51 protein-coding genes, 1 pseudogene and 2 riboswitches (1 of these 54 running past the window's edge) are annotated in these 54459 nt (G+C 41.3%); of the genes and pseudogenes, 9 read left to right on the top strand and 43 right to left on the bottom strand.

Annotated elements, in window-relative coordinates:
• Nucleotides 1–109: 109 nt before the first annotated feature.
• From ABT997_RS04890 to ABT997_RS04805, 18 genes are all read right to left on the bottom strand, one after another.
• Nucleotides 110–766, bottom strand: coding sequence for a CBS and ACT domain-containing protein (locus tag ABT997_RS04890; RefSeq protein ID WP_048789562.1), 657 nt, complete (start codon nt 764–766; stop codon nt 110–112).
• A 195-nt stretch (nt 767–961) separates the two neighbouring features.
• Complete coding sequence (locus ABT997_RS04885) at nt 962–1672, bottom strand: ABC transporter ATP-binding protein (RefSeq protein ID WP_003005434.1); 711 nt, start codon at nt 1670–1672, stop codon at nt 962–964.
• Nucleotides 1672–2436: an ABC transporter ATP-binding protein gene (locus tag ABT997_RS04880; RefSeq protein WP_048689704.1), complete on the bottom strand. Its 765-nt coding sequence runs from the start codon at nt 2434–2436 to the stop codon at nt 1672–1674. Before ABT997_RS04880 ends, ABT997_RS04885 begins: the two co-directional genes overlap by 1 nt.
• Nucleotides 2436–3383: a branched-chain amino acid ABC transporter permease gene (locus ABT997_RS04875; protein WP_048689708.1), complete on the bottom strand. Its 948-nt coding sequence runs from the start codon at nt 3381–3383 to the stop codon at nt 2436–2438. The genes ABT997_RS04880 and ABT997_RS04875 overlap by 1 nt, the downstream gene beginning before the upstream one ends.
• 3 nt (nt 3384–3386) lie before the next feature.
• Entirely contained in the window at nt 3387–4256 is an 870-nt protein-coding gene (locus ABT997_RS04870; RefSeq protein WP_009731472.1) for a branched-chain amino acid ABC transporter permease, read from the bottom strand.
• Between the two features lie 81 nt (nt 4257–4337).
• Nucleotides 4338–5495, bottom strand: a complete 1158-nt coding sequence (locus tag ABT997_RS04865) for an ABC transporter substrate-binding protein (RefSeq protein WP_006595827.1) — start codon at nt 5493–5495, stop codon at nt 4338–4340.
• 92 nt (nt 5496–5587) lie between these two features.
• Nucleotides 5588–5872 carry a DUF2129 domain-containing protein gene (locus ABT997_RS04860; RefSeq protein ID WP_048689712.1) on the bottom strand — a complete coding sequence of 95 codons (285 nt, stop codon included), beginning with the start codon at nt 5870–5872 and terminating at the stop codon, nt 5588–5590.
• 132 nt (nt 5873–6004) lie between these two features.
• Nucleotides 6005–6595, bottom strand: coding sequence for an ATP-dependent Clp protease proteolytic subunit (locus ABT997_RS04855; RefSeq protein ID WP_023024046.1), 591 nt, complete (start codon nt 6593–6595; stop codon nt 6005–6007).
• Between the two features lie 163 nt (nt 6596–6758).
• The gene (upp, locus tag ABT997_RS04850; protein WP_048689715.1) at nt 6759–7388 is read right to left on the bottom strand and encodes a uracil phosphoribosyltransferase; all 630 of its coding nucleotides are present in this window, start codon (nt 7386–7388) and stop codon (nt 6759–6761) included.
• 100 nt (nt 7389–7488) lie between these two features.
• Complete coding sequence (gene mgtA / locus ABT997_RS04845; protein ID WP_350018879.1) at nt 7489–10149, bottom strand: magnesium-translocating P-type ATPase; 2661 nt, start codon at nt 10147–10149, stop codon at nt 7489–7491.
• Nucleotides 10150–10371: 222 nt separating this feature from the next.
• A riboswitch (M-box (ykoK) riboswitch) is annotated at nt 10372–10526 on the bottom strand.
• 40 nt (nt 10527–10566) lie between these two features.
• Nucleotides 10567–11736, bottom strand: a complete 1170-nt coding sequence (locus ABT997_RS04840; RefSeq protein WP_350018878.1) for a MalY/PatB family protein — start codon at nt 11734–11736, stop codon at nt 10567–10569.
• 9 nt (nt 11737–11745) lie between these two features.
• Nucleotides 11746–12840 (bottom strand): cystathionine gamma-synthase, encoded by a 1095-nt coding sequence (locus ABT997_RS04835; RefSeq protein ID WP_350018877.1) that lies wholly within the window; start codon nt 12838–12840, stop codon nt 11746–11748.
• A 910-nt stretch (nt 12841–13750) separates the two neighbouring features.
• Complete coding sequence (locus ABT997_RS04830; RefSeq protein ID WP_156676918.1) at nt 13751–14161, bottom strand: DUF1492 domain-containing protein; 411 nt, start codon at nt 14159–14161, stop codon at nt 13751–13753.
• 35 nt (nt 14162–14196) lie between these two features.
• Complete coding sequence (locus tag ABT997_RS04825; RefSeq protein ID WP_350018876.1) at nt 14197–14373, bottom strand: hypothetical protein; 177 nt, start codon at nt 14371–14373, stop codon at nt 14197–14199.
• Between the two features lie 300 nt (nt 14374–14673).
• Nucleotides 14674–16260 (bottom strand): phage resistance protein, encoded by a 1587-nt coding sequence (locus tag ABT997_RS04820; protein ID WP_350018875.1) that lies wholly within the window; start codon nt 16258–16260, stop codon nt 14674–14676.
• Between the two features lie 155 nt (nt 16261–16415).
• On the bottom strand, nt 16416–16691 hold the full coding sequence (locus ABT997_RS04815) for a MerR family transcriptional regulator (RefSeq protein ID WP_150906330.1): 276 nt from the start codon (nt 16689–16691) through the stop codon (nt 16416–16418).
• Nucleotides 16684–16863: a hypothetical protein gene (locus ABT997_RS04810; RefSeq protein ID WP_156676919.1), complete on the bottom strand. Its 180-nt coding sequence runs from the start codon at nt 16861–16863 to the stop codon at nt 16684–16686. Before ABT997_RS04810 ends, ABT997_RS04815 begins: the two co-directional genes overlap by 8 nt.
• Nucleotides 16864–17124: 261 nt before the next feature.
• Nucleotides 17125–17313, bottom strand: coding sequence for a helix-turn-helix domain-containing protein (locus ABT997_RS04805; protein ID WP_350018874.1), 189 nt, complete (start codon nt 17311–17313; stop codon nt 17125–17127).
• A gap of 185 nt (nt 17314–17498) precedes the next feature.
• On the opposite strand from ABT997_RS04805, the gene ABT997_RS04800 reads away from it, so the two are divergent.
• The 3 genes from ABT997_RS04800 to ABT997_RS04790 all read left to right on the top strand — a co-directional run bounded on the left by ABT997_RS04800 (nt 17499) and on the right by ABT997_RS04790 (nt 19910).
• Nucleotides 17499–18119 carry a helix-turn-helix domain-containing protein gene (locus ABT997_RS04800; protein ID WP_156676920.1) on the top strand — a complete coding sequence of 207 codons (621 nt, stop codon included), beginning with the start codon at nt 17499–17501 and terminating at the stop codon, nt 18117–18119.
• A gap of 59 nt (nt 18120–18178) precedes the next feature.
• Nucleotides 18179–18457: a hypothetical protein gene (locus tag ABT997_RS04795; protein ID WP_156676921.1), complete on the top strand. Its 279-nt coding sequence runs from the start codon at nt 18179–18181 to the stop codon at nt 18455–18457.
• Nucleotides 18458–18737: 280 nt separating this feature from the next.
• Nucleotides 18738–19910 (top strand): site-specific integrase, encoded by a 1173-nt coding sequence (locus ABT997_RS04790; RefSeq protein ID WP_156676922.1) that lies wholly within the window; start codon nt 18738–18740, stop codon nt 19908–19910.
• Nucleotides 19911–20035: 125 nt separating this feature from the next.
• On the opposite strand, the gene ABT997_RS04785 is transcribed toward ABT997_RS04790, so the two are convergent.
• Nucleotides 20036–21664: a putative polysaccharide biosynthesis protein gene (locus ABT997_RS04785; protein WP_350018873.1), complete on the bottom strand. Its 1629-nt coding sequence runs from the start codon at nt 21662–21664 to the stop codon at nt 20036–20038.
• 86 nt (nt 21665–21750) lie between these two features.
• Between ABT997_RS04785 and ABT997_RS04780 the strand changes: the two genes are divergently transcribed.
• Nucleotides 21751–23196, top strand: coding sequence for a UDP-N-acetylmuramoyl-L-alanyl-D-glutamate--L-lysine ligase (locus ABT997_RS04780; RefSeq protein WP_350018872.1), 1446 nt, complete (start codon nt 21751–21753; stop codon nt 23194–23196).
• Nucleotides 23197–23232: 36 nt separating this feature from the next.
• On the opposite strand, the gene ABT997_RS04775 is transcribed toward ABT997_RS04780, so the two are convergent.
• The 4 genes from ABT997_RS04775 to pflA all read right to left on the bottom strand — a co-directional run bounded on the left by ABT997_RS04775 (nt 23233) and on the right by pflA (nt 26300).
• The gene (locus ABT997_RS04775) at nt 23233–23883 is read right to left on the bottom strand and encodes a DUF1803 domain-containing protein (RefSeq protein WP_350018871.1); all 651 of its coding nucleotides are present in this window, start codon (nt 23881–23883) and stop codon (nt 23233–23235) included.
• Nucleotides 23867–24379, bottom strand: coding sequence for a YiiX/YebB-like N1pC/P60 family cysteine hydrolase (locus ABT997_RS04770; RefSeq protein ID WP_350018870.1), 513 nt, complete (start codon nt 24377–24379; stop codon nt 23867–23869). The genes ABT997_RS04775 and ABT997_RS04770 overlap by 17 nt, the downstream gene beginning before the upstream one ends.
• Nucleotides 24380–24442: 63 nt before the next feature.
• Nucleotides 24443–25378 (bottom strand): manganese-dependent inorganic pyrophosphatase, encoded by a 936-nt coding sequence (locus ABT997_RS04765; RefSeq protein ID WP_350018869.1) that lies wholly within the window; start codon nt 25376–25378, stop codon nt 24443–24445.
• Between the two features lie 127 nt (nt 25379–25505).
• Complete coding sequence (gene pflA / locus ABT997_RS04760; RefSeq protein ID WP_223356534.1) at nt 25506–26300, bottom strand: pyruvate formate-lyase-activating protein; 795 nt, start codon at nt 26298–26300, stop codon at nt 25506–25508.
• A gap of 215 nt (nt 26301–26515) precedes the next feature.
• Between pflA and ABT997_RS04755 the strand changes: the two are divergent.
• Nucleotides 26516–26701: pseudogene (locus ABT997_RS04755) on the top strand (UTRA domain-containing protein); the annotation flags it as partial.
• A gap of 265 nt (nt 26702–26966) precedes the next feature.
• The gene (locus tag ABT997_RS04750; protein ID WP_350018868.1) at nt 26967–31850 is read left to right on the top strand and encodes a glycosyl hydrolase family 95 catalytic domain-containing protein; all 4884 of its coding nucleotides are present in this window, start codon (nt 26967–26969) and stop codon (nt 31848–31850) included.
• 439 nt (nt 31851–32289) lie between these two features.
• On the opposite strand, the gene ABT997_RS04745 is transcribed toward ABT997_RS04750, so the two are convergent.
• The 8 genes from ABT997_RS04745 to ABT997_RS04710 all read right to left on the bottom strand — a co-directional run bounded on the left by ABT997_RS04745 (nt 32290) and on the right by ABT997_RS04710 (nt 42331).
• A complete protein-coding gene (locus ABT997_RS04745; RefSeq protein ID WP_350018867.1) occupies nt 32290–33093 on the bottom strand; it encodes an ABC transporter ATP-binding protein in 804 nt (267 codons plus the stop codon).
• A 13-nt stretch (nt 33094–33106) separates the two neighbouring features.
• Nucleotides 33107–34000: an ABC transporter permease gene (locus tag ABT997_RS04740; protein ID WP_006597286.1), complete on the bottom strand. Its 894-nt coding sequence runs from the start codon at nt 33998–34000 to the stop codon at nt 33107–33109.
• A gap of 10 nt (nt 34001–34010) precedes the next feature.
• Entirely contained in the window at nt 34011–34985 is a 975-nt protein-coding gene (locus ABT997_RS04735) for an ABC transporter substrate-binding protein (RefSeq protein WP_223357089.1), read from the bottom strand.
• A gap of 427 nt (nt 34986–35412) precedes the next feature.
• Nucleotides 35413–36387 carry a hypothetical protein gene (locus tag ABT997_RS04730; protein WP_350018866.1) on the bottom strand — a complete coding sequence of 325 codons (975 nt, stop codon included), beginning with the start codon at nt 36385–36387 and terminating at the stop codon, nt 35413–35415.
• Between the two features lie 423 nt (nt 36388–36810).
• A complete protein-coding gene (locus ABT997_RS04725) occupies nt 36811–37998 on the bottom strand; it encodes a hypothetical protein (protein WP_350018865.1) in 1188 nt (395 codons plus the stop codon).
• Between the two features lie 112 nt (nt 37999–38110).
• A complete protein-coding gene (locus ABT997_RS04720) occupies nt 38111–39460 on the bottom strand; it encodes a hemolysin family protein (protein WP_350018864.1) in 1350 nt (449 codons plus the stop codon).
• A gap of 104 nt (nt 39461–39564) precedes the next feature.
• On the bottom strand, nt 39565–41046 hold the full coding sequence (locus tag ABT997_RS04715; protein ID WP_006595804.1) for an AcpB/EbpR/MafR family transcriptional regulator: 1482 nt from the start codon (nt 41044–41046) through the stop codon (nt 39565–39567).
• Nucleotides 41047–41203: 157 nt separating this feature from the next.
• The gene (locus tag ABT997_RS04710) at nt 41204–42331 is read right to left on the bottom strand and encodes an AI-2E family transporter (protein WP_350018863.1); all 1128 of its coding nucleotides are present in this window, start codon (nt 42329–42331) and stop codon (nt 41204–41206) included.
• 56 nt (nt 42332–42387) lie between these two features.
• Between ABT997_RS04710 and ABT997_RS04705 the strand changes: the two genes are divergently transcribed.
• Entirely contained in the window at nt 42388–43191 is an 804-nt protein-coding gene (locus ABT997_RS04705; protein WP_350018862.1) for an ABC transporter ATP-binding protein, read from the top strand.
• Nucleotides 43192–43274: 83 nt separating this feature from the next.
• Here ABT997_RS04705 and ABT997_RS04700 read toward each other — a convergent pair whose 3' ends face one another.
• The 8 genes from ABT997_RS04700 to ABT997_RS04665 all read right to left on the bottom strand — a co-directional run bounded on the left by ABT997_RS04700 (nt 43275) and on the right by ABT997_RS04665 (nt 49703).
• Nucleotides 43275–45329, bottom strand: coding sequence for a cation:proton antiporter (locus tag ABT997_RS04700; RefSeq protein WP_129270211.1), 2055 nt, complete (start codon nt 45327–45329; stop codon nt 43275–43277).
• Nucleotides 45330–45332: 3 nt separating this feature from the next.
• Nucleotides 45333–45596 carry a hypothetical protein gene (locus ABT997_RS04695; protein ID WP_350018861.1) on the bottom strand — a complete coding sequence of 88 codons (264 nt, stop codon included), beginning with the start codon at nt 45594–45596 and terminating at the stop codon, nt 45333–45335.
• A complete protein-coding gene (gene mnmM, locus ABT997_RS04690) occupies nt 45589–46146 on the bottom strand; it encodes a tRNA 5-(aminomethyl)-2-thiouridylate-methyltransferase MnmM (protein WP_129270209.1) in 558 nt (185 codons plus the stop codon). The genes ABT997_RS04695 and mnmM overlap by 8 nt, the downstream gene beginning before the upstream one ends.
• Nucleotide 46147: 1 nt before the next feature.
• A complete protein-coding gene (gene mnmL, locus ABT997_RS04685; protein WP_350018882.1) occupies nt 46148–47089 on the bottom strand; it encodes a tRNA modification radical SAM protein MnmL/YtqA in 942 nt (313 codons plus the stop codon).
• A gap of 23 nt (nt 47090–47112) precedes the next feature.
• Nucleotides 47113–47424 carry an MGMT family protein gene (locus ABT997_RS04680; protein WP_350018860.1) on the bottom strand — a complete coding sequence of 104 codons (312 nt, stop codon included), beginning with the start codon at nt 47422–47424 and terminating at the stop codon, nt 47113–47115.
• A 3-nt stretch (nt 47425–47427) separates the two neighbouring features.
• Nucleotides 47428–48078, bottom strand: coding sequence for a phosphatase PAP2 family protein (locus ABT997_RS04675; RefSeq protein WP_350018859.1), 651 nt, complete (start codon nt 48076–48078; stop codon nt 47428–47430).
• Nucleotides 48068–48625, bottom strand: coding sequence for an ECF transporter S component (locus tag ABT997_RS04670; RefSeq protein WP_195323678.1), 558 nt, complete (start codon nt 48623–48625; stop codon nt 48068–48070). Before ABT997_RS04670 ends, ABT997_RS04675 begins: the two co-directional genes overlap by 11 nt.
• Nucleotides 48626–48840: 215 nt before the next feature.
• A riboswitch (FMN riboswitch) is annotated at nt 48841–49075 on the bottom strand.
• A gap of 85 nt (nt 49076–49160) precedes the next feature.
• Complete coding sequence (locus tag ABT997_RS04665; RefSeq protein ID WP_287514657.1) at nt 49161–49703, bottom strand: tRNA (cytidine(34)-2'-O)-methyltransferase; 543 nt, start codon at nt 49701–49703, stop codon at nt 49161–49163.
• Nucleotides 49704–50003: 300 nt separating this feature from the next.
• On the opposite strand from ABT997_RS04665, the gene trkA reads away from it, so the two are divergent.
• Both trkA and ABT997_RS04655 read left to right on the top strand, forming a co-directional pair.
• The gene (trkA, locus tag ABT997_RS04660; protein ID WP_048688284.1) at nt 50004–51359 is read left to right on the top strand and encodes a Trk system potassium transporter TrkA; all 1356 of its coding nucleotides are present in this window, start codon (nt 50004–50006) and stop codon (nt 51357–51359) included.
• Nucleotides 51360–51362: 3 nt separating this feature from the next.
• Nucleotides 51363–52823, top strand: a complete 1461-nt coding sequence (locus ABT997_RS04655; RefSeq protein WP_048715397.1) for a TrkH family potassium uptake protein — start codon at nt 51363–51365, stop codon at nt 52821–52823.
• 77 nt (nt 52824–52900) lie between these two features.
• Here the strand turns inward: ABT997_RS04655 and yidD are convergent, their stop codons facing one another.
• The 4 genes in view from yidD to ABT997_RS04635 are tightly spaced (each overlapping or abutting the next) and all read right to left on the bottom strand, a layout consistent with a single transcriptional unit that may run on beyond the window.
• On the bottom strand, nt 52901–53155 hold the full coding sequence (gene yidD, locus ABT997_RS04650; protein ID WP_048688293.1) for a membrane protein insertion efficiency factor YidD: 255 nt from the start codon (nt 53153–53155) through the stop codon (nt 52901–52903).
• Complete coding sequence (locus ABT997_RS04645; protein ID WP_023024093.1) at nt 53155–53883, bottom strand: pseudouridine synthase; 729 nt, start codon at nt 53881–53883, stop codon at nt 53155–53157. The genes yidD and ABT997_RS04645 overlap by 1 nt, the downstream gene beginning before the upstream one ends.
• On the bottom strand, nt 53873–54442 hold the full coding sequence (gene scpB / locus ABT997_RS04640; protein ID WP_023024095.1) for an SMC-Scp complex subunit ScpB: 570 nt from the start codon (nt 54440–54442) through the stop codon (nt 53873–53875). Before scpB ends, ABT997_RS04645 begins: the two co-directional genes overlap by 11 nt.
• A protein-coding gene (locus ABT997_RS04635; RefSeq protein ID WP_154853585.1) for a segregation/condensation protein A crosses the window boundary here: on the bottom strand, nt 54435–54459 show its 3' end. It continues 686 nt past the right edge of the window; only the last 25 of its 711 coding nucleotides appear in the window; its start codon lies beyond the right edge, outside the window; it ends in the stop codon at nt 54435–54437. Before ABT997_RS04635 ends, scpB begins: the two co-directional genes overlap by 8 nt.

Genomic DNA, 54459 nt, shown 5'->3' with positions numbered 1-54459 from the left:
CTTACCTCTATTATACGACTTTACACAAATAAAAGCCCTTAGAAACTTATGGTCTAAGGACTTTGTCTTCAATCTGAGAGCCTGAGAATATCTCAGGCTCTTTCTTTATTTAAAAGGCTTTTGCAGATGTGCGACTAATTTCATCCACACGAATACCATTTTCTTCAAATTTCTTCTTGATAACTTCCGTATCGGTAATGCCATCAATCTGAACTTCGATAACGACATGATCATCTTTGGTTGGGATATTGACTGTATTGGCGATATTGTACCCTTCTTCTACAATCAAATGAATGATTTGTTCTAGAACACCAACCTTATCTTCTGTCACAAAGCGAACACGAACTCCTTCTTCTCCATAACCGGATACTTCGAGGAAGGCACGGAAAATATCACGGTCTGTGATGACACCGGATACTTGGTCATTGTCTACTACCGGAAGAATTCCCACCTTGTTCTTATACATGAGATAGGTCGCATCTTCGAGGCTGGCAAATTTAGAGACAGTAATGACATCACGAAGCATGACATCTTTGACCTTGGTCTTGTTCAACAGATAGTTCATCTCAAAAATAGACAAACTTGTTGCTTTAGATGGACTTGCTTCTGCAATCGTGCCCTCTGTCACCAAGCCGACCAATTTGTCATTTTCAATGACTGGCAAGCGGTGCAAGCCTTGTTCCCGCATCAAATCTGCCGCATGAGCAATTGTTGTATCTGGACTAATATACACTACTTTACGGGTCATAAAATCTTTAACAGCCATAATCATTCTCCTATGCTTTTCTTAGTTTTATTATACTTGATTTTTAGAATGATTTCAAACGCTTTCAGCAGTTTTCTCTTGTTTTCAAAATTCAGAATTGCCTAATAATCCTTGCATTCTTCCCTATGAGAACCAAATTTTCTAATTGTAGCCAAACCATTTTAAAAAAAGAGCCCAAAGGCTCTTTTTTATCTCTTATCCTCCAAGGTAGGCCTTGCGGACTTCTTCTGAGGCTAAGAGTTCTTTTCCTGTTCCGGTAAGAACGACTTTCCCTGTTTCGAGAACATAACCGCGGTCTGCGATGGCAAGGGCCTTGTTGGCATTTTGTTCAATCAAGAGAACAGTTGTTCCTTGTTTTTGGATATCTTGGATGATATCAAAGATTTCTTGGATAAAGATTGGGGCCAATCCCATAGAAGGTTCATCCAGAAGCAAAAGTTTTGGCGTCGACATGAGGGCACGACCCATTGCAAGCATTTGTTGCTCCCCACCAGATAGGGTGGCTGCATCTTGGTTCTTCCGTTCTTCCAAACGTGGGAAACGGGAGAAGACCTTCTTCAAGTTAGCTTGGTTTTCTTCTCGATCTTTTTTCAAGAAAGCTCCCATTTCCAAGTTTTCCATAACGGTCAAGCCTGGAAAGACGTGGCGACCTTCTGGAACTTGAGAGAGTCCTGCTGCTACAATCTTTTGAGCTGGAACCTTTTGAATCTCCTGACCCAAAAACTCAATTTTCCCAGCACTTGGACGCACCAAACCTGAAATGGTACGAAGAATAGATGTTTTCCCAGCACCGTTAGCACCGATAAGAGAAACAACTTCTCCTTCATTTACCTCGAAACTGACATCACGGACAGCCTGGATCATGCCATAGTGTACAGAAAGATTTTCAACTTTTAACATAGACATTAGGCTTCACCTCCTAGATATGCTTCGATTACACGTTTGTTGTTCTTGATTTCATCTGGCGTACCATGGGCAATCAAGCGGCCATATTCTAATACATAAATCCGTTCTGTTACTTCCATGACCAAGCTCATATCGTGCTCGATCAGCATGATCGTAATATTAAATTCTTTTTGAATGCGACGGATCAATTGGGTCAATTCTGCTGTTTCTTGAGGGTTCATCCCTGCAGCAGGTTCATCCAAGAAGAGGATTTTTGGCTCTGTAGCAAGGGCACGAACAATCTCCAAGTGACGTTGTTGTCCGTAAGCCAAGTTTTTAGCCAAAGTATCTGCTTCTTTTTCCAAACCGAAAATGGCTAACAATTCAAGGGCTTTTGCTTTCAAAGCTTCTTCATTCTTGTAATAGCTTGGCAAGCGGAAAAGACTCGCAAAGACATGTGGTTTGTGGTGGTTGGCAAAGGCAATCAAGACATTGTCCAAAACGCTCAAATCTTTAAAGAGACGAATATTTTGGAAAGTCCGTCCCAGACCACCTGCAGCGATTTTATAAGGTGCTTTACCATTTAATAGGTGACCATCTAAGGTAATGGTCCCTTCACTTGGTTCATATACTCCTGTTAGGAGGTTGAAGAGGGTTGTTTTACCGGCACCGTTGGGCCCGATCAACCCAACCAATTCCCCTTCATTGAGTTCCATGGTCACATCCCCAACGGCTGTCAAACCACCAAAGTTTTTTGTTAAATTTTTTACTTCAAGAAGTGCCATTAGTTAGCCTCCTTTTTTGAGAGTAGTTTTTTCAAGCTGAATTCCCATGTTCCAAGAAGACCACCTGGACGGAAGATCATCACGAGAATCAAAGCCAAGGAGTAAATGATCATACGAACGCTTGAGAAGTCTTGAAGCACCATGTTCAAGATCCCCAAGACGATGGCCGCCACAACTGTTCCTGACATCGATCCCAAACCACCGAAAACGACAATGATCAAGACATTAATGGTATTAGTAAAGGAATAATCTTTCGGAACGACAGATCCAATGAAACCGGCTTGGAGAGATCCTGCAATCGCTGCTGTAATCGCACCGAAAACAAAGGCAATAACTTTAACTTTGGTCGTATTGATCCCAACAGATTCTGCTGCAATTTCATCTTCACGAACAGAAAGGGTGGAACGCCCAATTGGACTGCGTAAGAAGTTGATGGTAAAGATGGTTGTAATCACGACAAAAAGGTAAACCAATTGCCAGGTTGTAAAGGCTGGCAAACCAAGGATCCCAGCGGCACCATTTGTCAGAGTACCCCCATTGACGATCAAAATCCGGATGATTTCAGAAACCCCCAGTGTCGCAATCGCGAGGTAGTCCCCTTTCAAACGAAGGGTTGGAACCCCAACGATCAAGGCAACGAGACCTGCGATCAAAGCACCTAAAACCATCGCACCAAAGAAAGCCCCGTAGGTTGGTGATTTGGAACCGAGAATGGCTGCAGAATAGGCACCAATCGCCATAAATCCAGCATGTCCGAGTGAGAATTGACCTGAAAAACCAACGATGAGGTTCAAACCAACAGCAAGGATGATATTAATCCCAATTTGTTCCAAAATTTGGATATAAAAGAGGTTGAGCACACCCGCTGCTACTAAGACTTGGATCAAGGCAAAACCTGCGACCAAAAGACCAAGCCAGACTAAATTCACTTTTAAATTTTGTTTCATGGCTTACACCTTCTCTTTCACATTTTTACCGAGGATACCTGCTGGACGGATGAGCAAGATCACAATCAAGATAGCATACACAATGGCATCACGGAAGTCTGAAAGACCGATCGCTGTAGCGAAGGTTTCCAACAAACCGATGACAAATCCACCTAGAGCAGCACCTGGAATGATTCCGATTCCTCCAAGAACGGCTGCGACAAAGGCTTTGATTCCTGGTGTCATCCCCATCAAAGGCTCGATCGAGTTGTAATACAAACCGATCAAAACCCCACCAGCACCTGCCAAAGCTGATCCCAAGGCAAAGGTAAAGCTGATGGTCCGGTTTACGTTAATCCCCATCAATTGAGCGGCATCGCTGTCGACAGAAACGGCACGCATGGCTTTCCCCATCTTTGTCTTTTGGATAATAAATTGAAGAGCGACCATCAAGAAAATAGACACTCCCAAGATCATCAACTGAATGTTAGAGATCGAAATAGGACCAAAGTTGTAACGAACAGTTTCAATGACTTGCGGGAAGGAACGGGTATTGGCCCCTACAAAGAAGACCATCCCATATTCAAGCAAGAAGGAAACCCCGATGGCTGTGATCAAGGCTGCAATCCGAGTCGAATGACGAAGCGGACGATAAGCCAGATATTCAATCACAACCCCTAAAATAGCTGTCCCGACCATAGCTAGAAGCAAGGCTACAAAGAAGTTAACTTTCAATGAGTTCAATAAGAAATACCCCATAAAGGCACCTACCATGTAGATATCCCCATGGGCAAAGTTGATCAATTTGATAATTCCATACACCATAGTATAACCAAGGGCCAAGAGTGCATAGACACTTCCCAAGATTAGACCGTTCACTAATTGCTGGAGCATTTGAACCATCCTTTCTAATAATAAAGAGCGAGGCCAGGAATTTTCATTCTCCCAGCCTCTTGTACAAACAACAAATGATAATTAAGGTTTAACCGACTCAACTGACTCAACTTTACCATCTTTTAAGCCAATCATAAGTGCAGATTTAACCGGATTATGGTCTTTGTCAATAGACATTGTACCAGTAACACCTTCCAAGTCTTTCAACTTCGCAAGGTTGTCTTTCAATTCGACAGAGTTCTTAGCACCTTTAGATGCTTCTGCAACCATGTAAACTGAATCATATGCCAAAGCTGCAAACATTGAAGGTTCTTCGTTGTATTTTGCTTTATAAGCTTCTACGAATTTCTTGGCTTTATCAGTCATTTCACCTTCAGTAGAGAATCCAGCTACGTAGTAGATGTCTGTAGCTGCAGCAGGTGTTGCTTGTTCAACGAATTTAGCATCGCTAAATCCATCCCCACCAATGATTGGTTGTTTGATTCCCATACCACGTGCTTGGTTTACGATTTTACCAGTTTCAGTGTAGTACCCTGGAAGGACAATCGCATCGAAGTCTTTGTCTTTGATTTTTGTAAGAGCAGCTTGGAAGTCTGTATCCTTAGATTGGAAAGTTTCTGTTGCTACGATTTCACCTTTATAAGATTTCTTAAAGGCTTCAGCAATCCCTTTAGCATAGTCAGATGAATTATCGTAGTAAAGAACAACTTTCTTCGCTTTCAAGTTATCCGTTGTATATTTAGCAATGATTTGTCCTTGGAAGCTATCGATGAAGGTTGCACGGAAAAGATAATCTTGACCTTTTGTCAAATTATCTTGTGTTGCTGATGGTGTTACCAATGGAACACCTGCTTTACCAGCATTCGCAACAGCTGCGGCAGTGGCACCTGAAGTAGCAGGCCCTACAAGAGCGTTCACTTTTGATTGAGTGACAAGGTTTGTAGTGATTGTAGCTGCTTCAGCTGTTTCAGATTTGTTATCTTTGTCTGTGACAACAATCTTCTTACCATCAGCTCCACCATTAGCATTGATTTCATCAACGGCTAACTGAGCACCTTTTTGTTCAGCACTACCATATGCTGCTACTTCACCAGTTTTTTCAAAGTTAAAACCGATTTTTAGTTCTTTGCCGATTTCGTTACCAGTTGTGTTTGAACCTGAAGTTGAAACTTCACCACAGGCCGCAAGAAGAGCGACACTTGCAATTGTTAAAAATGAAAGAGCAAATTTTTTCTTCATTTGTAATAATCTCCTTAAATAATCTTAAAATAAATACATATTAAGAATATACCGAATTATCTGACAATTGTCAATATAAAAAACGCAATCCTTTAAATGATTGCGTTTTCTACTTGTGTTTCATCCTGTTGACGATGCAAACTTCCTACAAAATCACGATCCAATTCTTGAATATGGCAAATTTGAACCTTCTTTACAAAGCGTTCTTTTTTTAATTGCTGCATAATTTCAAGAACTTGAGGACTATCGACATAGACCTGGACATAGCGCATTTTTTTGGAATGATAGATCACATCCCCAATTTCCTGTAATTTCTTTGCATCTCGATTATAATACAATTTTACAATTAAGCCTGTTCTAGCTTGCTTCTCAAACATACACAATCCCTTTCTGCTTCTGTTACAAGTATAGCAAATTTCAGGTAAAAATACTATCTTTTTCTAGAAAGTAAAGAATGTCCTAAAAAAAACCTCTCCTGTCAAAGGAGAGGGCTGGATGGTTAAGATTTCTTATCCGAGATTGTTGTTAGCCATGATTTCATCGATGAAACCATAAGCTAAGGTTTCTTCTGCAGTCATCCAATTATCTCGTTCCGCATCAGCGTGGATTTTCTTGATGGTTTGACCTGAATTTTCTGCCAAGATTTTTTCCAATCTGTGACGTGTTTTCAAGAGGTGTTCTGCTGCAATGGCCATATCCGTTTGTTGGGTACCGCCACCAGTACCACCCATTGGTTGGTGGATCATGTACTCAGCATTTGGCAACATGAAGCGTTTGCCTTTGGCACCACTTGATGCAATCACAGTCCCCATTGAAGCTGCCATCCCCATGACGATGGTTTGGACGTCTGATTTGATAAAGTTCATGGTATCGACGATTGCCAAACCTGCAGAGACAGAGCCTCCTGGCGTATTGATATACATATAGATATCTTTGGTATTATCTTGGGCATCCAAGAAGAGTAATTGGGCAATAATCGAATTGGCCATTTGGTCTTCTACCGGTCCTGTCACCATGATAATACGGTCTTTTAAGAGGCGTGAGTAAATGTCGTATGAGCGTTCGCCACGACTAGTTTGTTCAATTACTACTGGAATCATTCATTCATCTCCTTTTATCCATTATAACCGGCACCATCTCAGGAGTTTCATCCGGTTGATTCGAGAGGCTAGCTCTCCTTCCATTCTTTATAAAAGCTATTATATCCCATTGGTCAACAAAGGTCAATTTTTTTACTTTCCCAAAGATGGATTGGAAATGTGCTTATTTGGTACCAAACAAGCGGTCCCCAGCATCACCCAAACCTGGAACGATATAGCCGTTTTCATTGAGGCGTTCATCCAAGGCTGCAGCAAAAATTTCGACATCTGGATGAGCTGTTTGAAGAGCTTCCACTCCTTCTGGTGCTGCAACCAAGCAGACAAACTTAATATGGCTTGCACCACGTTTCTTTAATGAATCTACCGCTAGGATTGCAGATCCCCCAGTCGCCAACATTGGGTCTACCACAAAGATTTGACGTTGGTCGATATCTTCTGGCAATTTCACCAAGTATTCAACTGGTTTCAAGGTTTCTTCATCCCGGTACATTCCGATGTGACCAACTTTAGCAGCGGGTACCAAACTCAAGAGTCCGTCTACCATCCCGATCCCTGCACGAAGGATTGGAACAATCGCTAGTTTTTTACCAGCAATCTGTTTTTGAACTGTTTTTGTAATGGGTGTTTCGATTTCTACATCTTCAAGAGGAAGTTCGCGCAAAACTTCGTATCCCATCAACATAGCAATTTCATCTACTAATTCACGAAAAGCCTTTGTAGAGGTATCTGTCCGACGCAAAATAGACAATTTATGCTGAATCAGTGGATGTTTAATAACTTCAAGTTTTCCCATTGTGGTTCCTTCTTTCTCTATATTCATCTTATTATATCAAAAAGGAAGAAAAAGGCCTACAAATATGCAAACCTTTTCTTTTCTTATTTTAATGACTATCTTATAGCCACTCTTTGTACTTGCCAATATAATAGTGTTTGACCAGGGTGACACTTGCCATATAAAGGAAAAGGATCCCCGCTAGTAATAGGAAGTAAAGACTATTTAGTGGCGCTACTTTCAACAAGGAAGCCAGTGGGCCATATGGTAGGAAGGTCACAAAGAGGGCGCCCAATAGGGTCGTTGCCATGACTGCAAGGGCTGGCCGACTTTGAACAAAAGGCAATTTTGGAGAGCGGAGCATATAGATGACCATAGTTTGGGACCACATGGACTCGATAAACCAGCCGGTTTGAAAGAGCATGATGAAGAGTCCCGCACTGTCTGCTCCATGGACATAGCCATAGCCTGTAATCATAGGTACGATGATAAAGTAGAGAGCGATAAAGGTCAAGATGTCAAAGACAGAGGAAATAGGACCAAACCAGGCCATAAAGCGGGTAATGGATTTTGCTTCCCAAATCCGAGGTTTCTTCAAGAAGTCCTTATCCACTCGGTCAAAAGGCAAGGCGATACAGGAAAGGTCATAAACCAAGTTTAAAACGATGAGATGGATAGGGGCCATTGGAAGAAAAGGAAGGAAAATACTAGCAAAGAGAAGAGAGAAGATATTTCCGAAATTAGAAGAAACAGTCATCTTGATGTACTTGGTCATGTTGGCATAAACTTTGCGGCCTTCTACCAAGCCTTTTTCGAGGACCATCAAGTCTTTATCCAGAAGGATAACATCTGCTGTTTCTTTGGCAATATCGACAGCTGTATCAACCGAAATCCCCACATCTGCCACTTTCATAGAAGGAGCATCGTTGATCCCATCTCCCATATATCCGACCTTGTGGCCATTTGCTTTGAGTTGCAAGATAATGCGTGCTTTTTGATCTGGAGATAATTTTGCAAAAACGGTGGTGGTTTCGACTGCTTGGGCCAAGTCTGAATCAGAGAGACTGTCGATATCGCTACCCAGCAAAATGCGGTCAACATCCAGTCCCACCTTTTCACAAACCGCTTGGGTCACTTTCTCATTATCACCCGTAAGGATTTTAGTAGCAACTCCGTATTCCGCAAGGGTATTGATGGCTGGTGCGGCAGAAGGTTTTGGTGGATCCAAGAAGGCTAAATAACCCGTCAAGATCATGTCTGCTTCATCCCCTACTTCAAAGGCATAGCCTTCCTCAAGATTTGATTTGTAGCTAACCCCTAGCACGCGCAAACCTTGTTCATTGAGCTGAGCTACTTCTGCTAAGACGTCTTCCCGCACTTGGTCTGTTAGGGGGATAATCTCATCCTTGTATTCCACATAGTTAGAGACTGCTAGCATTTCTTCCAAGGCTCCCTTGGTGACCATGCTCACGACTCCCTGCTCATCTTTGACAATAACACTCATCCGACGGCGTTCAAAGTCAAAAGGCAATTCATCAATTTTTTGGAAGCTTTGGTCCAAGCCTCTGACAATCTCGTGTTTCTTAGCTTCTCTTTCTGTCCGACTGATAATGGCCCGGTCCATCAAGTTTTTAAGGCCGGTTTGGAAGTAAGAATTGAGATAGGCCCGACGAAGAACGGATAAATCCAAGTCCCCATGAATATCGAGTGGGTATTCGAGTACAATCTCATCTTGGGTCAAGGTTCCTGTCTTATCCGTACAGAGAATATCGATAGCACCTAGGTCTTGGATGGCATTGAGTTTTTTGATGACCACTTTTTCTTTAGCCATGATAATGGAACCCTTAGCCAAGCTAGCTGTGATAATCATTGGAAGCATTTCCGGAGTCAAACCCACTCCTACACTGAGGGCAAAGACGCCCGCTTCTAGCCAGTCCCCGTCTGTCAAACCATTGATAAAGAAGACGATGGGCACCATCACCATCATGAGTCGAATCAGCAACCAAGAGATGGTGTTCATTTCTCGTTCAAAAGAGGTTGGTTCATCATAAGTATTGATGGTCTGCTCAATAGCTCCCATCATGGTTTCATCCCCGACTACTAAGACCAAGGCAGTTGCTCGGCCTGAGATGACGTTGGTCCCCATAAAAGCTAGACTCTCACTCTCCAGGAGACTATCCAGATTTTGACCACTTGCTTTTTTTAAACAAACTTTTTCGACAGCATCACTCTCACCAGTCAAACCGGATTGTTGGACGAAGAAGTCTCGAGAATCCAACAAGACCACATCCGCTGGGATCATGTCGCCTGCACTCAGTTTGATCAAGTCTCCCACAACAATCTCATCAATGGGAATTTCTTCTTCCTTGCCTTCTCGAATCACTGTTGCTGTATTAACAATCATGCGAGAAAGGTTACTAGCAGCCTTGTCACTGCGTAATTCTTGGATAAAGCGAATCCCCCCTGAGAGAAGAACGAGGACGACGATAATAAGAGAGGTCGTTGGATCTTCCTCACCCGGCTTAGCTAACCAAACATTGGTCACCAAAGAAACAAGGGCAATGAGCAGTAAGATGACTGTGAAGGGATTGATGATGGATTCAACAATCCGTTTCCAGATAGAATCATCTTGCCCCTTTGTGAGGACATTTTCTCCATAGTTATCCCGGTTTTCCTCTACTTGGTCTTCCGTCAAGCCAGACCAGCTAGATTGATAGGTTGCTAAGGTTCTTGTTTCTGCATCTTGCAATGCAGCAATGAGTCTTTCTTTTGTTGTTTGCATTGGAATCTCCTTTTAAATCAGGAGCCAAACGCTTATAGAGTCCCGACGACACAAATCAGCGATTGGCTGGCTATGTGCGGTTCGGGATGATCGTCGATTTGTATCATAGTGCTCTCCTCTTCTACTTGATAGGTGAGAGGCTTCTTTAACATAAGAAAAGAGCCCTCCCTCTAACAGGTAGGACTCATTAAACTCGTCGTTTATTTTTTAATGAAAATTCTCAAAAAATAGACCGTCCAAGCTTTAGCTCCGCAAGGCAATGAAATGAGCTTAGTCTTGACCTTTGCGATCAGGACTGTTGACCAACGAGTAGTGTCTCCACTGCTTTGCGGTAGTCATCCGTATCCTTGTGGTAGCCTCACCTACCGTTATTCCCCTTGAGTATACTCCTCCCCTATAGAAAAGTCAACCCTCACATTAAACTTTTTTAGGAAAGGCGGTTACGATCCGAGCAACAATCTCTTGGACTAGGGTTTTCGGTGCTGCCACATTCAAACGGGCATGTTGCTTCCCTTCTACTCCAAAGTCTGTCCCTTTATTAAGAATGATCTTAGCCTGGTCATGAAGTCGAGCATGGAGTTCTTCCTCTGACAAACCGTAGGCAGAAAAATCAAGCCAGAGTAGATAGGTCCCTTGTGGTTTCATCACACCAATATCTGTCTGATCGCGTAAAACTTCTACAGTGTAATCGATATTTTCTTCCAAGACTTCCTTTAAGTCCTCTAACCAAGCCTTTCCATGCTGATAGGCTACTTCGGTAGCGATAAAGCCAAGGGCAGATATTTCATGTTGATTGTTTCGCAACTGCCGAGCTTGGAAAGTTTTTCTTAGTGCATCATTTTCGATGATGGCATAGGAATTTTTTGTCCCTGCAATGTTGAAGGTTTTGGTCGCACTCGATAAGACAAGTGTGAACTCTTTAAAGCTTGGATCTACTGTATTAAAAGAAACGTGCTGGTGGCCAAACAATACCAAATCTTGATGAATTTCATCTGAAACAAGCAAGACCCCATGTTTTTGACAGAGACGACCAATCTTTTCTAGGACTTCTCGTTCCCAGACACGACCGCCTGGGTTATGAGGATTGCACAGGATGTAGAGCTTGACTTGGTGCTCCACAAAGTCTTTTTCCAATTGCTCAAAATCAATTTGGAAAAGTCCATCCACTTCTACTAAGGAATTGGTCACTAATTTGCGTTGATTGAGGCGGACGCTACGGGCAAAGGGTGGATAAACTGGCGTATTGATGAGAACAGTCTCGCCTTCCTTAGTGAAAGCCTGAATAGCCGTTGAAATAGACGGAACCACACCTTCCATAAAGACAATGTCTTCCTTCTCAAACACATATCCATGCTCTGACTTTTCCCAATTCTGAACAGCCTGGTAAAGCTCCTTGCTAGGATAGGTGTATCCGTAGACCAATTGACCCGCGTAATCTCGAATGGCTTGTCGAACAGCAGGCAAGGATTCAAAATCCATATCGGCAATCCAAGCAGGAAGAAGTTCAGGATCTTGTTCTGACTCCTTCCACTTGCTAGTATGATGCCCCAAACGATTAGGGACAGTCAAAAATTGTTCTTTTCCCATGATGGACTCCTATCTAGCCAATGCTTGTTCTAAATCCTCAATCAAATCCCGTGCATCTTCAATTCCAATGGAAAGGCGAAGCAAGTCATCCGTTAAACCATAGGAATGACGAACCTCGGCAGGAATATCTGCGTGGGTCTGTGTAGTTGGGTAGGTAATCAAACTCTCCACTCCACCCAAGCTTTCTGCAAAGGTAAAGACTTGCAAGTGGTTTAAAATGGTTGGAATTTTTTCTTGATGGCTTACTTTAAAGGAAACCATGCCTCCCTTGCCGGTATACAAGACTTCCTTAACAGCTGGATGCCCCTTCAAGAATTCCACTACCTTCTTCGCATTTTCAGAAGAGCGCTCCATACGAAGGGCTAGGGTTTTTAAACCACGAATCAATTGGTAGCTGTCAAATGGAGAGAGAACAGCTCCAGTTGTGTTCAGGTTATAAAAGAGTTGTTCATAGAGGCCTTCGTCATCTGTGACAACAACTCCTGCTAAGACATCATTGTGGCCCGCTAGATACTTAGTCGCTGAGTGAAGGACGATGTCTGCTCCTTCTTCAATTGGACGTTGGTAGATAGGGCTATAGAAGGTATTGTCTACAATCACTTTTGCCCCTTTTTCATGAGCGAGTTTAGCTAATTTCTGGATATCAAACTCCAGCATGAGAGGATTGGTCGGCGTTTCTATATAGAGGATATCCACTTCCTCTTTCAATCCTTCTACCAATTCTTCTTCTGAATTTGCATAGGTAAAGAAGAAGCGTCCTTCTTGTTCCATCTGGTTGAACCAGCGGAAAGAGCCTCCATAAAGATCCCGTACTGCCAAGACCTTACTGCCAACAGGAAAAATACTAAAGGCTAAGACAATGGCAGACATACCCGAACTCGTCACTAAGGCATGCTTTGCGCTCTCAATGGCCGCCAAGGTCTTTTCAGCGTTTACTCGAGTTGGATTCTTGGTACGGATATAGTCGTATCCAGTAGATTGACCAAACTCTGGATGCTGGTAAGTGGTTGAAAAATGAAGCGGAGTAATCAAAGCTCCCGTTGCTGGATCCGACTTAATTCCCGCTTGCGCTAGGATGGTGTTAATATTCTTTTTGTGACTCATACAAACCTCCAATGGACGTAAATTCAATTGTCTCTATTGTATCACTTCTTTAGATGATTCGGTTTTTCCTTTTTCAAGAGCTAGATATAGCTTCAAATTATAACATAATACATAATATAGTTGAAATTGATTCGCAAAAACCCCATAGAATAGGCGTTTTCGTTCTATCCACTATTCAATTATACCCACTTAAATAGTCCCTAAAGTTCCTAAAAAAGTTCACAAAAAAATACCCCATAGGGTATCTATCAATTTACGAGTTCAGCAGGCAAGATCTAGCACCCTCACACGGTGCTTTTTTAATCTTCAAAAATGGTAGGTGTCCCACCTCCTACCGCAGAATAATCTGTTTCAAGGGGAGATGGAAAACCTACCACATATTTAATTATAGCATATTTTGTCATAAACAGCTCTAATCTCATTCGAATATAAAGAAAAAATACCGAATAGGTGAAAAAACTAACCGAATAGATAAACCTCAAAAATAATATTTAAATTCTTGTTATCATAGGCTTATGATTCAAGAAATTATTTTACAAATTAAAATGAACGCACTTAAACTAGACGAACGTCTCTATATTGAAGATCTAGAAGAAAGAATTTGGAAATTAGAGAAATCTATCAAATTATTGAACGATCAATTAGATAGAATATACCTGGACTAAGGCCATTTATAAATTCTTCCTTCACCATTTACCAACTTTTAAAAGATCCAATCCCTTCAGTATTTTATTGAATTGAAAAGGTAAAAATAATTAGTTTCCCCCTATTGCTTTTTAAATGTTAGTAATTGTCAGCCTGTAGGTATTTTAAATAACATCTGGTCTTTTCCCATTGTATTTAAAACCTTAACAAATGATAACATTTTTGTTTTTTTCAATTGGTAAAACACGCGCACCACTTATCTTTTCTATAAAATCTTCGCTAATCGTTCTTTTCCTCTTCTTAGAATCAGGTACATTGCTGATGCTGATCTATCTATTTTTTCCGCCACAGCCCAGTTCGGCAAGTTGCTGACGTAGAATAAACGTAGCACTGTACGTTCCAAGACGCATGGGTTTTTGTCAATCATCCCAACGATTTCCAGGCGTTCTTCAATAACCCTGTCCAGTCGTTCTTCCAGGTCTTCTTTCAACTTAATAGTAGAAACTATTTTATTTTCAGCATTATTATTAGTATTTTTTTGAAATGGTGAAGCAGAAAGATGATTACGCTTATATGCCCCACTATCAAGTAATTCTATTTCTAATTTAAGTGCCTCTATTTCTTTATCTAGCCATTTTATATTTTCTAGCCTTTCATTTAATTGCTCTAATTCCATTTGTGCCCTCTCTGCCTTCTAAGTACTTTTTATCCTTATTGATAAACCACTAATAAGGTAGTCTGTGCTGACATATCTTCGCTACTGCCCAGGGTCGCCCCTGAGATCTTCACATCCACCAATTGAACAGTGGCCAAAAAGTCATTTACTTCTTGCTCAAAATCTTCTAATGGTTGTTTCCAGGCACGATAAATAAATAATTTAATTTTCATTTGTTTGCTCCTTTTGTTTTAAATTTTAGACTTATTTCTAAAGGTAACTTGGTGGTAACCTGGTCAATTCTAACCACGTTACCGCCAAAAGCCTTGGTATTACTGGATTGGTAACCAGGTTACGTGGGTAACGAGGTTTTCCTATACCCCTAATACAATTTTTTTACTTTATTTATTATTTTATTCTAACCCCCCTAAACCATGTTACCCATGTTACCGTATAGGGTAAACCCTTGGGGGAGTAAGGTTTAACCGGTAACTTGGTAGTATGTTACCACCTAGTTACCACGTTACCTTTTTTTAAAGAAAGGGATCAGCTTCAAACAGACTTAATTTCTTGTCTTCTACTTCCTCATGTGGAATAAAACTATTAAATCGTTTTTTGTTTGCAATACGGTAAATACTCATTACTTCCCCATTGATTTTCTTCTTTGCGGGTTTAACCCCTATGGTTTGTAAAGCCTTGCCGGCTTTAACTGTATTGCTTCCATAAGTTCTTTTATAAATGTCTATAAGATCATTTCCGTTCGACCTTACCACGTAATCAGAACTCTGCAATTCATTTATCAAATACATCTGAAAATCATCTAAGGTTTCATTACCGTTATAAACCTCTACATCTTTCCAAATGAACTTTTCCCCTTGGTCTTTGAAATAATCTAGACTGGCCAACAAGAAGCCTATACAGCCCTCTATTTTGGGGTTTTTATCCTGGTCAGTAAATTCTTTCCAATATTTTTCAAAGGCCTGTTCACGTTCCAAATCAGTTTCCCCCTTTGGTCTATCCTTGTATTGAATAAGTACTTTTCGCCCATTCATTTCATCAGACAGCGACACATTTCTATTGGTATCAATACATAGAACACTGGTTAGATATACCAAGCCTTGGTTACCACCTACGTTACGCCCTAGATGGGTTTTCTCAGTTGCTATGATCTTTAGCACGCGCTCTATTTTATCCCCTATAATATCGCCCTGTTCAGTTGCTAAGGCCATTTCTCCACCGGAAAACATAGCCCAGGCATTGCTGGCTTCAAATCCCCCAGCAGTAAGGCTATCTAGTTCTACATCAATTTTATTAAGCAGACCAGATAAAGCGATATGACGCAAGCCTTTTCCTGTCCTAACTCCAGACTTGGCAAGAAAGAAATTTGTCTTACTCTTTAAACCACTAGCAACCTGTACCATATAATAGGTCTGTAACAGTGCATTGTGTAGGCTATCAGGTTCATCAATAACATAGTTTAGAAACTCCATTGCTACTTCTTTGCTTTTTATAGCTTGTTCATATTCTACAGGATAGTATTTGAAAAATGATCGTTGGTTATCTATTGTAGTGCGCGTGACGGTGTGGGCTTCCAAATCAATTATAAAGTCTTTACCAGCGATTTTATAAAGTTCTAACTTCCTCACTGGTTCAACATGAAAATGTTTGTCAATTCCTTTTAGAATATCCACCACGTAACTAATATCATTTTTAAACCCGTAAAACCTTGCAAGGGTTATTTCATCTATTAGTGTTGCTTGCTGGTTGTTTATATCGTAAATACGATTATCAAATACAACATACCTACCCATTAAATAATCAATTACCATCTTGGCAAAGTTTGGGAATGTGGCCTTATATTTCACTGTGGGTTTGCCATTAGTTTTTACACTGCTACAAGAGATAAATTTTTTCTGTTCGCCATTCCTGTCAGCAATATACATCACTTCACTTTCAGGTATTAAGATCTTTGTTTTATTATGTTCAATATAATTTAAGCTATCTAATTGATATATATTAGAAAGTTGCTTTTTATAATCAGCCTTATTCTTTGACCGGCCATAATCTTCATCAGTCCAATTCAAGGAAACGACTTCTTTCAACTGATCGACTATATTCAAATCACGCGCCCCTCCCTTCTTTGTACTTTTGCATTTTCTTCTTCAGCTTTTTAAGCCTTTTCTGTTCCTTCAGCTGGTCTAAGGTTGGTGAGTGATCCTTATAATTCTTTTTATCATGATAATGCCCCCTGCCTTGCGCTGGATGTACGTTATATCTACCCATTTTCCACCCCCAAAAAGATCAAGATATCACTTACTTTATAGTACGCTTTACGCGTGTCTTCTAAAGGTGGTTGGTAACGTTTCAAGCCTTTTTCTTCCCAGCGTTTCAGTGTGTTGTCTGTCACGTTAAGTTCATCTTTTAACTGCTTTGCTGTCATAAGGCCCAAAAGTCTTTGTTCTGGTTGACTTTTGGATTTTAAAAAATTATCTACCAGGTCTAAAAGCGCGTGTGATAATTCAAATTCACTTTCTTTACTCAAACTAAACATTTTCATCCTCCTTGATTCCGTTAAGTGAAACCTCTCCACGAATTTCAAAAAGAATGTTACAAATGGTATTTAAACCAGTAGTTAGAATTTTCTCGCCCTCGATAATTTCTGCCAAGAAATCTAGCCGATCCATTGCCTTATCAATCTTGTTGATCAATTCTGTTTTGTTCATGTTGTTCTCCAATCGTTCTTTAATATACTTAAGCACTAAGTCTTTTTCGACTTTTAATAAACACCAAAGAATGGTATAATTTAACCATAAAAATATTTCCTAAAACCCTTACGGCTTGCCTGCTGTCCTGTGTTTTAGTTAATTTCATTTTAGGCTTGTTAGTTGGTGGCTACAGGCCTTTTTTGTTGCCTCACGCGCCTTACGGTGAGTTCATTTATAAATTATATTCCAAACAAAAGTTTAACTCGCTAAACTTTTACACTAAAAAAAAATCTTCACTTCACAACCAAGAGCCTTTGCTATTCGAGTAAGTGTTAAAATTTTAATGTCCTTTTCTTTTCCAGTTTCTAAAAAAGAAATAATAGAACGCGACACCTTAGCCTTATCAGCTAATTCTTCTTGAGAAAGTTTTTGCTTTTTTCGGATCTCTGCGATCTTCTTTCCATTCAAAATAATCACCTCCTTTTTAAGTTTAATAAATTAAACTTTTTAAGTTAATTAAAAAGCTATCGCTTACAATTACAGTTTAATACATTAAACATTTTTTGTCAAGCGCATTAAACAAATTATTGCTATTTTTTTATCTACATTGTATAATAAATTAAACAGATTCAAACAAAAGAAAGGAAAAGTTAATGAAAATAGGCGCTATCGTTAAAGAATATAGGCAAAGAAAAAAGTTAACCATGGAAGAATTTGCTAATAAAATTGGAAAGAGTAAGGGATACATCTCAATGTTAGAGAAGGGTGAGAACCCTCAAACTCATAAGCCTATAGCACCAACTTTTGAAACATTAAAAGAAATTGCTAAGGCTATGGATTTAGATATTAACGCTTTAATCCAGCAATTAGATGGGGAGCAAATTTTTGAAACCACGCCGGCTAGATATGACTGGGATAATGAAGAAAGAAACTTGAGAAATTGGGGAACTTTTGACCATGAAGGCAACTTTTTACCTTCAGTTTTTGATGAAGAAATTTTTTCTAATATAAAAAATACATTATCAGATATTCAAGAAATTACTTTTACCCAGGGCGATATAGAAGCATTCTACTCTTCTTGTGTTATTGATGGTACAACTATTAAAGATCGAGAAACTTTAATCATGTATTTACAAAAAACAGTTGAAGACTATGACACCTTATTGAACGGTGTATCTGATCACGATAAGCCACCATTGAATAGTGGGCTTCTATCAATCTTAACTAAGAGTAGAAACAATTATAAATATTATTTGGAAAAGTTAGAAGCATAAACAACGCACCATTTTCATCCATCGATAATTACAAAATAACATAAAAAGAAGGTTAAAAAATGAAACACAATAAACTATTAAACAGATCATATAGAACATATTTTTTAAAAACGAAGAAACTAACCTTTTTATCTCTCTTAATCATTATATTTATATTAGGGGGGCTAGCTTATCTGGTTGCGATAACTGAAAATGAGAATTTAAAATTTGCGTTTGAGTCTGTTTGCTCTCCTTTCATCATTGCTCTTGTTCTACTTGAATTTGAGTATAATTCAGGTGAGACAGACGAGTATAATAACAAAATTAAATCAGTGCCAAACGAAAAAACGGAAAAATAGTACTCAAAGCCTATTCTAATTTCAAGGATTATATATCAAACCTTAGCAAACCTTAGCACTTCTATGCTTTAAGGCCTCCGAAAACTCCGATTTTAAAAAATAAAGTGTGTTTTAACCGTCTAATACAAGCCCTATACACGCTTTCTAAAATCCGATATATAATCAACTGTCTGACCCTTTAAAATTGAATACAGGGCAATCTGTGAAGCCCTGGCATGATATAAACCACATTCTAAAACCTTTACGGCTTGCCTGCTGATGAATTAGAAAGGTTTAGATCATGAACATTACAGAATACAAAAAGAAAGACGGTACAATAGTGTACCGCACCAGCTTATATCTTGGAATTGATTCAATCACGGGTAAGAAGATTAAAACAACCATTTCAGCCCGTACCAAGAAAGAAATTAAGAACAAGGCTTTACAAGCAAAATTTGAATTTGAAAAGAATGGTGCAACTCGTACCGCTTTTACTCAATTTGAAACATACAGCGAATTAATGGATAGTTGGTGGGAAACTTACGCCCCCACAATCAAACCAAACTCACGAAACGTTATTAAAGGACAGTTAGAAAACCATCTGCGCCCAGCCTTTGGTGCATACAAACTTGATAAGTTGACCCCTGCTATAATTCAACAACAAGTCAACAAATGGGCAAAGGATTACAACCAAAACAATGGGGGATTTAAACTATATGGGCAACTCCATTCTTTCAACAAGCGCATATTACAGTATGCAACCTCATTACAGGCAATACCGTTTAATCCTGCAAAAGATATACTAGTTCCAAAGCTAAAGAAAGAAAAGAGTAAAACAAAGATAAAGCATTTCACAGATTCAGAATTAAAACAATTCTTTGAATACTTGGATAGTTTGGATCAAACAAGATTTAAAAATCTTTTTTGTGTCACTCTTTACAAGTTCCTGCTTGCTACGGGTTGCCGTATTAATGAAGCATTGGCACTGGAATGGTCTGATATCGATCTAGATAATGCTGTTGTTCACGTCACAAAGACACTAAATTATAAACTAGAAACCAATAGTCCTAAATCAAAAGCTAGTGAGCGTGAAATTGATATTGACCCTAAAACAATTTCTATGCTCAAGCAATATAAGCACCGACAAATTCAAGAAGCTTGGAAGATTGGTAAAACTGAAACTGTCGTTTTCTCAAATCTCATTAAAAAGTATTTAAATTATAATTCGCTGGAATACAATTTAAAGGTACATTTTACAAGAGCAAACGTTCCTAATATTGGTTTCCACGGTTTCCGACACACTCACGCTAGTTTGTTATTAAATGCTGGAATACCATATAAAGAACTCCAGCACCGACTAGGACACTCCACCTTATCCATGACAATGGATACATACAGTCACCTCTCAAAAGAGAGTGCAAAAAAAGCCGTCTCAATCTTCGAAACGGCACTAAATAATATCAAAAGTTCCTAAAAAGGAGAACATTTTTTACTTTGAGATACGTTAATCCCTTATGTATCAAGGGTTTGGCGTATCTTTAAATTATAACTTCAAACTATAATGAAAAAGAGGTGGGCACCGGACCCAACCTCTACTAGTTATGAAATATGAAATTTATCTCGAAGACTGGCTGCTTTACTACCAATGAAGCGATCTAAGAAACGAAGACGAAGACCAAGACCACCATAAACGATGATCCCAACACCACCAATCAGAGCTACATAGATCATGCTTGTCACTCGACCATTTGGTTTGATGACAAATCCGAGGATAAAGGCTGAAAGTAAAACCACTAATAACATGATCAAGGTTAAAATAGCTGTTAGTAAGCTCCGTTTAAAGACAGTCTTTCGATTAAATTGGGTTACCAGATGAATTTCCTTGTACATAAGGACAATCGGAATCATAAGACCAATCGTAGTAGAAAGAAGCGGACCATAAGCTTTAAAGAGATAAATGAAAGGTACTTGTAAAATCAGTTTCACCAACACTCCATAACCAAAGTAAAGAATGGCCTTCCGATTTTGGAAAAGAGCCTGGATCATTGGAGAGAGAACCGTATACAAGCCTAGAATGACCGTTTGCAACATCGCTAGGATAAAGAGTCCCAAAGCAAGGGAATCTGGTTTCCCGTAAAAGACCGTATAGAGAGGTTCCGCAATGGCTACTGCTCCAATCGTCGCTGGAAGCAAGAAGGCCACTAGCATAGTCAAATTATCTTGAACCAGCTTACCTGCAGCCCGGAAATCACCCTTGACATAGTTCTCTGTAAGGAGAGGGATTCCCACCCCACCAATTGATGTCGCAACCGCAATTAAAATCATGGTAATCTTGTTCGGATTCGCTGAGAAGTAGCTGAACTGAACCAAGAGCTCCGAGCGAGAGAAGTTAGTGAACCAAGACATGACATTGCTATAGGTCATCTGGTCGATAATTTGGAAGAGCTGAATGGCTGATCCTGTTACAATGAATGGAATCGCTTCACGAATAGTATCCCACAAAAGAGCCTTGGTATCAATCTCATTATCAGACTCTGGACGATGGATAATGTGCTGTAGAAGCCCTGTTTTCCAGAGGTAATAGACGAGGACTAGAAGACTCGCTCCCATCCCAATAAAGGCTGCAAAAGTGGACTGGGTCACTGCTTCAACGTAATCACCTGAGCCAACCTTCATAATAAAGTAGGCTGTCAAGAGCATCCAGATAACTCGAATCACTTGCTCAGCAATTTGACTGATGGCATAAGGTTTCAGATTGTTATGCCCTTGGAAGAAGCCACGGATGACACTCATGGAAGGGAAAATGAGGACTGCCCAAGACAGGCTCTGCATGACAGGGATTAGGTCTTTCCCACCCCCAGACAGATTTGCAAATACTGGAGAAAGCACATACATAATAATGGCAAAAACCAAGCCCAATAAAGACATGAACTTAAGGAAGCCACGAATCATGGCAAAACTGTGTTCTTCTTGTCCCTTGGTATTGTACTTGGCCACTTGTTTAGCAACCGCTACAGGAACTCCTGCAGTTGAAATCAGCAAAAACCAAGCGTAAATATTATAGCCCATAGTAAAGAGACCGTTTGCCTCTGCGCCATGTTTGCCCATCCAGATATACCAAGGGATGATATAGGCCGCTCCTAAGAGACGACTAATGAAATTACTGGCTGTTAACCAGACTGTTCCTCGAAGCATCTGGGCCTGTTGATTACTTGTTTCGTTACTCATATCTTTCCTCTACTTTATAGTCTTCTTTCATTATAAACTTTTCCTTTACACTTGTAAAATAAGGTCTTTCAGTTTAAAATAGGATTATGATGAAGATAGAAACTGTACTAAACATTTTAAAAGAGGATCACAACTTTCGTGAGATCCTACAAGACGGAGAATACCACTATTCTGCAAGTGGTGTTTCTTTTAATCAAATTAGCTACGATAGTCGAAAGGTCAACGCTGAGACCCTCTTTTTTGTGAAGGGGGCAAATTTCAAGAAGGAATTTTTGGAACAAGCGATCGAACAAGGCCTTCAGTGGTATGTCGCTGAGCAAGATTTCGAGGTCAGCATACCAGTCATTCTCGTTACGGATATCAAACAGGCTATGAGCTTGATTGCCATGGAGTTCTTTGGTCATCCCGAGCGCCAATTAAAACTTTTGGCCTTTACTGGAACCAAGGGCAAAACGACTTCTGCTTACTATGCCTACAAGATTCTTGAACAAGGCCACCGTCCAGCTATGCTATCCACTATGAACACAACCTTGGATGGCAAGAACTTCTTCAAATCAACCTTGACGACTCCAGAAAGCATTGATTTGTTTGAAATGATGGCCCAGGCAGTTGCCAATGATCGGACCCACCTGATTATGGAGGTCTCTAGTCAGGCTTATTTAGTCAAACGGGTTTACGGTCTTACTTTTGATGTTGGTGTCTTCCTCAACATCAGCCCTGACCATATTGGACCGATTGAACATCCAACCTTTGAAGACTACTTCTACCACAAACGTCTCTTGATGGAAAATAGCCGTGCTGTTGTCGTCAATAGCGATATGGATCATTTTGAGATTCTTAAGGAGCAGGTCGCTGAGCAAGACCACGACTTTTACGGTAGTCAATCAAGCAACCAAGTCCAGAACTCAAAGGCCTTTAGCTTTTCTGTCACTGGCAAGCTAGCCGGCAACTACGAGACCCAACTGATTGGTCGCTTCAACCAAGAAAATGCTGTGGCTGCAGGTCTCGCCTGCCTTCGTCTAGGAGCGAGTCTCGAAGACATCCAAAAAGGAATTGCCAAGACGCGCGTTCCTGGCCGCATGGAAGTCTTGACTCAAAAGAATGGGGCCAAGGTCTTCATCGACTATGCCCATAATGGAGATAGCTTGAAAAAACTGCTCTCAGTTGTCGAAACCCATCAAACGGGAACCATTTCACTGGTCCTTGGATCAACTGGGAATAAAGGAGAGAGCCGCCGTAAGGATTTTGGCTTGCTCTTAGAAGACCATCCTGAAATTCAAGTCTTCCTCACAGCGGATGATCCCAACTATGAAGATCCTTTGGCCATCGCTGAAGAGATTAGCAGTTTCATCACGCGCCCTGTCGAAAAAATCGCAGACCGCGAACAAGCCATTCAACAGGCTATGGCAACGACCAGCCGGTCCGAAGATGCTGTCATTATCGCTGGAAAAGGAGCTGACTGCTACCAAATCGTCAATGGGGTAAAAGAAGCATATCCAGGTGATGCCGCCATCGCTGAACGTTACTTATAATCAAACAATAGAAAGGCTAGGAAATTTTCCTAGCCTTTATTTTTTTATAAAAATAAATCTTTCTTTATCAAATTCAACAGCTAACTCATACTTTCCATCTTCATTTTGAATGATGTAGCCCAATAAAACTAAACTATCGACAAAGATGTCTCTGCGCTTTTGCTGGACTTCATCTTTTTTGAGGAACTTGAGCAAGAAGCTAGTCATATACTTGAGAGCATACTCGGGATTGACATCTCCCAAGATGGCATAGAGCTTCTCTTGCTCCTCTGTCAATGAATATTGCTGAGCCACCTTGTAAAAGTAATTGGAAAGGGTCTGTGCATTTCGTTCGAAGTCAGTCTCCTCTACTAGAATCGCTGCATTGGTCGTATTGCGGAGTTCCGTTTGGAAGATCTTGGCTTTCAGTTCCTGATAAAATTCACTATCCTCTCGGACAAAGACTTCTTGATCCAAATCAACAAGATCAGCTGACTCCAAGAAGGGCAAATTGAGGGTGTAGCGTTTATTTTCTCGAAGGATCAAGCCCGCTTTGATATACTCCTCCATCAGTTTATCCACTGGTTGATCTGGAAATTGGGCCTTGATTTGCCTCAAAATCACATCATCCTGCTGATCCAGATAGTTGATCAAGTCCTTAAAAAAAGGCTGACGTGTCAAACGTGTGGGGTTAATGATGGTAATCATCCATATACCTTTCTTTAAACTGTAGTTGCGAAGACTGGGCTAACTGACTCGGGTTGGTCCCGGGCTGATCTAGAGGAACGGCTAGGCCGAGTTCTCTGTAGTAGGCTTTCCAAAAGGAACTAATTTCTTCTTCTCCCTCTCCAAACTTCATGGGAATGGTCTCAAAAATAGGAAGAATTTCTGCTACAAACTGGGAACAATAGAAACCATCTCCATCTGGATAAAAGGACGCATTGTAAGGAGAACCTAAAAGACTCTCTGCGCGTTTTTTGACCTCTGTACAATCAATCTGCTCACAGTGATAAAGGTCATAGACTTTTCCAGCTTCAAAGAAGTCCTCAGGAGCCTGGGCAAGGACGCCACCTTCCACCGTAGCATGATAGACCTGTCCGTCCAAAAAGATAGCCACGTGACTGTAGTTACCTGTAGAAGCCTGGATAGCCTGCCCCATTTCTGTATCTTCTCTCACAAAAATCAAATCGCCATTTTCTAACATCTTTCTCTCCTAGAAAAAAAGGAGTCGAAACTCCTTTTTAACAATGGGCTTCCCCATCTATCATTATGCATTAAAGCTTTCAGTCAATTGTGGTACCACTTGTTTCTTACGTGAAACAGCACCTGGAAGGAAAGCGTGGTTGTTTTCAAGTTTGAAGTTGAAAGCTGCTTCTACCTTATCCATGTTAGCACCAAGAGCCAAAATTTCTGAGTTAGAGTTGACAATGTCTGTAATCATCAAAACAAAGTCAGAGTAGCCGTTAGCTGCATTTGCGGCTTGGATAGCTGCTTCGATTTCAGATTGGCGTTCCAAGACTTCAGCAATATCAACTGTGTTCACTTGAGCCACACGAACATTGTTTCCGTTGAGTTCAAATGTCTTGGCATCGATATCAATCAATTCTTCAGCAGATTTGCTTGCCAAGTTTGTACCAGCCTTGAGCATGGCAAGACCGTATTCTTCCAAGTTCACACCAGCCAATTCAGCCAATTCAGGAGCAATGACTTTATCTGATGGGTGAGTGGTTGGTGATTTCAAAAGAAGGGTATCTGAAATCAAACCTGATAGCATCAAACCTGCGATTTCTTTTGGAACAGCTACACCATGTTCTTTGAACATGCGATAAACGATAGATGATGCTGATCCAACTGGTTCCAAACGCATGTAAAGTGGGCTGGCAGTTTCAAAGTTAGCCACACGGTGGTGGTCCACCACACCGTAAACTTCTACTTCAGCGATATCTGAAACAGATTGTTGGAATTCATTGTGGTCTGTTAAGATGACTTGCTCCGCACCTTCTGCTTTAGCAGATGTGATCACGCGCGGTGCTTCTACACCAAAATAGTTCAAGACGAAAGCTGTTTCTTCATTTGGAGTTCCAAGAGCAACCGCTTCTGTATCCAAACCGTAAGCTTCTTTTGCAAGGTAAGCAAAAGCTACAGATGAACCAATGGCATCTGAATCAGGGTTTTGGTGACCAAAAACAAGAATTTTTGACATGTTTCTACCTCTTCATTTTCATTTGTCTATTCACTCTATTTTAGCACGTTTTTCCGTTTAAAGAAAGGGAATAGTTGTGCATTTCATCAGAAAAGACAGCTGGAAGAACCAACTGTCTCGATTTATTTTATCCTTTAACCCGTTTCAGGTAATCTTGATAACTTTCAGTTTCCATCAAGTCCTTCGCATTTTGGACCCGTTCTTTTGTAGGTGGTTTCACACCCTCCAACTTGTACGGGATGCCCAATTCCCGCCATTTGAACTCACCCATGGTATGGTAGGGCAGAATTTCAAATTTATCAACATTTTTAAGGGTTTTGACGAATTTCCCAAGTTCGATCAAGTCGTCGTCTCGGTCTGTAAGCCCAGGCACCAAGACGTGGCGAATCCAAACGGGCTTGCCAATATCAGACAAATACTTGGCACAAGCCAAAATATTCTTATTCGTTTGACTAGTTACAAATCTGTGCCGTTCATCGTTAATTTCCTTGATATCAAGAAGCACCAAATCGGTCACTGCCATCAGTTTGTCAAATTTTTCCAGGTAGCGAGGGGTATTGCGGAAAGGTAGAGCACAAGTATCCAGCGTACAGTGAATGCCCAACTCTTGAGCCTTGGTGAAGAGGGCAATCAAGAAATCTATCTGCAAGAGAGCTTCTCCCCCACTGACAGTGATTCCACCTTTTTGACCCCAAAATCCACGATAGCGGAGGGCTTCTTCTAGGACATCTTCCACTGTCCGTTCTCTAGACATGTTGGTTTCCATAGCCCAAGTATCCGGATTATGGCAATACTGACACCGCATTTGACAGCCTTGAAGGAAGACAATAAAACGGATCCCTGGTCCATCCACTGCACCGAAGCTTTCCGTAGAGTGTACCATTCCTGTTACTTTTCCATAGTCAACTGTTTCATTTTCCATGTCTTATCCTTCTCTCTTGAAAACGTTTTATGACTTTATTATAACACGATTCCTTGTGAATAAAAGGATTTTAATGATTTTTTAGAAAATAAACTGTTTTTCAATTTCATTCCATTGTATTAGTACAGGCCATTCCAGTAGCTGTTACTCTTACCTATTCTCTATGGCAAAAAAAAGAAAACGAAGAGCCGTTTTCTTTTTTTTTAATATCTTAAGAAATCTTGATCTCACCAATCGATAATCGCGATAAAATCTTACTGGATCTTGGAAAAGACCAACACGTTGTATCGGTCCGCTCCCAAGTTTACTTAGCAGACGGTCGGCAATTCCAGTTTACCGAAAGCTGTCACAAATTAGACAAGTTTCATTTTGTCGACTATGCAAAAAGAAATCAAAAATAGAGTACTCCGCTGACAGTTGAGAATGGACTCTACCGTTTTTTTACGATATCCGAAAATGAAAACTATTTTCAGCCCAAAACAATAGCTCATTCATCTCTTATTTCTCTACTATTTCAAGAAATAACACTCTCAAATATGCATCTTACCTAAAAGCTATTGACATTTTCCTGTTTCCCTATTAAATTGGATATGATAGAAATAAAATATGAAGGGACTGTCTTTAATTAAAAATGTAAGCGGTCTCAAAAAACTAGAGGAGAGTTCTATGGACCAAAGATTTTTGGAAAAATCCTGTCGTTATAGTATCCGCAAACTAACAGTCGGTACGGCTTCTGTTTTACTAGGTGCATTTTTTCTCAGCTCACATCAGGTAGGTGCTGATAGTATTGTTGGAAGTCAAAACGAAAGCAACCACCTTGAAGCTGCCCCAGCCATAGAGAGCCCGACTGACGGAACTGGAGGATCCAAGCCAGAAAATCCACCTATTGCTCCTATTTCTGAAGAAAGAGACTCAACTCCTGATAGAACTGTTGAAAGTAATCATACAGACGGTTCGACTAGTTCGATTGAGCCGAATAAAGATAAGGAAACTATGAAAGTTAAGACTCCCGTGGCCAAACAAACTGATTATCAATTGACCTACAATCAACCAGCTGCTCCTTCCTATGATGGTTGGGAAAAACAAGCCCTTCCAGTCGGAAACGGTGAGATGGGTGCCAAGGTTTTCGGACTCATCGGTGAGGAAAGAATTCAATACAATGAAAAGACTCTCTGGTCTGGTGGACCACAACCGGATAGCACCGACTATAACGGGGGAAACTACGAAGACCGCCACAAAGTCTTAGCAGAAATCCGTAAGGCCCTTGAAGCTGGAGACCGCCAAAAAGCGAAACAGTTAGCTGAAGAAAATCTAGTGGGACCAAACAATGCTCAGTATGGTCGTTATTTATCTTTTGGTGATATCTTTATGGTCTTTAACAACCAAAAGAAAGGCTTGGAAAATGTTACCGACTATCATCGTGACTTAGATATTACCCAAGCTATCACGACTACTTCTTATAGCCAAGATGGAACCACTTTTAAACGCGAAACCTTCTCTAGCTATCCTGACGATGTTACTGTAACCCATTTAAGTAAAAAAGGGGATAAGACCCTCGATTTTACCCTTTGGAATAGCTTAACAGAAGATTTACTTGCTAATGGCGATTACTCTTGGGAATATTCGAATTATAAACAAGGGGCGGTTACGACTGATTCGAATGGTATCTTACTCAAGGGAACTGTCAAAGACAATGGTCTACAATTTGCCTCTTATCTTGGAATCAAGACAGACGGACAAGTCACTGCCCAAGATGGCTATTTGACTGTCTCTGGAGCTAGCTATGCGACCCTTTTACTTAGTGCTAAGACCAACTTTGCTCAAAATCCAAAAACCAATTATCGCAAGGATATTGACGTAGAAAATACTGTTAAGTCTATCGTTGAAGCTGCTAAGGCCAAAGATTATGAAACTCTAAAACATGACCACATCGAGGACTATCAAAGTCTCTTCAACCGTGTTCAACTAAATCTTGGCGGTAGCAAGTCTACTCAAACGACAAAAGAAGCTCTCCAAACCTATAATCCGGAAAAAGGACAACAACTAGAAGAACTCTTCTTCCAATACGGACGTTACCTCCTCATCAGTTCGTCTCGTGATCGTACTGATGCCCTTCCTGCTAACTTGCAAGGAGTCTGGAATGCTGTAGACAATCCGCCTTGGAACGCTGATTACCACCTCAACGTTAACCTTCAGATGAACTACTGGCCTGCCTATATGAGCAATCTCGCAGAAACGGCTAAGCCAATGATCAATTATATAGATGACCTGCGCTACTATGGCCGTATCGCTGCTAAAGAGTATGCCGGTATCGAGTCCAAAGAAGGCCAAGAAAATGGTTGGCTGGTCCACACCCAAGCTACACCGTTTGGCTGGACCACTCCAGGTTGGGACTATTATTGGGGTTGGTCTCCGGCCGCCAATGCCTGGATGATGCAGAATGTCTATGACTACTACAAATTCACCAAGGATGAGACCTATCTCAAAGAAAAGATCTATCCAATGCTCAAGGAAACAGCCAAGTTCTGGAACTCCTTCTTGCACTACGACCAGGCTAGTGACCGTTGGGTGTCTTCTCCATCTTACTCGCCAGAGCATGGAACAATCACAATTGGGAATACCTTTGACCAATCCCTAGTTTGGCAACTCTTCCACGACTATATGGAAGCAGCCAACCACCTGAAGGTCGACCAAGATTTGGTGACAGAAGTGAAGGCTAAATTTGACAAGCTTAAACCACTTCATATCAACCAAGAGGGCCGAATCAAGGAATGGTACGAAGAAGACAGTCCTCAATTCACTAATGAAGGAATTGAAAACCATCACCGTCACGTTTCCCATCTAGTTGGGCTCTTCCCAGGAACTCTATTTAGCAAGGATCAGCCGGAATACCTAGAGGCTGCACGCGCAACCTTAAACCATCGTGGAGATGGGGGGACTGGTTGGTCCAAGGCCAATAAAATCAACCTCTGGGCTCGTCTACTAGATGGAAATCGTGCCCATCGTTTGTTGGCTGAACAGCTTAAATCTTCAACTCTAGAAAACCTCTGGGATACGCACGCGCCTTTCCAAATTGATGGAAACTTTGGTGCAACCAGCGGTATGGCAGAAATGCTCCTTCAGTCTCACACAGGCTACATTGCCCCATTACCAGCCCTTCCAGATGCATGGAAAGACGGGCAAGTCTCAGGTCTAGTAGCTCGTGGTAACTTTGAAGTCAGCATGAAATGGAAAGAAAAAAATCTTGAGTCATTAGCTTTCCTTTCCCATGCTGGGGGAGATTTAGTGGTCGATTATCCAGACATCGAATCGAGTATTGTCAAGATTAACGGGAAAGAAATCAAACCAACTCTTCTGAAGGGCAATCGGATTCAGATTGCCACTCAAAAAGGAGATCAGATTACCTTTGAGAAGTTGCCAGAGCAGGTTACTCGCCTATCTGCTGTGAGAAAAGATGCTGTAACAGCTGAACTCGATTTCAATCCGGTTACAGATGCGACCCACTATGTCATCCGTCGAGAAAGCAAAGATGAAAGCAATGACACTTCTTCTGTCAAGGAATTCCTAACCAATGTCACTCATTTCATCGACCGCTCCATTGATTCTCTTCACAGCTATAGCTATACTGTTAGAGCCATGATTGGGGAGCGCTCAAGGCAAGCATCAGAAGCTGCGTCAATCCAGCCAGTTGTCGAATTGATGGACGACAGAGATACCCGTGTTCAATACGGTCCTGCCTTCCATAACTGGGAGGATGCTGACCTATTTGCAGGAACTGAAAAATACGCTGACCTAACTGTCGATAGCTATTCTGACAAAGATGCTACTGCTAGGATCTCTTTCAAGGGGAGAGGAATTGAAATCTATGGTCTCAAATCATCTGAATTAGGCCTGGCAGAAGTCCAAATTGATGGCAAAAAAATAGGAGACCTAGATTTCCACACATCTGGAGAGACGGAGAAAAGTGCTCTAATCGGTCGTTTTACAGGACTTCCTGATGGAAATCACCTCCTAACCCTAACTGTGAAGAAGGAGCACTTGAACCGAGGGGATGAACGCTCAAAAATTTCCTTGGATTACTTTAAAATCTATCCAGGTCAAGGTGCGACTGTCGAAAAGATGGATGACAGAGACCCCCGCATCCACTATGGCTCCTTGTTCAAAGACTGGAATGAATCAGGCTTATATCAATCGACAGAAAAATACGCGACTCTCCAAAACGTGGATCCATCTCAGTTTTCTGAGGCCAAGGCAACCATTCCCTTCACTGGTACAGGGATTCGCATTTACGGCTTAAAATCTTCTGACTATGGAAAAGCCTTAGTCACCATAGATGGAAAAGAAATGCCAAGTTTGGACTTCTACTCAAGTGCTGACTATGAAAAAAATGTGTTGATTGGCGAGTATACAAACTTAAGCAATGGAGATCATATCCTCACCCTGACAGTGGATCCTAACTCTCCTGATGACAGAAAGATGATTTCTCTGGATTCATTTGACATCTTGAAGCCACCAACAGTATCCCTCGATACTCCAAGCCTAGCCCCAATAAAAGCAGGCGATCAGACGATTACCCTCACACTTCCGTCTGGGGAGTGGGATGCCATTGCCCTTCATTTCCCTGGCGAAAAAGATCCTATTTTCCTCAAAAAAACGGACGAACAGCACGTTACTCTATCAGATGGAAATCGAGTGTTAGCGATTAAGGACCAGCAGATTGAACTGCCGATCCCAGAAACTTCTCACCAAAAACAAAATCAGATCATCTCAGCCTATGCCATCCGAGGAAAGACCATCACTAGTCCGGTCGTCTCTCTCTTACCTGCTATTGTGACCAGTTTGGGAGACCAAGAACCTCCTGTAGTGACCCTTCCTGAGTACACAGAGCCAATCGGCACTGCTGGACAGGAGGCAGCTATCCACTCTCTACCTGAATATGTCCTTCGAGTACTGAAAGACCAAGCCAGCAAGGTAGAGGTCATTAGTGGAGAGAATGAGATAGGAACAGAAACTCATTTAGAGATCCAAAAGGTCCTTGACCAAGGACTCTTTGGCAAAACCTACGATGCTTTCAACCTTCAACTCAAGGATAAAGAAGGGAATCCAGTTCCAGTAAAAGGAAGTGTACTGGTACGACTTCCACTATCAAAAGAAGTGAAGCAAGTCTATGTCTTGACTCCTAATCAAGAACTCCAACCATTAGAATTCACACTCCGCGAGGGCCTGATTGAATTCATGACACAAGAGTTAGGAACCTATGCCATTGTCTACAAGACAAAATCAGAAACTATACCATTCATTTCAAGTCCTCATGAGAAAGTTGAGCCGACTGTATCAGAAAGAAGGGAGCCAAACAAGCCAATTTCAGAGAGCACTAGTCCAAGGAAGACTGGTGATGCTTTGATGAGTGTTCCCAACTCTAAACAAGACCAGGTTTCGCAAAGACAACTTCCAAAAACGAATACTGGACACAGTTCGTACCTACTCTTCTTAGCAGGACTCAGCCTTGTTCTCGCAGCTAGCTTCCTAGAGAAAAAGGAACAGGATTAGTTTGATGTTGTTAGCTACATCAATAAAAGAACTTTAGTGATTCTTCAATAAAAAAATAAATTTCGTCTTTTTAGCATTAAGCTAAGCATTGAAACTTTCCGCAGTGAGAAAAATGCTTGAAACACTGTTTTTTTCAAGCATTCGGAAGTTTTGAAACCTTAGATTCAAAACTAAGTCATGGAACTTCGTAGAAGTTCGCTAACGTCTGCACTCACCTAAGAAAAGTTATTAGGATTGCTTTTTCTTCAACATAAAAGAGGCTGGGACAAAAGTCCTAGCCTCTCAATTGTCTTTGGATTGTCGAGCAAGACGCAGTGGTTGAGTGGGCTCTACTACGCTGATTTCATCAGCTTTTACAGCCCTACTCAACTGTGCGGAGGTGGGACGATGAAATCGAATTCTAACGAATTATCGATTCCTGTCCAACTCTCTTTTTCGTTTATCCTAATACCAATTCGTCACTCACCAATGTTTCACCACTGTTCTGATGGAAAAGGCGCATCAAGTCTTCAACTGTCAGGTTCTTCTTTTCTTCCCCTTTAACATCGACTACAATCTTGCCTTGGTAGAGCATGATCAAGCGATTGCCATATGCGATGGCATGGTTCATATCATGCGTAATCATCAAGGTTGTCAAATCATGGCTTTCAACAATCTTTTGCGTCAGTTCCATGACCATTTCACTGGTCTTGGGGTCTAGCGCCGCGGTATGTTCATCAAGTAGCAAGAGTTTTGGTTTGACCAAGGCAGCCATGACCAAGGTCAAAGCTTGCCGTTGTCCCCCTGATAAGTATTGTGTATCCACTTTGAGGCGATTTTCCAAACCAATATTGAGTTCCTTCAAAGCCGTTTTAAATTCCGCGCGGTCTTTTTCTCTGACCCCCCAACTGAGGCCCCGTCTTGCTCCACGTTTTTTAGCAATGGCCATGTTTTCTTCAATGGTCAAGCGGGAAGCCGTCCCCATCTTAGGATCCTGGAAAACACGCGCAATATCTTTAGCACGCTTCCGAACACTGGTCTGCTTAATGGATTTCCCTTCCAAAAGGATTTCTCCTTGATCCACTTGCAATCCACCTGCCAGAATATTCATCAATGTCGATTTCCCAGCTCCATTTCCTCCGATGACGGAGATGAAATCCCCTTCTTCTACTGTTAGATCCAAGCCTTTGAGAACATGGTTTTCATTGACCGTGCCTGCTTCGAATGTCTTATGGATGTCTTCAATTTTTAACAATGTTGCCATTTATCTTCTCCTTCTAGTTGCTGCTTAATTTTAATCCACGAATCTTGAGACGTTTCTGTACTTCTGGTGCGAACAAGACCAAAGCCAAGAGAATGGCGTTAAACAAACGGACTAAGTTTTGGTCTAGGTTTGGAATTTCGTAGATATTGAGGATAATGAGGCGGTAGACAATTGCCCCCACTCCAATCGAAAGCAAGCGTCCTCCAATGGTCAAATCATGGATTAGGACTTCTGCTAAAATAACAGCACTGAGACCTACGACGATGGTCCCTGTACCAGAAGTCACATCGGAGAAGCCGTCTGTCTGAGCGAAAAGAGCCCCACACAATGCAACCAGTCCATTGGAAATCATGTAACCGAAAATCTTCATGGTGTCCACATTCACCCCATTGGCCTCACTCATCGGGATATTGTCCCCAGTCGAACGAAGAACCAAACCAATCTGGGTTTTCATTAAGAGAGTCAAAATCAGACAAACCAATAACAAACAAGAAATACTAACAGCAAAGACAGCTGCCTCATTGGACAAACCAAGCCCCATCACAGACTTGAAAATGGTACTAGAATCACCAATGGATAAATTAGGGACGCCCCCCATGATTTTTATATTGATCGAATAGAGACCTGTCAGAGTCACAATCCCTGTTAAGAGGGCGGGGATCTTCATCTTGGTATGAAGTAGGCCAGAAACTAGACCTGCTAGCATCCCTGCTAAAATCGAGAAGAGAGTCGCTAGCCAAGGGTTTTGCCCTGCTTGAATTTGGGACGCAACGACTGCAGCCCCAAGCGGGAAAGCCCCTTCTGCTGTCATATCCGCTATATCTAAAATGCGGAATGTTAAGAAAATACCAATGGCCATAATCGACCACAATAAACCTTCAGATAAACTTGATAATACTAAATCCATCATCCATCTCCTATTTCTTTTCGTTCATACCAGAGAGATCAATTCCTAATTTCTTAGCCATCTCTTTGTTAACATACAATTCTAGATTTTTAGGGGCCTCCACTGCCAGTTCGGCTGCCTTTTCCCCTTTCAGGATACGAATCGCCATCCGGGCAGATTGACGACCCAATTCAGTGTAGTCTGTCCCATAGGTATAGAGCCCTCCTACTTGGGCCATTTCAATCGAACCTCCAATAACTGGAACCTTATGTTTCAAAGACACTTGTTTAATGGTTTCCATTGTAGAAGAAATGATGTTGTCTGTTGGAATAAAGACTAGATCCACCTCTGACATCAAACTGTCCGCTGCCGCTTTCACATTATTACTGTCTAAAATGGTCTTCTCTACGACACGGTAGCCTTTGGCCTCAAGGACCTTCTTTGCTTCATCTTTTTGAACGACTGAGTTGGGCTCACTTTGCGTATAGAGGATCCCGACTGTCTTAGCTGTTGGCAAAACCTTTTGAATCAGATCGACTTGCGTAGCAATGGCATCTGAAGATTGGTCACTCGTTCCTGTCACATTGCCACCAGGCTGATCCAAGTTCTTGACCAGCTTAGCAGCCAGAGGGTCTGTCACTGCAGAAAAGACTACAGGGGTCCTTTTGCTCGTATTGGCGATACTTTGTGCTGATGGAGTTGCAATGGCAAATACAAGATCACTTTCTTGTGACAACTGATTTGAAATATTTTTCAAATTTCGCTGCTCCCCTTGGGCATTTTGATAATCAATTTCAATCTCTTCTCCATCTACATAACCTTGTTTGGCTAACTCTTCCACAAAGCCTTTACGAGTCGCATCAAGAGACTTATGGGTAATATACTGGGAAATCCCAATCTTGATCTTTTGATGCTTAGAGGTCTTCAAGTGGTGAAGGGTCAAGAGGGAGGTCATCAGTAGACCAACTACCAGAACCGGGGCAATTAACTTCTTTACAACTTTCATGAAACATGTCTCCTTCTCTAAAACATTCAAACAGAATACAAAAAACCGTTTAGAATCATCTAAACGGTTGGTATCATTCCTCACAAACTTAAAAGTATGCCAGCATTGCCGTCCATTTAGATATCATCTATATGGACCACAATCAAAAATCTTAGCCACATAGATACAAACAAATTGCTCGTTTCGTTTGCATCCATGAATTCATGTCTACAAACACTATCTAAAGTAGCTAAAGTAAAAGTTTTGATTCAACAATGTGGAGCTCGTGTTTTTCATAAGTTTCTGCTTTCGTTTTTTTTATGTTGACTATCTTACCGAAAATTTTTCAAGCTGTCAAGCCTAAATTCAGAATTTTTTTAATTATCTTATTTTTTCTACGTATAGTAACAAAAAAGCGCCCAATTAGGGCACTAAATAAGCGAATATCTTATTTTTTAAAGGTGTATTTAAAATCATCCTCTTCATTCTGATAAACCGTTAATGTTCCGTTTACCAATTTATATTTGAGATTGTATTGCATTACAAAGTTTCCACCACTATCTACAAGAAATTCATGAGTTTTTTCAGATAACTCGCCTTCAAATAGCACCATATCAATGGTTCCTTTTCTAACATCAATTTCAACTCCTATTTCCTTCAAGTAACCCCATTTGCTTCGTTCCTCAATGTACTCCAAGGCATTTTCCATAGAATATAAATAACTTTTATCGCCTTCAAGGAGTTTTTTTGCTGCTCCTTTAAAATCAACTTTTCCTGATGTAGAAATTTTTACTTTATTACCCTCTACTTCCACAATCATTTCGACATCTTTAATAAATTCACTAGAGATATCTAAAGTCGAGGTGAAACTTTCTTTAAAACCAGCTGTCATTTCTTTCTTCAGTTCAGGAGTAGCTGACCATTTCCCTTGAATACTATTAGGATTTTTAGCAAATAAGAAAAATGCAAGCACAGCTAAAACTGCAACGGCGACAAGACTACATAATCCAATAATCAGCCCTTTCTTAGACTTCTTACCGGGTATTGGGGCTTGTCCCATATATGGGGAATTAGTCTGGTAATTCAGTTGCCCATTGTTTGGATAACCTCCCTGCATCTGAGCATTGTTATAGGATGTGAAGAGCGCTCCTGCTTGAGCCGAATCCTGAACAGGAGCTTGTGGCTGAGTTCCTCCTTGCCCAAAAGCTTGTCCTTGATGTTGAAACGGACTTGTTCCACCTTGGTATTGATTTGGAGCTGGGCTTGCACCTCCAAACGGAGATTGAATTGGATTTACCAGCGTATCCTGTGTCGCTTGTGTTTCTGGACTTTCAAACTGACCAAAAACCTGTTGGATTTCCTCCTGATTGGCCGGTCGACCATGGACTCTCTCGAACTCTGCTAACCATTCTTCTTGTTTCATTACTATATCCTTCTAACCTTTACTTATTTTATTATAAAGGAAATTCATAGGAGAAGCAAATCCGACTAAAATGAGCATAAAAAATCAGGGAAAATCCCTGATTTCATGGCTCTATGATTTCTGTAGTGGGTAAAACCACCATAGGAATTATGGAGCCTATTTTGTTGTAGAAAACAAGAACATCAAAAAGAGGCTGGCACAAAAGTCCTAGCCTCTCAATTGTCTTTGGATTTTCGAGCAAGACGCAGTGGTTGAGTGGGCTCTACTACGCTGATTTCATCAGCTTTTACAGCCCTACTCAACTGTGCGGAGGTGGGACGACGAAATCGAATTCTAACGAATTACCGATTTCTGTCCCACTCTCAGGGTATAACTTTTCATCAACTCATTACAGTTGACAAAGAGCCTAAATAAGCGAATATCTTATTTTTTAAAGGAGTATTCAATTCCATAATCATTTCCATCCACGGAAACTTTCAGCGTTCCATTTTCAATTTTATACTTGAGATCGTATCGTAGGAAATGACTCTTATCTTCATCCTGAATGAATCGGTGATCTTTTTCATCCACCTCACCTTCAAAGGCTACCATTTTAAGAGTGCCTTTCTTCACATCGATTTCAAGTCCCATATCCTCTAAATAGGAATTCTCACTGTTTTCCTGGATATAGTCTAAGGCATCCTCAACAGAGTAAAAATCATTGTCCCCATCATCATAGAGTTCCTTTGCAGCTCCCTTGAAATCAATCTTACCAATCACACTGATGGTTACTTTTTTCCCCTTTACCTCTACGATCATATCCATATCTTTTACAAATTCACTAGAAATATCTGATGTAGTAGAGAAAGTGCCTGAAAAAGTAGACTTCATTGTTTTTTTCATCTCAGGAGTAGCTGACCATTTCCCTTGAATACTATTAGGATTTTTAGCAAATAAGAAAAATGCAAGCACAGCTAAAACTGCAACGGCGACTAGACTACATAATCCAATAATCAGCCCTTTCTTAGACTTCTTACCGGGTATTGGGGCTTGTCCCATATATGGGGAATTAGTCTGGTAATTCAGTTGCCCATTGTTTGGATAACCTCCCTGCATCTGAGCATTGTTATAGGATGCGAAAGGCGCTCCTGCTTGAGCCGAATCCTGAACAGGAGCTTGTGGCTGAGTTCCTCCTTGCCCAAAAGCTTGTCCTTGATGTTGAAACGGACTTGTTCCACCTTGGTATTGATTTGGAGCTGGGCTTGCACCTCCAAATGAGGCTTGGGCCGGAGCTGGACCTCCGAACTGTGCTTGTTCTGGTGACGGCGTCAAACCTCCAAATGGTGCTTGTCCTGGTGATGGCGTCGCACCTCCAAATGGTGTTTGCTCTGGAGTTGGCGCCGCGCCTCCAAATGTGGCTTGTTCTGGAAACGGTAAGGGTCCTCCAAATTGTCCTTGATTGGAAACAGGTGCTGCACCTTCAAATGGAGATTGAATTGGATTTACCGGCGTATCCTGTGTCGCTTGTGTTTCTGGACTTCCAAACTGACCAAAAACCTGTTGGATTTCCTCCTGATTGGCCGGTCGACCATTTACTCTCTCGAACTCTGCTAACCATTCTTCTTGTTTCATTGCTATCTCCTTCTAACATTTAGTTATTTTATTATAAAGGAAATTCATGGGAGATGCAAATCCGACTAAAATGAGCATAAAAAAATCAGGGAAAATCCCTGATTTGATGTTCTTATTCTTGACCTTTTGTCGCTTGCTCATCTTCATCGACTAGGTCACTGACCTCAACCTTCACCTTGGTAACACGACCATTTTTCACCTTATCGTTTGTAAGGATCAAGTGTTTCTTCATGCTGTCTACTTCAAAACTCAAGCGTTCTTTATGACCTGGAATGCGACCAACCCCAGTTAGGTAGTAGCCTGCAATGGTATCCACATCATCGCTTTCTAACTTCACATCGAAATACTCATTGAAATCATTTAGGGTCACAATCCCCTGAACAATATAGAGGTTAGGCTCAATTTCAAAAACATCATTCTCAGCCTTATCGGTTTCATCATCGATTTCCCCGACGATTTCCTCAAGAAGATCTTCCAAGGTTACCAGACCAGCCATTCCTCCATACTCATCGAGCAAAATGGCCATCTGATTCTGTGTATTCCGAAGCTCCTTTAGGAGATCATCAACAAAGATCGTTTCCGGTACAAATAGTGGTTCCTGAAGAATCTTGCGAAGAAATATGTTCTCAAAGCCATTCACAAAACCTTCATTAAGCAAGCGTTTGGTATGGATGAGACCAATGACATTGTCCTTGTCGTCATCATAGACAGGGATACGAGAAAAGTTCTGTTTTAAGATACTTTCGATGATTTCTCTGGTATCATCTTGGATATCCACCATAAAGGCATCCGTACGAGGAACCATTAGCTCACGCGCCATCAGCTCATCTAGCGAAAAGACTCCTTGCAACATTTCAATCTCGTCAGCATCCAGACTCGTTTCACTCTTAGCCAGCATATAGGCAATCTCATCTCGTGACATCTCTTCGTCTGCATCATCGAATTGCATTGGTGTCAGACGACTTACCAGATTGGTTGATGCCGATAAGAGCCAGACAAAGGGGCTAACGATTTTCCCTAGTAAAATAACAATTGGAGCCGTCCGAATAGCCAAACTATCTTTTAGATTCATGGCAATACGCTTCGGGTATAACTCACCAAATACAATCGAAATATAAGTCAGAAAAGCCAGTGAGAGGAAACTAGCCATCGCACGCGCTGTCTCCGTATTTCCCATCCAAGAAGCTATGACTTTCCCAAGATCATCGGCTAGGCTTGCCCCAGACAAGATGGTAATCAAGGTAATGCCGACTTGAATCGTAGACAAAAAGTGGTTTGGATTTTCCAATACCTTTAAGAGGCGAATATATTTTTTATCACCCTCTTCAGCCTTCTGTTCCACCCGAGAGCGATTCAGCGATACCATCGACATCTCCGTTGCAGAGAAAAAAGCATTTAATAAGGTCAATACAAATAGTAAAACAAATTGCAGTATTAAATCCTGACTGCCAGGGTCTTCCATGGATATTCTCCTCAATGTATAGTAATAATGCCCATTATATCATATTTTTTAAAATGGTGCATGATCGCAAAAATTTCCCTCCTAAAAGAGGAGGGAAGGCTCAGTTATACTCCATAACGTGTAAAATCATAAAATAGTACATTCAGTTTTTCTACAAGTTCTAAAAGGGTCAAACTACTTGTACAAATAAATTTTTTACCTTTTATATCCGGAATCATAAAGTTGGCAACAATGACATCATATTCGGTGTGCTCTAGTTCATGAAGATTAAAGTCATGCTTGATGACCTGTGAAAACTCAAAGTTATCCGTACAATAGAATTTTAAGAAATCAATCATGGACTTGGCATGGTGATCATCGTATCGGCTAATGATTAAGACCTTGACAGCTGTCCGTCTCCTTAATAGTTGAGGCAATAGATTTTCCCAATGTGAAAATACGGTATAAATCTGATGCTTGAGGTTTTCAGGATTTTCATGAAAGCCCATCTCTTTGAGATAGTGATACAAACCTGTTTCAACATCCTGATAAAATTTAGGGAAGAGGGTTCGATAATCCTCATTGGTATAGCTCTTGGTATCATAGAGAAGAAATTCACCAAAGATTTCACGCCGCTCCAAATAGGCGGTGTTGTGAATATGCATAATCATCTCTTCATAATTCTCAAGTTCTAAACCATAAGATTCACTCAGGTGATCAAGAAATTGAGAGGCTAAAATATAGGATTTTTTTGTAACAGCATCTTCCTCAGTGGAGTCAATCAGATCCTGTGGGGTAAAATAGAAGCGTTTCTGTAGGAAGATAATAAAGAGCTGTTCTATGATTTCTTCGTTAAATTCTACACCCAGCTGCAAACCAAAATAACGAAGCATCTCATTGATTTTTGGGAGCTCTTGATAGAGATAGGCGTATTGTTCAAAATTATTGGCCCCTTCAATTCGATACCCTTGCTTAATCCGGTAAAGGTAGACCGTCAGCATAATTTTATAAGAATGGAAGATCGAATAAGTCAGTGGGATTTCTGTCAGTTTATAGAAGAAGGTGATGAAATCAATAATGACTTGCTCTCTGATATCTGGAAATGGCCACTCTAAATAATAATACCGCTCTGCAAAATACTGGGAATAGAAAAAGCGAATATCGACTTCGTCCCCCACGACATTTAGAGGATTCAAGGTGATTCGTATATTGTACTTTTCCTGAATAATCTGGTTGATATTTCGAATCAAGCGATAAAATGACTGTTGGCTGAGATCATACCGTCTACAAATTAAGTCACTGGAAACATCCTTATGGAAGAACAAGTATTCCAAGAGGGAGAAAGCTGTAGATTCTTTAAAGAAGTGATGGTAGACCACCTCAATTCCAATCGAATCGTCATAACTAATCTTAATACCATTTGTCGAGGACTCAATCAAAAACTCATTAAAGACCGTTCGTAAATTTGAAAGATCCTCCTTCAATGACCGTTCTGTACAATCTAACATTTCAGCGAGTTCCTTCAAATGAAACCAGCGCTTCTCCCGAATTAATGTTTCTAGCAAACGCATTTGGCGTCGCTGCTTTTTGGCAAGCAATTCTATCATCTTATAGAAACTCCTCGATTTTGTATCATTACTAATTCATTATAACATATTTTCTAAAAGGAAAGGTAAAAGTTCACGATTCAAAAACTTATCCTAGTCTTTCAGGTTATATAAACAAAAAAAGGAATGGTTGTTCATTCCCTTTGTATTTATTCTACTAGGATTTATTAATAATCCCAAATTCTTCCTGCTTGCGCTGCTTCTGTGTCTTTTTATGACTTTCATACAAGGCTGCGAGGAATTTTACAATCTCTTTACCAATCGAATAAACCGGAATCGCCACAATCATTCCAATTACACCATAGATGTTACTGGATAAGAGCAAGAGGACCATGATCGTAATGGGATGCACCTTCATTACGCCTCCGACAATTCGTGGATAAAGGATGTTTCCATCGATTTGTTGAACAATCAACATGAAGATGACTGCTTTAACCATCATATTGAAATCGGTAAAAGCATAAGTGACCACCATGGGAATCAAGCCAATTGTCGGTCCAATATAAGGAATGAGGTTGGCCAAGGCTGAGAAAATCGCAAAGACCAAGGCATACTTCAAACCGATAAAACTATATCCAATAAAGGCTAGAGTTCCAATAATCAAGGCATCAATAGCAATTCCACTAATATAGCGAGAAACCGTTTGGTTGAGGCTCACTAAGAGAGAGGTAATATTCCGTCGGTCATTCTTCAGGATGGTCCGCTCTAACATCGGTAGCAATTTTTTCCCATCTATCAAGAAATAAACCAAGAAAATTGGGGTCATGACGAGAATAAAGAGCGTATTGACAATTGTCGATACCACACTACCCAGACTATTGGTCACACTATTCAAGATATTCTGTAGAATATCTACATAAGATAGGTTTAGTTGCTGAATGGTCGATTGGATATTGATACTCTGAAAGGCTGGATTCTTAGATAACTTCGTTACAAAACTTTGCACTTCCCAATACAAACCTTGGGTTGAATTAATCAAGCTTGTCAACTGGTTGATCAAAATAGGCAAGATATAAACAATCCCATAAATAATCAATCCAAAAAGGGTTACCAAGGTTAATAGAATGCCCAAAATTCGATTTAGATGAAATTTCTTTTCCAAAAATTCTACGATTGGGTTGGTGATATAATACAAGAAACCAGCAATCAAAAATGGAAGAATAATGGTATTCAGAACAGATACAAATGGAGAAATGAGACTTCCCATACTTCCCCAAATATAGAATATAATCGTTAATATTAGGACTTCACAGGTCCAGAAAAATAATTTACTTTTATGAAACATCCCTTTCCTCCTATCTGCTATTTTATCATATTTATGGTAAAATAGAGAATATTTTTATGAAGGTTAAAAAGATGAAAGATAGCTTAATTGAACTGAAAGACGTCACTCTCAGAAAAGAAGGGAAAAGTCTCCTTTCCCGTTTGAATTGGACTGTCAATAAGGGGGAAACCTGGGCCATCCTTGGACTAAATGGTGCTGGCAAATCAACCCTACTTCGTCTCTTAATGGCGGAATATTGGAAAACGGAAGGAGAGGTTTCCGTTCTCGGGACACAATTTGGACAAGGGGGCATACCTGAGCTCCGCAAGCGAATCGGAGTGGTCAGCTCCTTTATTTCTGAGCGTATTCCCGAATCTCTTTCTCCGGAAGAAATCGTCCTCACTGGGAAATACAAGAGTAGCATTCTCTATACAACTTATGGAGAGAAAGAACTCGATGAAGCACAATCCATGTTGCGTCGCATCGGGGCTAGTGCTTTGATTGGGCGAAAATACCGGACTCTCTCTCAAGGGGAAAAACAGACTATTCTTATCGCCCGCAGTCTCATGGAAGAACCCGATCTTCTTATCTTTGACGAAGCCTCAAGTGGGCTCGACTTGTTTGCTCGGGAAGCGATTTTTCAACTGATTCACCAGATCAAACAGATGGAAAAGGCACCGACCATTCTCTTTGTCACCCACCATGCAGAGGAAATCACCAAGTCCTTTAGCCATGTCCTTCTCCTCAAAGACGGACAAAGTTTTGCCCAAGGACCTAAGGAGGAAATTCTCACCCAAGAAACTCTATCAGACTTTTATGGAGGACAAGTCCAGCTAATTCCAATCGGAGAGGACCGCTATTACATTCAACCAGACAAGTAATCAATAGTCTGCTAAGATACAAAACAAAGAGATTGGGACAAGCGTCACCGATCTCTTTTCTTCTATTTAGCTGAAAATCATTTTCATCGATTTCGAGCGTAATTGATCATGTCATAAGGAAGAGTATTGGCACTTTCTCTTAAGGAATAGTTTTCCAATTCGTTGACATTTTGCCGCATGCGACGCGCATACTTGGCCGAAATCAAATGCTGTTCCTCATATTCAAAAATGAGTTTTCTCTCCAGGTAATAACCTCTTAGCATCTCATCAATATTATTGGGCTTGATCCGATTGATAACCCGCTCTACAAAGGCTCCACTGGTAATCAAAGACGTTTCACGCAAGCGTGATTCTTGAAGGAAAGAAACCAAGCTACTGCGATAAACCCCTTTTAGGTTTTCCAAACTCTCGATAATAATTTCTGTATTGGCCAAATACAAGGCAGCAATCTGGTCATAGTCAATGGCTTCGAGCTTGTAATTCTCTCCGTTTTTCCATGCCCGAATACCTGATCCAAAGGTCACAAGCTCGTGCAAAAGCAGCCGGAGCAAGCGGAAGAGTACCAAGAAATAATAGGTCAGGCGGGATGACAGATTGCGGTTGACCTTCTGCTCCATGGATCGAAGATAACGTTGATAGACATGGTAACTTCTATCTCGAATCTTTCCTTCTTCATAAGCCTGTTCCAAACCATCATTCTCGATACTAAGAATAAGGAGTTTCAGTTGTTCCCAGTCTCTTTGAGTCGCCTTATCCTCCTGACTGAGAATCATATTTTCTATCCGCCCATGATAATTATCAATCGCCGCATACAAAGGACCCTTCTGCTTAGTCACCGTCAACTCTTTTTCCAATAGCATGACGACATCGTTCAAGATAGCAATGTGCATCAAATGATCATTGGATTCCTCTTTGTCTTCGGAGAGCTTCGGTAGGATGAGAAGGCCGAGTAAGAAACTACACAAAGTGACCCCTGCTACTAAAAACAAGAGAACAGGATATTCTGCTTCTAAATGCGTTGGTATCAAGAGAATGGTCGCAATAGACACCGTTCCTTTGACCCCTGAAAAGGTCAATAAGAGGGCATCTTTCAGATACTTGTCAATGGATTTTTTCAATTGGAAACCCCTGTACCAGTAAAATCCATACACCATCAAAAAGCGAATCAGGAACAAGAGTCCCGTCAATAAGAGAACAGTCACAATCAAGAGCAGATTGTTGTAAAAGGGAGTCCTAAGAATTGGCTCAGAAATCATCTCTAGCTCCATCCCCAAGAGGACAAAGACAGAACCGTTGAGGACAAAATTGACTGTATTCCAAACCGTATGCGTGACCGTATCGACTTTGGCTTCTAGTAGGGTAATTTTCTTAAACCGACTAGCCTTTAGAATTCCAGCCACGACCACCGCAATAATCCCCGACACATGGATCTCTTCTGCGATAAAGAAGGTTAACAAAGGAAGACTCAATTCTAAAATGAGTTCACTGGCAATATCTGTTGCCCGAACACTGAGCAGTAATTTTTGAAGCCCACGGTTGATAGCTGCTGTCACAATCCCTACCGCAAAACCGCCTAAAATGGAGATAGCCAAGTCCCAACTAGCTTGGCCCAAGGAAAATACTCCAGTGGTCCATGCAGCCAGTGCCACACGAAAGGCGACCAAGCCTGAAGCATCGTTGAGCAAGCCCTCTCCTTTTAGAATGTTGGAGATTCGTTTTGGAAAGGAAAAGCGTTCCGATAGAGAGGCAAAGGCCACTAAATCTGTCGGACCGAGCGCTGCCCCAACTGCCATACAAGCAGCCAAAGGAATTCCCATCCACATGAGATGAGCCATCCAGCCCAAGCTAAGGGTCGAAATAAAAATGACTGGGAAGATTAAAAAGGCAATAATGCGCCAGTGCTTCAAAATCGAGGTAATGTCTGCTTCTTCTGCTTCTCGAAAGAGTAATGGTCCAATAACCAAGGCCAAAAAGAGTTCGGTATCTAAGTGATACTCAGAATTGGGTAAGAGAAAGCCAATCCCAATCCCAAGGACGATCTGGATCAAGGGGAGGGGCAAGGTCGGAATCAACTTATTGGTCGCATTGGAGACAATCAGGATCAGGGAAAAGACAATGGCATATACAAGAATCTCCATCCCTTATCCTCCTGATCGTTGGTTACAACAGTCCTCAAAGAATTGCTTTTGTTCTTGGATCTTTTGATCAATCTTTGTCAGATCCTTGTGCTCAATTTTCTTCTGGCAACGTTCCATTTCAAGAGAGACCAGCTTCTTCTTGATTTTGATCATCTTTTTGCTCATCCGTGCTTCATCCAAAAAACCGACTGCACGTTCATGAGAGGTTGACTCCACAAAATTGTGGCGAAGATCTTCAATTTTATTTTTTAAAAATTCTTTATCCATGGCGATAACTTTCTAATTTTTCAATCATGACTAAAAATGGGGGATGATTGATTTGGTTCAGAGTCCGGTAACTAGTGACCGTAAATTCTTGTTGAGGAAGTTGGGAGACAAAATCTAAAACCGCGTCCTTCTCTAGATTTCCACCCTCATGACCATAATAGATCATAATGGCAATCCGCCCACCCTTGACCAAGCAGTGACAGAGTTTATCAATGGCTTGAATCGTTGTTCTGGGCTGGGTAATAATCGACTTGTCTGCTGAAGGAAGATAGCCTAAGTTGAAGATAGCTGCCTTGACCTGGTCGACATAACTATCTACTTCTTCATGCCCCTTTAAAATAAGGTGGGCGTTGAAAAGGCCAGCTTCTTCCAAACGCTTCTGCGTATGGACCAAGGCTTGCTCTTGAATATCAAATGCATAAACTTCTTTGGCTAGTTTAGCCAAGAAAAGGGTATCATGGCCATTGCCCATGGTCGCATCAACGACGGTATCTTGATCTGTAATGACTTCCCTAAGAAAATCATGGGCCATTTCTAATGGTCGCAACATGCTACTCCTCCAATTTTCCTACTTTACAGCCTTGAACACTTCCTCGACGACGCATTTCTGTTTCAATGGCATTCAGTACTTCCCACTTATTAAGACTCCACATCGGTCCTATCAGCATTTCGCGTGGAGCATCTCCTGTAATCCGGTGGATGACGATCTCCTTAGGAATAATCTCCAGTTGGTCACAGATGACCGACACGTATTCCTCCTGACTCAACAATTGCAATCGCCCTTCATGGTAGTCTCGCTGCATCCGGGTATTGGTCATGAGATGGAGCAGGTGCAATTTAATGCCATGAATTTCATTGTCCGTCACACAACGACGGACATTTTCTACCATCATCTCATGCGTCTCCCCTGGCAGACCGTTGATTAAATGCGAAACAATCTCTGCCTTAGGGACCTGTTGGCGAATCCGCTTCACCGTTTCTACATAGAGCTCATAACTATGAGCCCGGTTGATCAGTTCAGAAGTTGCTTCATAAGTCGTCTGCAAGCCCAGCTCAATGGTCACATGCATGCGCTCTGTCAATTCTGCTAGGTAGTCTAAAGTTTCATCTGGCAAGCAGTCTGGCCGTGTCCCGATGTTCATCCCTACGACACCTGGCTCATTGATGGCTTGCTCATAGCGCTCCCGAATGACATCGACGGATTCATGGGTATTGGTGAAATTTTGAAAATAGACCAAATACTTTTTGACATCCGGCCATTTACGGTGCATAAAGTCAATTTCTTTATAGAACTGATCTCGAATAGGGGCATCTGGTGCTACGATAGCATCCCCAGAGCCAGAAACTGTACAAAAAGTACAGCCCCCACGAGCAACAGTTCCATCACGATTGGGACAGTCAAAGCCCGCATCGATTGGGACTTTGAAGGTCTTTTCTCCAAATAAGGTTCGGTAATAATCATTTAAGGTCGTATAGGATTTCATACCCCTCATTATAGCAAAAAAGCAGAGTGAACTCAAAGTTGAGTCTCCTCTGCTTTCCATTTGTATTTTTTAAGATTGACACAGCCATTCTTTTTCCGTTCTACCCCTTCTGCCCAGAGAAGCGTGCCTTGCTCTTCCCAATCAGGAGCCAAGCGACCAGTAGAGGTCACGACCCGATGACAGGGATAGGTCACAGCTTTAGTAGAAGTGCCCAAGACCTTGCCGACCTGGCGGGCATGGCGAGGATAGCCAATGAGTTGGGCAATTTGACCATAGGTGGCCACACATCCCAGGGGAATCTGAGCAACGACCTTTAGGACCTTTTCTTCAAATATATCGTTCATGCTTTACTTCTGCTTACTCTTAAAGCGCCATTCAAAACGCAAACGGTCGTAACAAGGAAAGACCATTTGCAATAGACCAAATCCCAAAAGCATACTTCCTGTCACGTCTGTCGGGTAATGAACCCCAACGTAGACACGAGATACAACAATGGTCACCATACAAAGGAAGAGGGCAATCTGAGCCATGACTTTTCCGACTTGAGAGGTCATGCGTTGTCCTACAATAATAATCAAACTACCAAATACGAGGGTGGCTGCTAAAGAGTGACCACTCGGAAAAGAATAGCCACCCTCTTGTATCAAGTGTTGAAGTGCTGGACGTGGGCGTAAATAGATGTGTTTCAGGATCACCACGAGTAATCCAGTTGTAACCAAACTCCCGGTGAGGAGGAGGGCCTCCGTATACCATTTCTTCCAGACAAAGAAGAGGACGATGACGCCAACCCAGGATGCAACAATTGGTGTGTTCATCAGCACTGTTACACGGGTAAAGAAGGCTGTCAAATAGGCTGGTAAATCCCCGCGAATAGCCGATTGAATCGGTTGATCGATTCCGACTAAATTTTCAGGATAAAATTTGACTACATAGCCCAGAATCATAAATAACAAAAGGGCAAAAGAGCCCTTTAAAAAATGAGATTGTTTATTTTTCATAGATTTTAAGTAGGGGCTGTACGACAGTGTATACCATCCAGAAGGTCACAGCCCAAATCAGTCCTTCTATTAGATTAAAGGGAACAACCATACTGAGAAGATACTTTTCAACTCCGACCATCTTTGCTATGTCAAAACCAACAAATTTAGCATAGAGAGGGATAGCATAATAGTAATTGACTAGGAGCATGGAAATGGTTAAACCAATGGTCCCAACTAGACTAGCAATCACAAACCGAACCTGGTTTTTCTTCTTATTCCAAATGACTGCAAATGCTAAGACAAAGACTAAGACAGCAATTATGTTAACTGGTAAGCCAACCAAGGTCTCAGCTCCTCGACCATTCAGAACCAACTTGAGAACCGATCGAATCAAAACCACCACAACTGAGCTCTTCAAATCTAATAGAACTAAGGCGAGTAAGATTGGGATCGTACTAAAGTCAACCTTTAAAAAATCAATCCCTATTGATAGTTGATAAAACATCAATAGAAAAGAAAGTGCAGATAAAACAGCCACTAGGGTCAGTTTACGAGTATTTGTCATCACAGGTTCCTCCAATTTTTACTAAAATTAGAAGAAGTTGGAAAGATTCCCTTAACCTTATTCTATTTCAATCGTTTTAAAGAAAACTTAAACAGTTCCTTAATACTTGACGAAAAAAGCCCTGATGCTACAAGAAAAAGCGCAAAGACTAATTTCTTATAAAATCAACAAAATTTCCATCAAGTCCATCATCAATAAGAACAGGTTTGTTCCTCTCTCGTCTTCTCCCATCCAGACTATACTGTCGGTTGTGGAGTCACACCACATCAGCTTGCGCTCGCGGACTTCTTTTAGAGTATGGAAATGGAGATTTTTCTTTTAGACGAGGCGACAAGCTCTAGGCATAACTTCTAGTTAGGCAAAGCTTGGCAACAAGGTAGAAAAGGAAAAGAGCATTTCCTAGTAAAAGTCACCGCCGGTCGGGAATTTCACCCTGCCCTGAAGACTCCTTAATCATAACAAAAAACACCTGCTATTGCAAGTGTTTTGTAATATCAAAAGTTACAACGAAACTCCTTTTGTAAAGAGCCTCTTCCTACTTCAACTTATCTCCCTCATACTGATGGACCAGCTCTAAGCCTGCAAACTCCTGTTGTCTGAGGGCTTCGTATACAATCATACAAACGGTATTGGAGACATTCAAGCTTCGAACATGCTCATCATTCATCGGAATCCGAATCGCCTTTTCAGCATGAAGCCGCATAAAATCCTCTGGTAAGCCTTTGTCCTCACGACCAAAAATGAAATAATGTTCTGCATCATCATTGTAATCCACATCTGAATAAGTCTGATCAGCAAATTTTGAAACCAGGTGGACCTTTCCTCCAGCTGCAGCCTCCATAAATTCATCCAAGCTGTCGTAAAAGCGAACATCCAACTTATCCCAATAATCCAGTCCCGCACGTTTCATCTTCCGATCATCGATAGGAAAAGCCATGGGCCGAATGATGTGAAGGGGGGCATTGGTAGCTGCACAAGTACGAGCGATGTTCCCTGTGTTTTGGGGAATTTGAGGTTGGTAAAGAACTACATGGTTTTTTGATTTGGTTTCTGTATAATCTAATTCTTCAATATTCATCACAATCTCATTTCTGGCAAAAAAATAGCCACACTGCCCGGAGTCAAGCTCAGCAAACAGCGTGGTTACGACTTCATTAACTTAACTCACAACAGGTTTGAGGTAAATCAATGAGGTTACTGTATCAGTATACCACTTTCATGCCTCCTGTCAACTATTTCGACAAAAAAATTTCACTTTTTTACATTCTCTTTCATGTAGTTTAGAGAATCTGCCCCTTTATGCCCTATCTCCACCATTAAGAGGTGATTTTTTTTTGAAAATAGAGTAAGATAGAATCATACTTTGGAGGAAATATTCATGAAAATTATTGTAGTTGGAGGCGGTAAAGTCGGAACAGCACTCTGTCGTTCCCTCGTCGCAGAAAATCACGATGTCATCTTGATCGAACAAGATGAAGCCGTCGTTAATCACATTACCAAACGCTACGATATCATTGGTATTGTTGGAAATGGTGCCAACTTTAAAATTCTCGAACAAGCAGATGTAGCGGACTGTGACATCTTTGTCGCCCTAACAGAGCAAGACGAAGTCAACATGGTTTCTGCCGTCTTAGCCAAAAAAATGGGAGCCAAAGAAACCATTGTCCGGGTTCGCAATCCGGAATACTCAAATTCTTATTTTAAAGAGAAAAATATTCTCGGCTTCTCTCTAGTTGTCAATCCTGAGCTTCTTGCTGCTCGCTACATTGCTAATAGCATTGACTTCCCAAATGCCTTATCCGTTGAGCACTTCGCTGGTGGGCGAGTGGCCTTCATGGAGTTCAAAATCAAGGAGGAAAGCCCACTCTGCCAGATGACTCTTTCTCAATTCAGAAAGAAATACGGAAACATCATTATCTGTGCCATCGAACGGCAAGGTCAGTTAACGATTCCAGATGGCGACTTCACTTTACAAGCCTTTGATAAGATTTTTATGACTGGAAATCGAGTGGAAATCGTAGACTTCCACAATAGCATTCGACCGCAAGTTGTTAAAAGTCTGCTTCTGATCGGAGCTGGCAAGATTTCCTACTATCTCCTAAATATTTTGGAAAATAGCAAACGGAAGATCGACTTAAAAGTCATTGAAATCGATCAAAAACGAGCAGAATGGTTTAGTCAAGAATTCCCTGATCTCTATGTTATCCAAGGAGATGGGACATCAAAAGATATTCTAATGGAAGAGCGCGCAGGTAACTTTGATGCCGTGGCGACACTAACAGGGGTCGATGAAGAAAACATTATCGCTTCTATGTTCCTAAATAGCGTAGGTGTTCAAAAGAATATTACCAAGGTCAACCGAACTAGCCTGCTGGAAATTATTGATCGGCAAGATTTTTCAAGTATTGTGACACCGAAGGGTATTGCGGTGGATACCATCATGCATTTCATCCGTGGACGTTATAATGCCCGCTATTCAAATCTTGAAGCCTTGCACCACGTTGCCAACGGTCAAATTGAGACACTTCAATTCCAGATTCGCGAAGAAAACAAAATGACGGGCAAACCTTTGGCACAACTGAAATTGAAAAAAGGTGTTCTCATCGCAGCCATTATTCGAAACGGGAAAGCTATTTTCCCAACTGGAGATGACCATCTTTTGATAGGGGATCGCATTATCGTTACTACCCTAATCAGCAACATCACTAAAATCTATGATTTGTTAGAGGGGTAAGCCATGAACAAAAGTATGATTCGCTACCTTTTAGCAAAACTCCTTCTGATTGAAGCTATGTTGCTCTGTGTGCCGATTGTGGTTGCACTTCTCAATCTAAAGAACGATTTTGTTGTCAAGGATAGCCCAACTGTCTTTCTCTCCCTATTTGCAACCATTGCCATCCTCCTTGTATTGGGAGGCATTGGTTCCTTTTTCAAACCCAAAGATTTTCACATCTATGCCAAGGAAGGCGTTCTGATTGTGGCTTTGTGTTGGATCCTCTGGTCCTTCTTTGGTGCTCTTCCTTTTGTCTTTTCAGGACAAATCCCAAACATCATTGATGCATTTTTCGAAGTTAGCTCTGGTTTTACGACTACAGGGGCAACTATTTTAAATGACGTCTCCGTCCTCAGTCCTTCCCTTCTATTCTGGCGTAGTTTCACCCACTTAATCGGAGGGATGGGGGTGCTGGTCTTTGCCCTAGCTATTATGGACAATAACAAGAACAGCCACCTCGAAGTGATGAAGGCAGAAGTGCCTGGTCCCGTATTTGGTAAAATTGTATCCAAATTGAAGAACACAGCTCAAATCCTTTATTACCTCTATTTGGCCCTCTTCTTCCTCTTTGTCGTGATCTACTTCTGTGCTGGTATGCCTCTTTATGATAGCTTTATCATTGCTATGGGGACTGCTGGTACTGGTGGGTTCACCGTCTTCAATGACGGGATTGCCCACTACCATTCGACCCTCATCACCTATTTGGTCAGCTTTGGAGTCTTGGTCTTTGGGGTCAATTTTAACCTTTATTACTACATCATGCTTCGCAAGTTCAAAGCCTTCTTCGGCGATGAAGAACTTCGCACCTACCTGATGATTGTCGGGGTTTCTTCCCTTCTGATTGCCTGCAACATTTTCCATCTCTATCATAATTTTGCAGATAGTTTTGAAATGTCCTTTTTCCAAGTCTCCAATGTCATTACCACGACTGGATTTGGTTTTGGCAATACTGTTGATTGGCCGCTCTTTTCTCAGTTCCTCCTTCTCATGCTCATGGTGGTTGGTGGATCCGCTGGTTCAACGGCTGGGGGACTAAAAGTGATTCGCTGCTTGATTTTAGCTCGAATCGGAAAGAATCAAATTCGTTCGACTCTCTCACCCAACCGGGTGATGACCTTACATGTGAATGGCACTGCCTTAGATAAAGACACCCAGCACAAAATCTTAAAATATTTCGTAGTCTATACCTTGATTACGATCGCCCTCATTGCGGTTGTCAGCTTTGACAGCAACAATTTTATGACGGTTGTCAGTGCTGTCTTTAGTTGCTTTAACAATATCGGACCGATGATTGGGACAACGGATACTTTCGCTATCTTTAGCCCCATCTCTAAATTCTTACTATCAATTGCCATGATTGCAGGACGGTTAGAAATCTACCCGATGTTACTGCTCTTTATGCCTCGCACTTGGTCCGATCGCTAAAAACAAAAAGTTTTGGAGAATTTCCAAAACTTTTTTCTTTGCTCTGAGTGAGACTTCTTATGAAAGTTTGCTCTAACTTAATTTTCGCTTTTCTCTTCTTCTAGGTGGCTTCTCAGACTGAAATGATCTGGAACTGGATCTACTCCAGTCTTGCTCCAGGGATGGCAACGAAGAATCCGGGCAAGCCCCATCAGAATCCCTTTCAAACCATGCCGTTCAATAGCCTGAATCATATAGTTGGAACAGGTAGGACTATAGCGACAGGAGGGTGGAAAGAGGGGAGAAAGAAGGCGTTGATAGAGACGAACAAGGCCGATCGCACATTTCTTCATTATTTTTTCGTCTTTGTCACTGCAAGGGTATGCAATTGGCTGATTTCTTTTTTATTGAGACGGCGGTATTCACCAGGACGAAGTCCAGAAACGTCTAGATTTCCAAATTGGGTCCGGGACAATTTATCCACCAAGAGGCCAACGGCTTCAAACATCTTTTTGACCTGGTGATTGCGTCCTTCATGGATGGTCAATTGGACAACTGAGCGATTCTTTTCTGGATCAACCTTTAGAATCTCATAGGTTGCTGGCTTGGTCTTTTTGCCATCGATGGTCACACCACGAGTCAAGGGACGCAAGTTTTCTTTGTTCGCCAATCCCTTCACGCGCGCAACATAAACCTTATCAATCTCATTACGCGGGTGGATCATTTCATCCGTAAAATCACCATCATTGGTCAAAATCAGGACACCAGAAGTATCCCAGTCCAAACGACCGACAGGATAAATCCGTTCCTTGACTTGCGGTAACAAATCAATAACAGTTGGTCTCCCTTTATCGTCTGATACACTGGAGATGACCCCTCTTGGTTTATTTAAGAGGTAGTAAACCTTCTCCTCGTTGTATATTGGTTGACCTTCTACTTCTACCTTGTCTCCAGACTTGATCGTTGTCGCCAATTCACGGACCACTTGGCCATTTACAGTGACAAGGCCTTGCTTAATCAATTCCTCTGCTTTGCGGCGGCTTGCGACACCAGCATGAGCAATATATTTGTTAATTCTCATCAATTTCCTCAGTTCTTTCTGTAAATAATTGGCTTTCTTGACCGATTAACTCAGTCTCTTCAACAATTGGTAGCTCGTCTAGGTGGTTAATCCCCATGTAATCCAAAAAGTAATCTGTCGTCACATAGAGATTAGGTCTCCCAATGACTTCTTTCTTCCCATCTTCTCGAATCAACTCAAAAGAAAGTAATTTTGAAATAGCCCCGCTAGAGTTCACCCCTCGAATATCATCGACTTCAATCCGAGTAATCGGCTGTTTATAGGCAATGATGGAGAGAGTTTCCAAGGCGGCACGAGAGAGACTTTGATTCATTGGTGACTTTGAATACTCACGTAACAGCTCTGCATATTGGGACTTGGTCACTAATTTATAGGTTGACGCTGTCTCCAATAAGGCCATACTAGAATCTTGATCCTGCTCATATTTCTGGGCCAATTTTTCTAAACTCTGAATCACCCCTGTGGGAGGAAGGGATAAGAGGTCGGCAATCTGCCTCACCGTTAAACCATCTTCTCCTGCAACAAACAAGAGGGCCTCCATCTCTGCAATTTTACTCATTCTTTAATCCTACTAAA

Source organism: Streptococcus australis, from assembly GCF_040226615.1.
Lineage (GTDB): Bacteria > Bacillota > Bacilli > Lactobacillales > Streptococcaceae > Streptococcus > Streptococcus australis_E.
The sequence above is the reverse complement of the archived record's forward strand: the minus strand, read 5'-3'. Positions and strand labels throughout refer to the sequence as shown.

Bases quoted from the DNA above. Each gene is read 5' to 3' on its own strand.
- ABT997_RS04890 (WP_048789562.1), bottom strand. From the start codon at position 766: ATGGCTGTTAAAGATTTTATGACCCGTAAAGTAGTGTATATTAGTCCA.
- ABT997_RS04885 (WP_003005434.1), bottom strand. From the start codon at position 1,672: ATGTCTATGTTAAAAGTTGAAAATCTTTCTGTACACTATGGCATGATC.
- ABT997_RS04880 (WP_048689704.1), bottom strand. From the start codon at position 2,436: ATGGCACTTCTTGAAGTAAAAAATTTAACAAAAAACTTTGGTGGTTTG.
- ABT997_RS04875 (WP_048689708.1), bottom strand. From the start codon at position 3,383: ATGAAACAAAATTTAAAAGTGAATTTAGTCTGGCTTGGTCTTTTGGTC.
- ABT997_RS04870 (WP_009731472.1), bottom strand. From the start codon at position 4,256: ATGCTCCAGCAATTAGTGAACGGTCTAATCTTGGGAAGTGTCTATGCA.
- ABT997_RS04865 (WP_006595827.1), bottom strand. From the start codon at position 5,495: ATGAAGAAAAAATTTGCTCTTTCATTTTTAACAATTGCAAGTGTCGCT.
- ABT997_RS04860 (WP_048689712.1), bottom strand. From the start codon at position 5,872: ATGTTTGAGAAGCAAGCTAGAACAGGCTTAATTGTAAAATTGTATTAT.
- ABT997_RS04855 (WP_023024046.1), bottom strand. From the start codon at position 6,595: ATGATTCCAGTAGTAATTGAACAAACTAGTCGTGGCGAACGCTCATAC.
- upp (WP_048689715.1), bottom strand. From the start codon at position 7,388: ATGGGAAAACTTGAAGTTATTAAACATCCACTGATTCAGCATAAATTG.
- mgtA (WP_350018879.1), bottom strand. From the start codon at position 10,149: ATGCAAACAACAAAAGAAAGACTCATTGCTGCATTGCAAGATGCAGAA.
- ABT997_RS04840 (WP_350018878.1), bottom strand. From the start codon at position 11,736: ATGGGAAAAGAACAATTTTTGACTGTCCCTAATCGTTTGGGGCATCAT.
- ABT997_RS04835 (WP_350018877.1), bottom strand. From the start codon at position 12,840: ATGAGTCACAAAAAGAATATTAACACCATCCTAGCGCAAGCGGGAATT.
- ABT997_RS04830 (WP_156676918.1), bottom strand. From the start codon at position 14,161: ATGGAATTAGAGCAATTAAATGAAAGGCTAGAAAATATAAAATGGCTA.
- ABT997_RS04825 (WP_350018876.1), bottom strand. From the start codon at position 14,373: ATGAAAATTAAATTATTTATTTATCGTGCCTGGAAACAACCATTAGAA.
- ABT997_RS04815 (WP_150906330.1), bottom strand. From the start codon at position 16,691: ATGTTTAGTTTGAGTAAAGAAAGTGAATTTGAATTATCACACGCGCTT.
- ABT997_RS04810 (WP_156676919.1), bottom strand. From the start codon at position 16,863: ATGAACAAAACAGAATTGATCAACAAGATTGATAAGGCAATGGATCGG.
- ABT997_RS04800 (WP_156676920.1), top strand. From the start codon at position 17,499: ATGAAAATAGGCGCTATCGTTAAAGAATATAGGCAAAGAAAAAAGTTA.
- ABT997_RS04795 (WP_156676921.1), top strand. From the start codon at position 18,179: ATGAAACACAATAAACTATTAAACAGATCATATAGAACATATTTTTTA.
- ABT997_RS04790 (WP_156676922.1), top strand. From the start codon at position 18,738: ATGAACATTACAGAATACAAAAAGAAAGACGGTACAATAGTGTACCGC.
- ABT997_RS04785 (WP_350018873.1), bottom strand. From the start codon at position 21,664: ATGAGTAACGAAACAAGTAATCAACAGGCCCAGATGCTTCGAGGAACA.
- ABT997_RS04780 (WP_350018872.1), top strand. From the start codon at position 21,751: ATGATGAAGATAGAAACTGTACTAAACATTTTAAAAGAGGATCACAAC.
- ABT997_RS04775 (WP_350018871.1), bottom strand. From the start codon at position 23,883: ATGATTACCATCATTAACCCCACACGTTTGACACGTCAGCCTTTTTTT.
- ABT997_RS04770 (WP_350018870.1), bottom strand. From the start codon at position 24,379: ATGTTAGAAAATGGCGATTTGATTTTTGTGAGAGAAGATACAGAAATG.
- ABT997_RS04765 (WP_350018869.1), bottom strand. From the start codon at position 25,378: ATGTCAAAAATTCTTGTTTTTGGTCACCAAAACCCTGATTCAGATGCC.
- pflA (WP_223356534.1), bottom strand. From the start codon at position 26,300: ATGGAAAATGAAACAGTTGACTATGGAAAAGTAACAGGAATGGTACAC.
- ABT997_RS04750 (WP_350018868.1), top strand. From the start codon at position 26,967: ATGGACCAAAGATTTTTGGAAAAATCCTGTCGTTATAGTATCCGCAAA.
- ABT997_RS04745 (WP_350018867.1), bottom strand. From the start codon at position 33,093: ATGGCAACATTGTTAAAAATTGAAGACATCCATAAGACATTCGAAGCA.
- ABT997_RS04740 (WP_006597286.1), bottom strand. From the start codon at position 34,000: ATGGATTTAGTATTATCAAGTTTATCTGAAGGTTTATTGTGGTCGATT.
- ABT997_RS04735 (WP_223357089.1), bottom strand. From the start codon at position 34,985: ATGAAAGTTGTAAAGAAGTTAATTGCCCCGGTTCTGGTAGTTGGTCTA.
- ABT997_RS04730 (WP_350018866.1), bottom strand. From the start codon at position 36,387: ATGAAACAAGAAGAATGGTTAGCAGAGTTCGAGAGAGTCCATGGTCGA.
- ABT997_RS04725 (WP_350018865.1), bottom strand. From the start codon at position 37,998: ATGAAACAAGAAGAATGGTTAGCAGAGTTCGAGAGAGTAAATGGTCGA.
- ABT997_RS04720 (WP_350018864.1), bottom strand. From the start codon at position 39,460: ATGGAAGACCCTGGCAGTCAGGATTTAATACTGCAATTTGTTTTACTA.
- ABT997_RS04715 (WP_006595804.1), bottom strand. From the start codon at position 41,046: ATGATAGAATTGCTTGCCAAAAAGCAGCGACGCCAAATGCGTTTGCTA.
- ABT997_RS04710 (WP_350018863.1), bottom strand. From the start codon at position 42,331: ATGTTTCATAAAAGTAAATTATTTTTCTGGACCTGTGAAGTCCTAATA.
- ABT997_RS04705 (WP_350018862.1), top strand. From the start codon at position 42,388: ATGAAGGTTAAAAAGATGAAAGATAGCTTAATTGAACTGAAAGACGTC.
- ABT997_RS04700 (WP_129270211.1), bottom strand. From the start codon at position 45,329: ATGGAGATTCTTGTATATGCCATTGTCTTTTCCCTGATCCTGATTGTC.
- ABT997_RS04695 (WP_350018861.1), bottom strand. From the start codon at position 45,596: ATGGATAAAGAATTTTTAAAAAATAAAATTGAAGATCTTCGCCACAAT.
- mnmM (WP_129270209.1), bottom strand. From the start codon at position 46,146: ATGTTGCGACCATTAGAAATGGCCCATGATTTTCTTAGGGAAGTCATT.
- mnmL (WP_350018882.1), bottom strand. From the start codon at position 47,089: ATGAGGGGTATGAAATCCTATACGACCTTAAATGATTATTACCGAACC.
- ABT997_RS04680 (WP_350018860.1), bottom strand. From the start codon at position 47,424: ATGAACGATATATTTGAAGAAAAGGTCCTAAAGGTCGTTGCTCAGATT.
- ABT997_RS04675 (WP_350018859.1), bottom strand. From the start codon at position 48,078: ATGAAAAATAAACAATCTCATTTTTTAAAGGGCTCTTTTGCCCTTTTG.
- ABT997_RS04670 (WP_195323678.1), bottom strand. From the start codon at position 48,625: ATGACAAATACTCGTAAACTGACCCTAGTGGCTGTTTTATCTGCACTT.
- ABT997_RS04665 (WP_287514657.1), bottom strand. From the start codon at position 49,703: ATGAATATTGAAGAATTAGATTATACAGAAACCAAATCAAAAAACCAT.
- trkA (WP_048688284.1), top strand. From the start codon at position 50,004: ATGAAAATTATTGTAGTTGGAGGCGGTAAAGTCGGAACAGCACTCTGT.
- ABT997_RS04655 (WP_048715397.1), top strand. From the start codon at position 51,363: ATGAACAAAAGTATGATTCGCTACCTTTTAGCAAAACTCCTTCTGATT.
- yidD (WP_048688293.1), bottom strand. From the start codon at position 53,155: ATGAAGAAATGTGCGATCGGCCTTGTTCGTCTCTATCAACGCCTTCTT.
- ABT997_RS04645 (WP_023024093.1), bottom strand. From the start codon at position 53,883: ATGAGAATTAACAAATATATTGCTCATGCTGGTGTCGCAAGCCGCCGC.
- scpB (WP_023024095.1), bottom strand. From the start codon at position 54,442: ATGAGTAAAATTGCAGAGATGGAGGCCCTCTTGTTTGTTGCAGGAGAA.